The organism is Bacteroides sp. HF-162 (assembly GCF_015679285.1).
Taxonomy (GTDB): domain Bacteria; phylum Bacteroidota; class Bacteroidia; order Bacteroidales; family Bacteroidaceae; genus Bacteroides; species Bacteroides uniformis.
In genome coordinates, this window is the sequence record NZ_CP064937.1 from 115343 (window position 1) to 173013 (window position 57671).

46 protein-coding genes and 1 pseudogene (2 of these 47 running past the window's edge) are annotated in these 57671 nt (G+C 47.7%); 16 read left to right on the plus strand and 31 right to left on the minus strand.

Translation table 11 applies throughout. The features are described 5' to 3' along the window. The 7 genes from ITJ87_RS00470 to dnaG form a co-directional block, all read left to right on the plus strand. Nucleotides 1-439: the 3' portion of a tetratricopeptide repeat protein gene (locus tag ITJ87_RS00470; RefSeq protein WP_117965213.1), read on the plus strand. The gene continues 521 nt to the left of window position 1, outside the view; only the last 439 of its 960 coding nucleotides appear in the window; its start codon lies off the left edge, out of view; it ends in the stop codon at nt 437-439. Nucleotides 440-460: 21 nt separating this feature from the next. Beyond that, on the plus strand, nt 461-1210 hold the full coding sequence (locus ITJ87_RS00475; protein ID WP_117965211.1) for an endonuclease/exonuclease/phosphatase family protein: 750 nt from the start codon (nt 461-463) through the stop codon (nt 1208-1210). Nucleotides 1211-1503: 293 nt separating this feature from the next. Continuing rightward, entirely contained in the window at nt 1504-2352 is an 849-nt protein-coding gene (locus ITJ87_RS00480) for a prephenate dehydratase (protein ID WP_117600826.1), read from the plus strand. After that, nucleotides 2327-3511, plus strand: coding sequence for a pyridoxal phosphate-dependent aminotransferase (locus ITJ87_RS00485; RefSeq protein ID WP_117965209.1), 1185 nt, complete (start codon nt 2327-2329; stop codon nt 3509-3511). The genes ITJ87_RS00480 and ITJ87_RS00485 overlap by 26 nt, the downstream gene beginning before the upstream one ends. 190 nt (nt 3512-3701) lie before the next feature. Beyond that, nucleotides 3702-4769, plus strand: a complete 1068-nt coding sequence (locus ITJ87_RS00490) for a bifunctional 3-deoxy-7-phosphoheptulonate synthase/chorismate mutase type II (RefSeq protein ID WP_117965207.1) — start codon at nt 3702-3704, stop codon at nt 4767-4769. A gap of 101 nt (nt 4770-4870) precedes the next feature. Next, nucleotides 4871-5644, plus strand: coding sequence for a prephenate dehydrogenase/arogenate dehydrogenase family protein (locus ITJ87_RS00495; protein ID WP_117600823.1), 774 nt, complete (start codon nt 4871-4873; stop codon nt 5642-5644). Between the two features lie 87 nt (nt 5645-5731). After that, complete coding sequence (gene dnaG, locus ITJ87_RS00500; protein ID WP_117600822.1) at nt 5732-7834, plus strand: DNA primase; 2103 nt, start codon at nt 5732-5734, stop codon at nt 7832-7834. Between the two features lie 22 nt (nt 7835-7856). Here dnaG and folE read toward each other — a convergent pair whose 3' ends face one another. From folE to ITJ87_RS00565, 13 genes are all read right to left on the minus strand, one after another. After that, nucleotides 7857-8444 carry a GTP cyclohydrolase I FolE gene (gene folE / locus ITJ87_RS00505; protein ID WP_005829983.1) on the minus strand — a complete coding sequence of 196 codons (588 nt, stop codon included), beginning with the start codon at nt 8442-8444 and terminating at the stop codon, nt 7857-7859. 8 nt (nt 8445-8452) lie between these two features. Then, entirely contained in the window at nt 8453-8911 is a 459-nt protein-coding gene (locus ITJ87_RS00510; RefSeq protein WP_117600821.1) for an SPOR domain-containing protein, read from the minus strand. Nucleotides 8912-9013: 102 nt separating this feature from the next. After that, nucleotides 9014-9769, minus strand: a complete 756-nt coding sequence (gene tpiA / locus ITJ87_RS00515) for a triose-phosphate isomerase (RefSeq protein ID WP_005829974.1) — start codon at nt 9767-9769, stop codon at nt 9014-9016. 64 nt (nt 9770-9833) lie between these two features. Beyond that, entirely contained in the window at nt 9834-11126 is a 1293-nt protein-coding gene (locus ITJ87_RS00520) for a BT_3928 family protein (RefSeq protein WP_117965205.1), read from the minus strand. After that, the gene (locus tag ITJ87_RS00525) at nt 11116-11658 is read right to left on the minus strand and encodes a DUF1599 domain-containing protein (protein WP_005833349.1); all 543 of its coding nucleotides are present in this window, start codon (nt 11656-11658) and stop codon (nt 11116-11118) included. Before ITJ87_RS00525 ends, ITJ87_RS00520 begins: the two co-directional genes overlap by 11 nt. A gap of 135 nt (nt 11659-11793) precedes the next feature. Then, complete coding sequence (locus ITJ87_RS00530; protein WP_117965248.1) at nt 11794-12663, minus strand: M23 family metallopeptidase; 870 nt, start codon at nt 12661-12663, stop codon at nt 11794-11796. Nucleotides 12664-12931: 268 nt separating this feature from the next. Continuing rightward, nucleotides 12932-15028, minus strand: coding sequence for an ATP-dependent DNA helicase RecG (gene recG, locus ITJ87_RS00535; protein WP_117965203.1), 2097 nt, complete (start codon nt 15026-15028; stop codon nt 12932-12934). Continuing rightward, nucleotides 15016-15690, minus strand: coding sequence for a 2-C-methyl-D-erythritol 4-phosphate cytidylyltransferase (locus ITJ87_RS00540; protein ID WP_117965201.1), 675 nt, complete (start codon nt 15688-15690; stop codon nt 15016-15018). Before ITJ87_RS00540 ends, recG begins: the two co-directional genes overlap by 13 nt. A 48-nt stretch (nt 15691-15738) precedes the next feature. Next, on the minus strand, nt 15739-16293 hold the full coding sequence (locus ITJ87_RS00545; protein ID WP_117965199.1) for a DJ-1 family glyoxalase III: 555 nt from the start codon (nt 16291-16293) through the stop codon (nt 15739-15741). 14 nt (nt 16294-16307) lie between these two features. Next, complete coding sequence (locus ITJ87_RS00550) at nt 16308-17123, minus strand: TonB family protein (RefSeq protein WP_117965198.1); 816 nt, start codon at nt 17121-17123, stop codon at nt 16308-16310. Nucleotides 17124-17157: 34 nt separating this feature from the next. Next, the gene (locus ITJ87_RS00555) at nt 17158-17568 is read right to left on the minus strand and encodes a biopolymer transporter ExbD (protein WP_005833355.1); all 411 of its coding nucleotides are present in this window, start codon (nt 17566-17568) and stop codon (nt 17158-17160) included. Nucleotides 17569-17602: 34 nt separating this feature from the next. Then, nucleotides 17603-18319 (minus strand): MotA/TolQ/ExbB proton channel family protein, encoded by a 717-nt coding sequence (locus tag ITJ87_RS00560; protein ID WP_005829951.1) that lies wholly within the window; start codon nt 18317-18319, stop codon nt 17603-17605. Further along, the gene (locus ITJ87_RS00565; protein WP_005829949.1) at nt 18319-19032 is read right to left on the minus strand and encodes a pyridoxine 5'-phosphate synthase; all 714 of its coding nucleotides are present in this window, start codon (nt 19030-19032) and stop codon (nt 18319-18321) included. The genes ITJ87_RS00560 and ITJ87_RS00565 overlap by 1 nt, the downstream gene beginning before the upstream one ends. Nucleotides 19033-19136: 104 nt before the next feature. Here ITJ87_RS00565 and ITJ87_RS00570 point away from each other — a divergent pair, with 104 nt between their 5' ends. Continuing rightward, a complete protein-coding gene (locus ITJ87_RS00570; RefSeq protein ID WP_117965246.1) occupies nt 19137-20006 on the plus strand; it encodes an NAD kinase in 870 nt (289 codons plus the stop codon). A gap of 659 nt (nt 20007-20665) precedes the next feature. Here the strand turns inward: ITJ87_RS00570 and ITJ87_RS00575 are convergent. Then, entirely contained in the window at nt 20666-23923 is a 3258-nt protein-coding gene (locus ITJ87_RS00575; protein WP_117965194.1) for a S41 family peptidase, read from the minus strand. 95 nt (nt 23924-24018) lie between these two features. Continuing rightward, entirely contained in the window at nt 24019-24960 is a 942-nt protein-coding gene (mdh, locus tag ITJ87_RS00580; RefSeq protein ID WP_005829779.1) for a malate dehydrogenase, read from the minus strand. A 230-nt stretch (nt 24961-25190) separates the two neighbouring features. Here mdh and ITJ87_RS00585 point away from each other — a divergent pair, with 230 nt between their 5' ends. The 5 genes from ITJ87_RS00585 to ITJ87_RS00605 all read left to right on the plus strand — a co-directional run bounded on the left by ITJ87_RS00585 (nt 25191) and on the right by ITJ87_RS00605 (nt 31225). Then, nucleotides 25191-26069, plus strand: coding sequence for a hypothetical protein (locus ITJ87_RS00585; RefSeq protein WP_117965192.1), 879 nt, complete (start codon nt 25191-25193; stop codon nt 26067-26069). 217 nt (nt 26070-26286) lie between these two features. After that, nucleotides 26287-27753, plus strand: a complete 1467-nt coding sequence (locus ITJ87_RS00590) for a TolC family protein (protein ID WP_117974254.1) — start codon at nt 26287-26289, stop codon at nt 27751-27753. 37 nt (nt 27754-27790) lie between these two features. Next, a complete protein-coding gene (locus ITJ87_RS00595; RefSeq protein ID WP_117965188.1) occupies nt 27791-28780 on the plus strand; it encodes an HlyD family secretion protein in 990 nt (329 codons plus the stop codon). A gap of 28 nt (nt 28781-28808) precedes the next feature. Further along, complete coding sequence (locus ITJ87_RS00600) at nt 28809-29987, plus strand: ABC transporter permease (RefSeq protein ID WP_117965244.1); 1179 nt, start codon at nt 28809-28811, stop codon at nt 29985-29987. Beyond that, entirely contained in the window at nt 29987-31225 is a 1239-nt protein-coding gene (locus ITJ87_RS00605) for an ABC transporter permease (RefSeq protein WP_117965187.1), read from the plus strand. The genes ITJ87_RS00600 and ITJ87_RS00605 overlap by 1 nt, the downstream gene beginning before the upstream one ends. A gap of 259 nt (nt 31226-31484) precedes the next feature. Here ITJ87_RS00605 and ITJ87_RS00610 read toward each other — a convergent pair. After that, nucleotides 31485-32513: pseudogene (locus tag ITJ87_RS00610) on the minus strand (SGNH/GDSL hydrolase family protein). A gap of 146 nt (nt 32514-32659) precedes the next feature. Between ITJ87_RS00610 and ITJ87_RS00615 the strand changes: the two are divergent. After that, nucleotides 32660-34561, plus strand: coding sequence for a TlpA disulfide reductase family protein (locus ITJ87_RS00615; protein ID WP_117965185.1), 1902 nt, complete (start codon nt 32660-32662; stop codon nt 34559-34561). A 66-nt stretch (nt 34562-34627) separates the two neighbouring features. Here ITJ87_RS00615 and ITJ87_RS00620 read toward each other — a convergent pair whose 3' ends face one another. Further along, entirely contained in the window at nt 34628-36166 is a 1539-nt protein-coding gene (locus ITJ87_RS00620; protein ID WP_117965183.1) for a Gfo/Idh/MocA family protein, read from the minus strand. A 206-nt stretch (nt 36167-36372) separates the two neighbouring features. Here ITJ87_RS00620 and ITJ87_RS00625 point away from each other — a divergent pair, with 206 nt between their 5' ends. Beyond that, a complete protein-coding gene (locus tag ITJ87_RS00625) occupies nt 36373-36735 on the plus strand; it encodes a BlaI/MecI/CopY family transcriptional regulator (RefSeq protein ID WP_005829755.1) in 363 nt (120 codons plus the stop codon). 2 nt (nt 36736-36737) lie between these two features. After that, the gene (locus tag ITJ87_RS00630) at nt 36738-38807 is read left to right on the plus strand and encodes a M56 family metallopeptidase (RefSeq protein ID WP_117965181.1); all 2070 of its coding nucleotides are present in this window, start codon (nt 36738-36740) and stop codon (nt 38805-38807) included. 92 nt (nt 38808-38899) lie between these two features. Here the strand turns inward: ITJ87_RS00630 and ITJ87_RS00635 are convergent, their stop codons facing one another. The 14 genes from ITJ87_RS00635 to ITJ87_RS00700 all read right to left on the minus strand — a co-directional run. Further along, complete coding sequence (locus ITJ87_RS00635) at nt 38900-40000, minus strand: Mrp/NBP35 family ATP-binding protein (protein WP_117965179.1); 1101 nt, start codon at nt 39998-40000, stop codon at nt 38900-38902. Between the two features lie 75 nt (nt 40001-40075). Continuing rightward, complete coding sequence (gene trmB, locus ITJ87_RS00640; protein WP_117600806.1) at nt 40076-40834, minus strand: tRNA (guanosine(46)-N7)-methyltransferase TrmB; 759 nt, start codon at nt 40832-40834, stop codon at nt 40076-40078. A 155-nt stretch (nt 40835-40989) separates the two neighbouring features. Next, nucleotides 40990-42009: a branched-chain amino acid aminotransferase gene (locus ITJ87_RS00645; protein WP_117713802.1), complete on the minus strand. Its 1020-nt coding sequence runs from the start codon at nt 42007-42009 to the stop codon at nt 40990-40992. Nucleotides 42010-42062: 53 nt separating this feature from the next. Continuing rightward, entirely contained in the window at nt 42063-42275 is a 213-nt protein-coding gene (gene xseB, locus ITJ87_RS00650) for an exodeoxyribonuclease VII small subunit (protein ID WP_117713801.1), read from the minus strand. A gap of 1 nt (nt 42276) precedes the next feature. Beyond that, complete coding sequence (gene xseA / locus ITJ87_RS00655) at nt 42277-43527, minus strand: exodeoxyribonuclease VII large subunit (RefSeq protein WP_117713800.1); 1251 nt, start codon at nt 43525-43527, stop codon at nt 42277-42279. Nucleotides 43528-43638: 111 nt separating this feature from the next. After that, a complete protein-coding gene (locus tag ITJ87_RS00660) occupies nt 43639-45012 on the minus strand; it encodes a S8 family serine peptidase (RefSeq protein ID WP_098032180.1) in 1374 nt (457 codons plus the stop codon). Nucleotides 45013-45035: 23 nt separating this feature from the next. Next, a complete protein-coding gene (gene mnmA, locus ITJ87_RS00665) occupies nt 45036-46103 on the minus strand; it encodes a tRNA 2-thiouridine(34) synthase MnmA (protein ID WP_117713812.1) in 1068 nt (355 codons plus the stop codon). 381 nt (nt 46104-46484) lie between these two features. Beyond that, nucleotides 46485-47573, minus strand: a complete 1089-nt coding sequence (locus tag ITJ87_RS00670; protein WP_117600803.1) for an acyltransferase — start codon at nt 47571-47573, stop codon at nt 46485-46487. 79 nt (nt 47574-47652) lie between these two features. Further along, on the minus strand, nt 47653-49710 hold the full coding sequence (locus tag ITJ87_RS00675) for a beta-L-arabinofuranosidase domain-containing protein (RefSeq protein ID WP_098032182.1): 2058 nt from the start codon (nt 49708-49710) through the stop codon (nt 47653-47655). 8 nt (nt 49711-49718) lie between these two features. Then, nucleotides 49719-51203 carry a glycoside hydrolase family 125 protein gene (locus tag ITJ87_RS00680; protein ID WP_117965177.1) on the minus strand — a complete coding sequence of 495 codons (1485 nt, stop codon included), beginning with the start codon at nt 51201-51203 and terminating at the stop codon, nt 49719-49721. A gap of 35 nt (nt 51204-51238) precedes the next feature. Next, complete coding sequence (locus ITJ87_RS00685) at nt 51239-52243, minus strand: glycoside hydrolase family 43 protein (RefSeq protein WP_117965175.1); 1005 nt, start codon at nt 52241-52243, stop codon at nt 51239-51241. 129 nt (nt 52244-52372) lie between these two features. After that, nucleotides 52373-54679, minus strand: a complete 2307-nt coding sequence (locus tag ITJ87_RS00690; RefSeq protein ID WP_117965173.1) for a GH92 family glycosyl hydrolase — start codon at nt 54677-54679, stop codon at nt 52373-52375. Between the two features lie 17 nt (nt 54680-54696). Further along, on the minus strand, nt 54697-57192 hold the full coding sequence (locus ITJ87_RS00695) for a glutaminase domain-containing protein (RefSeq protein WP_098032186.1): 2496 nt from the start codon (nt 57190-57192) through the stop codon (nt 54697-54699). A gap of 59 nt (nt 57193-57251) precedes the next feature. Next, on the minus strand, nt 57252-57671 hold the final stretch of the coding sequence (locus ITJ87_RS00700; RefSeq protein WP_117713797.1) for a hypothetical protein. The gene runs 1761 nt beyond the window's last position; 420 of the gene's 2181 nt are visible here — the last part of the coding sequence; its start codon lies beyond the right edge, outside the window; it ends in the stop codon at nt 57252-57254.

Consider the following 57671-nt stretch of genomic DNA (forward strand, 5'->3'; position numbering starts at 1 on the left):
AATACAGCAATACAAGGAAGCGATGGAAGACATAGACACCATTCTGGCACAAGACCCGGAAGACGAAAGTGCCATCTTGCTCCGCGGAAAGATAGAAGAAGCTACGGGAAACAAAGAAAAAGCAGAAAGCAGCTATCAGAAAGTGACGGAGTTGAATCCCTTCAACGAACAAGCCTTCCTCTACTTAGGACAGCTTTACATCACCCAAAACAAGCTGGCAGAAGCCATCGAGCTCTTTACGGAAGCCACAGAACTGAACCCTAATTTCGCAGAGGCCTATCATGAGCGCGGACGTGCCAAGTTGCTGAACGGCGACAAGGAAGGTTCTGCAGAAGACATGAAGAAAGGACTGGAACTCAATCCTAAAGAGATACAGAACTTTAACGGACAATATGGTAACCAACCGGGGGGAAGTACCGGTAATATCCTAGGATTATAACAAATTCAATTATTGCCGCCAATGAAACGAAATTTATTTCTATCAGTACTTTTTGTACTGATGTTCGCACCTGCCCATGCACAGCAAGTGAACATATTGTCCTATAACGTACATAATTGCATCGGTATGGACAAGGAGTACAATTACCGACGCATTGCCAATGTTATCAGTCAAACTTCTCCGGACATAGTCGCCCTGCAGGAACTTGACAGTGTTACGGTGCGCAACAAAGGAATCCATGCTCTCGGAGAACTAGAAAAACTGACCGGAATGCACGGGACTTATGCAGCAGCCATTCCTTTTCAGGGTGGAAGCTACGGCATCGGAATCCTCTCCAGAGAGATACCCATAAAATACAAAATCATTCCAATGCCCGGACGGGAAGAAAAACGCACCCTCATTATTGCAGAATTTAAAGATTATGTATTTTGTGCCACACACCAGTCCCTCACTCCAGAAGACCAGCTCCTTGCCGTACCATTGATAGAAAAAGCCTTGCAAAACGTCGATAAGCCCATCTTTATGGCAGGCGACATGAACTCTGCACCAGCAAGCGCTCCCCAGCTGGAATTGGCAAAACATTTTGCCACCCTCAATGACACAACCTCTTATACTTTCCCGGCAGACCGTCCCAACCGATGTATAGACTACATCTACGGCTATTCCAAGAATGGGTATCGGTTTGACGTACAATACCGGAAAGTCATAGAAGACACCATTTCATCCGACCATCGTCCGGTTCAAGTCATTGTACAAATTAAAGGGAAATAAGTTAAATTGCTACTATCCCTAAAAAAACATTGTTTTTTGTTTGTATATAAAAGAAAAGCATTACTTTTGTCGCGTAATTCAAAAACAGAGAATACAAGTATGAAGTCATTTACTTATGCATATTACTTCTTTTTTTACTTTTACTTTAGCCAAAAAGTAGAGCGGGAGTTTGTATGTATCAAGTGACAGTGATGCTTAAGGACTGAATAGAGAAACAAGTAAATATACAGAATCCCGCTCCATCGTATGGAAGCGGGATTTTTTTTATAGCATAACCAAGAAAATAAAGAATAATGAGAAAGGTAGCCATTCAAGGAACATTAGGCTCGTATCACGACATCGCCGCACACAAGTACTTCGAAGGAGAAGAAATAGAGTTAATCTGTTGCGCCAACTTTGAAGACGTGTTCAGTGCCATCAAAAAAGACAGTCAGACCATAGGAATGCTGGCAATAGAAAACACCATTGCAGGTAGTTTGCTACATAACAATGAGCTATTACGCCAAAGTGGTGCACAGATTGTTGGCGAATACAAGCTGCGCATTTCCCATAGTTTTGTCTGCCTGCCCGATGAAGACTGGGCTAATATTACCGAAGTCAACTCCCACCCTATCGCCCTGATGCAATGCCGTGAATTCCTCGGACAGCACCCCAGTATAAAAGTGGTGGAAGGCGAAGATACCGCCCGCAGTGCCGAAATCATCCAAAAAGAAAACCTGAAAGGCCATGCTGCCATCTGCTCCAAAGCAGCCGCAGAGCGTTATGGCATGAAGATTCTGCAGGAAGGCATCGAAACAAACAAGCACAACTTCACCCGCTTCCTTGTGGTAGCCGACCCTTGGCAGGTGGATGAACTGAACCGGCACCGCAGCAAGGATGTCAACAAGGCCAGCATGGTGTTCACACTGCCCCACACCGAAGGAAGCCTTTCTCAAGTATTGTCCATCTTGTCCTTCTACAGAATCAATCTGACCAAAATACAGTCCCTCCCCATCATCGGACGGGAATGGGAGTATCAGTTTTACGTAGATGTCGTGTTCGACAATGTACTGAGATACAAACAATCTATCGCAGCAATCACACCGCTGACCAAAGAACTAAAAATATTAGGAGAATATGAAGATGGAAAATCAAACATCTAAGATAAAGCCAGCCGAACGTCTGGCAAGCGTAAGCGAATACTACTTCTCGAAGAAACTGAAAGAAGTGGCGCAAATGAACGCCGAAGGCAAGGATGTCATCAGTCTGGGCATCGGAAGCCCTGACATGCCACCCTCTGAAAAGACCATCCAAACGCTCTGCGAAGCCGCCTGCAACCCGGATGGACACGGCTACATGCCCTACGTGGGCATCCCCGAACTGCGCCAAGCCTTTGCCCGGTGGTACGAGAAGTGGTACGGCGTAGCATTGAATCCCAACACAGAGATACAACCGCTTATCGGTTCCAAAGAAGGCATCCTGCACGTGACGCTTGCTTTTGTCAACCCCGGCGAACAAGTGCTGGTGCCCAATCCGGGGTATCCCACCTACACCTCATTGAGCAAGATTCTCGGTGCCGAAGTGGTGAACTACAACCTAAAAGAAGAAAACGGCTGGATGCCCGACTTCGACGAGCTGGAACAAATGGACATGAGCCGCGTGAAGCTGATGTGGACCAACTATCCCAACATGCCCACCGGAGCCAATGCCACCCCCGAACTATACCGGAAGTTGGTAGACTTTGCCCGCCGCAAGGACATCGTCATCGTGAACGACAACCCCTACAGCTTCATCCTGAACGAACACCCCATCAGTATCCTCAGCATCCCCGGCGCCAAGGAGTGTTGCATAGAGTTCAACTCCATGAGCAAGAGCCACAACATGCCGGGCTGGCGTATCGGCATGCTTGCCTCTAATGCCGACTTCGTGCAATGGATACTAAAAGTGAAGAGCAACATCGACAGCGGCATGTTCCGCGCCATGCAACTCGCCGCCGCCACTGCACTGGAAGCCGAACACGACTGGTATGACGGCAACAACGCCAACTACCGCAACCGCCGCAGGCTGGCAGGCGAAATCATGCACACCCTGGGATGCACGTACGATGAAAACCAGGTAGGCATGTTCCTCTGGGGCAAAATACCCGACACCTGTGCAGATGTGGAGGAGCTGACGGAACGCGTGCTGCACAAGGCGCGTGTATTCATCACCCCGGGATTTATCTTCGGCAGCAACGGCAAGAGATACATCCGCATCTCCCTCTGCTGCAAGGACCAAAAGCTGGCAGAAGCATTGAGCCGCATCAAGGAGATAATGAATTAGCACATAGGATATAGTATATTAAGAATCATACCCTTATGTTTACCTGTATTTTCAAAGGCAGGTAAATGCATTTTCCATATAGGGTAACGATAGTTCCCATATAGGGAAACGACGATTCCCATATAGGAAAACGGACAGTGAAAAAGAGACATTCATACAACAAACTTTAAAAAACTAATAAACAAAGAATATGGAACTCGAATTAGAACCCATCACCCTTCCCGGCATTGAGGACAAACGCCCCCTCATCATTGCCGGCCCTTGTAGCGCAGAGACAGAAGAACAAGTAATGAGCACTGCCAAACAACTGGCAGACAAAGGCATCAAACTATTCCGTGCCGGCATCTGGAAACCGCGTACCAAACCGGGCGGTTTCGAAGGCATCGGTGTAGACGGCCTTACCTGGCTGAAAGAGGTAAAGAAGGAAACCGGCATGTACGTTTCCACCGAAGTAGCCACCGCCAAACATGTATACGAATGCCTAAAGGCTGGAGTTGACCTTCTTTGGGTAGGTGCACGTACCACCGCCAACCCTTTCGCCGTACAAGAAATTGCTGATGCACTGAAAGGCGTCGATATCCCGGTACTGGTAAAGAATCCGGTAAATCCCGACTTGGAGCTCTGGATTGGAGCTTTGGAACGCATCAACAATGCAGGCCTGAAACGCCTAGGTGCCATCCACCGCGGATTCAGCAGCTATGACAAGAAGCTCTACCGTAACTTGCCCCAATGGCATATCCCCATTGAGTTGCGCCGACGCATCCCGAACCTGCCCATCATCTGCGACCCCAGCCATATAGGTGGAAAGCGCGAACTGGTAGCTCCACTCTGCCAGCAAGCTATGGATTTGGGCTTCAACGGACTGATTATCGAGAGTCACTGCAACCCGGATTGTGCCTGGAGCGATGCAGCACAACAAGTAACTCCGGATGTGCTAGATTACATCCTCAACCTGCTCGTCATCCGCAAGGAAACGCAAAGCACTGAAAACCTCAGTGAATTACGTAAGCAGATTGACGAATGTGATAACAATCTCATTCAAGAGCTGGCCAAGCGAATGCGTGTGGCACGAGAAATCGGCACTTACAAAAAGGAACATGATATGACCATCCTACAAACCGGACGCTACAACGAAATCCTTGAGAAACGCGGCTCGCAAGGTGCATTGTGCGGTATGGATGCCGAGTTCATCAAAAAGGTATTTGAGGCGATACACGAAGAGAGTGTGAGGCAACAAATGGAAATTATAAATAAGTAATTATTTAATGTACTAATGTGCCAATGTGCTAATTGGCTGCGCAGTAATGCCGCATGGCAATTAGCACATCAGCACATTAACACATTAGCACATTAAACATCATGAGAATATTAATACTTGGAGCCGGAAAAATGGGCTCTTTCTTTACAGATATATTGAGTTTCCAGCACGAGACGGCTGTGTTCGACGTTAACCCGCACCAACTGCGTTTTGTCTACAACACCTACCGTTTCACTACATTGGAAGAAATCAAGGAATTCGAACCAGAACTAGTCATCAATGCAGCTACGGTGAAATACACACTGGACGCCTTCCGCCAAGTGTTGCCAGTACTGCCTAAGGACTGCATCATCAGTGACATTGCTTCGGTAAAGACCGGATTGAAGAAATTTTACGAAGAAAGCGGTTTCCGATATGTATCGACACACCCCATGTTCGGCCCGACTTTTGCCAGTCTTAGTAATCTGAATACAGAGAATGCCATCATCATCAGCGAAGGTGACCACTTGGGAAAAATTTTCTTTAAAGACCTTTACCAGACAATGAAGCTAAATATCTTTGAATATACATTCGACGAACATGATGAGACTGTAGCCTATTCGCTGTCCATCCCTTTTGTTTCTACCTTCGTATTTTCGGCAGTCATGAAACACCAGGAAGCTCCGGGCACTACATTCAAAAAGCACATGGCTATCGCCAAAGGATTGCTGAGTGAAGACGATTACCTGCTCCAAGAAATTCTCTTCAACCCGCGCACTCCCTCACAAGTGGAGAACATCCGTCTGGAACTGAAGAATCTGCTGGAAATCATCAACAACAAGGATGCGGAAGGCATGAAGAAGTATCTGACCAAAATCAGAGAAAAGATTAAATAGATAAAATGTCCATTGTGAAAACATCAGGTTCCCTCGTCCTCAACGAGGGATTTTTTTTATCTTTGCACTGTTAATAGAACCGCTTTCATGATAGACCAACCCACTATAGACAGAATTCTTGATGCCGCACAAATATACGATGTAGTATCGGACTTCGTTACCCTGCGCAAACGCGGTGTGAATTATGTAGGACTGTGTCCCTTCCACGATGACAAAACCCCTTCCTTCTATGTATCCCCCGCCAAAGGGCTCTGCAAGTGCTTTGCCTGCGGAAAAGGAGGAAATGTAGTGCATTTCATCATGGAACACGAACAGATGTCTTATCCTGAGGCACTGAAATATCTTGCTAAGAAATACGGCATTGAAATCAAAGAACGCGAACTATCCAGTGAGGAGAAGATAGCACAGAGCGAACGGGAAAGCCTCTTCATCGTAAACAACTTTGCCCGCGACTACTTCCAGAACATCCTAAAGAACCACATAGACGGACGGAGTATCGGTATGGCCTATTTCCGCAGCCGCGGCTTCCGCGATGACATCATCGAGAAGTTCCAGTTAGGTTACTGTACCGAGAGCCACGATGCACTCGCTCAAGAAGCCCTAAAGAAAGGATACAAAAAAGACTATCTCGTCAAGACCGGCCTCTGCTACGAAACAGACGACCACCGACTGCGTGACCGCTTCTGGGGGCGGGTTATCTTTCCGGTACACACTCTCTCCGGCAAGGTGGTAGCTTTCGGAGGACGTGTGCTTGCCGGTGCCACCAAAGGCGTCAAGGTAAAGTACGTCAACTCGCCTGAATCGGAAATTTATCATAAAAGCAACGAGCTGTACGGCATATACTTTGCCAAACAAGCCATTATGAAACAAGATCGTTGCTTTCTGGTCGAAGGTTATACAGACGTCATTTCCATGCACCAATCGGGCATAGAGAATGTGGTTGCTTCTTCGGGTACAGCATTGACACCCGGACAAATCCGGATGATTCATCGCTTCACCAACAATATGACAGTACTTTACGACGGTGATGCTGCCGGTATAAAGGCCTCTATCCGAGGTATTGACATGTTGCTAGAAGAAGGCATGAACGTCAAAGTTTGCCTCCTGCCCGACGGGGACGACCCGGACTCCTTTGCTCGCAAACACAATGCGACGGAATTCCAGAATTTCATACAAGAGAATGAAACGGACTTTATCCGCTTTAAAACCAATCTGTTGCTTGAAGATGCAGGAAAAGACCCCATCAAGCGCGCCGAGCTTATAGGAAACCTTGTGCAGAGCATTTCCATCATTCCCGAAGCCATTGTGCGCGATGTCTATATCAAGGAGTGCGCCCAATTACTGCACGTAGAAGACAAACTGCTGGTTTCTGAGGTTGCCAAACGTCGCGAAAAGCAAGCCGAGCAACAAGCTGAGCGAGCAGAACGTGAGCGTCGGTCGGCCAATGCCTCAAGAGCCAATGCAGAAGCAGGCATCAATGGCAGTCAAACAGCCACAGTTGCCCCCCCCGACGCACAGCAAGTTATCGGCTACCCGCCCGAATCACTGCCTGCCAGTCTCCCTTCCGAAACACCTCCACCTTTTCTACCCCAGGAAGAATATGTATCCTTCATCCCGCAGGAAGGCAAGGAAGGCCAGGAGTTCTATAAATACGAACGGCTTATTCTGAAGATGGTAGTGCTCTATGGCGAGCGGGTGATGTGCAATGTCACCAATGAAGAGGGGCAGGAAACTCCTATCACTGTAACTGAATATATAGTCAATGATTTAAAAGAAGACGAGCTTGCCTTCCATAATCCGCTTCACCGGCAAATCCTGACAGAGGCTGCCGAACGTATCCACAATGAGGGCTTTACTGCCGAACGGTATTTTGTGGCGCATCCCGACCCCGTCATCAGCAAGCTGAGCGTGGAGCTTATCAGCAACCGCTATCAGTTAAGGAAATCACAGATAGAACAAATGGTGACGGACGAAGAACGCCTTTATGAGCTAATACCACGGTTAATGATTAACTTCAAATATGCCATCGTCTGCGAAGAATTGAAGCATACTCTATTTGCATTGCAAAACCCTACCATAGCCAACGATGAAACTCAATGCAACAGTATCATGGAGCGCTACAACGAATTGAACAAAGTAAAAAGCATCATGGCAAAGCGACTGGGAGACAGAGTCATCCTGAATTTTTAAATTCAATTCGGAGAGTTTTCTATCAAGAATTATGCCTGATTAAATTCATAAATTCCTCGCGGGTCTTCGCTTGGTTGAATGCTCCGGTAAAATCGGATGTAGTGGTAATGGAGTTCTGTTTCTCTACTCCGCGCATCTGCATGCACATGTGTTTAGCCTCCACAACAACCATAACCCCCAGCGGATTCAGCGTCTCCTGAATACATTCTTTTATTTGGAGAGTCATACGTTCCTGCACTTGCAGGCGGTGAGAGAAAATATCCACTACGCGGGCTATCTTGCTCAGTCCGGTAATATAGCCGTTAGGAATATATGCCACATGTGCCTTTCCGTAGAAGGGAAGCATGTGATGTTCGCAAAGTGAGAAAAAATCAATGTCTTTCACAATCACCATCTGACTGTATTCTTCTTGAAACTTGGCTGAACGGAGTACCTCGTGCGGGTCCATATGATACCCTTTCGTCAACGACAACATGGCCTTCGCAACCCGTTCAGGTGTCTTCTGCAAACCTTCACGTCCGGCATCTTCACCCAGCAGAGTAAGGATGCGGTGATAATGTTCCTTCAGTTCATCCAATGAAGGAGATACAATTTCTTCTTTTCCTAACATGATATTCTTTATAAAGGGATATTTATCTGCTCTTTCACAATAGAGACTTCCTTGAATACACCGGTAGCCCGCAACTGACGCATCATGGCATCCGCTTCTTCGATACTGCGGAAATCTCCTGCACGGCACAACCAGCGAGGAGGATTGAAAGAGGTATAAACTGTAAGTTCGGGGAAATGTTCCTTGATGCGGGTAGCTACCGCATAAGCTTCGTTCTTGGCCTGACGGGTATTATTCCCTGCATAAACCTGTATGCGGTAACCCGAACTTTTAATTACTTTCTGCTCATCCGAACCGGCAGGTACATATTCTGAACCTATCAATGCCGCAATGCGCGCATCTTGATGGATAGTCACCCTGCCTTGTCCTGGTACATTACGTTCCAGGCTTTTCACAATATTGTTCTGCGCTACAGAAATCGTTGCAAAAACGAAACATGCAACTAAAAGTAAACCAAGCTTTTTCATAATTGATAATTGATAGTAGATAATTGATAATGAAAAACAAAGGGAATTGATAACTGACAACGGGCACATCCCCATTATCAATTATCAATCCTCCATTATCCATTAATTAAAGGCATCGATGATACCCTTGAAGTCAGAAACCTTCAAGGCAGCACCGCCAATCAGACCGCCGTCAACATCCGGGTTGGCAAACAATTCCTTTGCATTGGAGGGCTTGCAGCTACCACCATAAAGGATAGAGCAGTTGTCAGCGATTTCCTTACCATACTTTTCAGCAATCAATGAACGGATGAAAGCGTGGATTTCCTGTGCTTGTTCTGCAGTAGCAGTCTTACCGGTACCGATAGCCCAAACCGGCTCGTAAGCCAAGATAATCTTAGAGAAATCTTCGGCAGACAAAGAGAATACAGAAGCCAGCTGAGCAGCTACCACTTCATTCTGCTTGTTTGCTTCACGTTCTTCCAATACCTCACCGATACAGAAAATCGGAGTCAGACCGTTAGCCAAAGCCAATTTTACTTTTTCTTCCAGAATAGCAACTGTTTCACCATAGTAAGCACGACGTTCAGAGTGACCCAGAATGACATATTTTGCACCAGTAGAAGCAACCATAGCAGCTGATACTTCGCCGGTATATGCGCCTGACTCCTTGTCTGCACAGTTTTCTGCACCTACACCAATCTTGGCAGCGTCTACCAAAGGAGTAACAGATGCCAGGTGGATAAACGGAGTACAGATGATTACATCACAGTTAGGCTTTTCGTTAGCCAATGTTTCATTCAGTTCTTTTGCAAGAGCAATACCCTCTTGGAGGGTTTTGTTCATTTTCCAGTTTCCTGCAACAATGTTTTTTCTCATTTTTTTTATTATTAAAAGGGTTAATGTATTTACTATTTGACAATTTACTATTTACTATTTGATACTATTGTTGTCTGAGGCGTTGTTTCTCCCGACGCCTTACGACTAAAATATCGACACAAAGCACCATCATCAGAGGAAGGATGAACCACAGCAACACATAGCCTATTGTTTGTAAGTCACTTTCCTGTTTCTGCTTGCCCAATTCCAACTTGTCCAGGCTATCGGTCAGCACATATTCATCAGGCAGCCGGTTGTCACTCCACTTATTCAAAATTGTTCCGTCCTTTACCAACAACAGACCAGGATTTGAACGGATAATGGTCTTCAGCGTAATATCATCTGTCTGGCAGAAAGGGTATTCTGCTCCAGTCTTGTCACGCCACAATTCTATCTCGTCTTCCGGAGATGAAGTCAAGGCATAAAAGCCATAACCATGCTCCACACTGTAATCGTATATTTCATTGATAAGGTCGATGTTACTGTCGTCCGCTCCTTCTATCCGATGGGCAACCAGCAGAAACGTATATCCTTTATCCGACAGTACGCTGTCCGTTATATCTTCCCATGTATCCAGACTCATCATGGAAAAATCATGAATGGGAGGTTCATAACCTTTTTCCTTCAGTATCGTATGTGATTCTACAAACGTCCATGTACTGTCCGGATAGTTGTCCAATGTAAATTCCTGACGCTTTCCTCCTTTTTCCAAAATGAACCGGCTTTCAAACACGCTTGGTTTAGCACCTTCCGGAATTTCCATGCCCTCCTTGATATTCGCTCCAATTCTGTAAGGTCGGAAATCAAGTATCGGCAAATTCTCCAGGCAATAGAAGGACAACGCAAACACAAATAGAAACGTATACATGGAAATCATCCACTCCATCTTCGGAGTAATGAAACGTACCAGTAAATCCTGCCACTTGAATACAGATACTGCCGCCACCAACAAGACTACGTTCTTGCCGAAAGTCTGCCAATTGGTCAATATCCACGCATCACCGAAACATCCGCAGTCAGATACCGGATTCGCCAAAGCCAAATAAAGTGTTAGCGGAGTCATTACAGCCATCAGCAATAACGCCAATGCAGATGCCACCTTCCGGCGTATACCCAAAAACAAGAAAACACCTACACTAAACTCTATGGCAGACAACACTATCCCTACCAGCAAAGGTGCATAAGAAGGAAACCAGGAAATCATGCCGAAAGCCGTCAAGTAATCTTGAATTTTATAGAAGAAGCCCAACGGATCAACGGCTTTCACAAATCCGGAAAATATGAACAAAGCCCCCAACAGAAAACGGCAGAGGTTCACCCAAACTTTCCTGATAATATGTTTCTTGTCAATCTCCAAATTCAATCTTAATTAAACCAAATACAGAATAGTTAATCATATCCATATAATTGGCATCAATACCTTCCGAAACCAAAGTCGCTCCGGACAAGCTTTCAATCTGCTTTGTCCGATAAATCTTCATCAATATCAAATCCGTATACGAACTGATACGCATACTGCGCCAAGCCTCATCATAGTCATGATTTTTGGCAAGCATCAACTCCAAAGAGGTTTTGGCATATTTATCATACAGCACCAATGCCTCTTCATTGGTCATATCGGCAGCCTCGGCATATCCAAGCTCCAACTGTATCAGCCCTACAATTCCGTAGTTGACAATAGCTATGAATTCAGAACGGATGCCTTCATCTACCAAAGTCACTCCTTTCGTTTCAATGCTTCTGATGCGGTTAGCTTTGATGAATATCTGGTCTGTCACAGAAGACGGACGAAGAATGCGCCACGCCGGACCGTAATCATGAAGTTTTTTGGAGAACAAGTCACGGCAAACCGCAATGACATGTTCAAACTGTTGCTTGGTATCTTTCATTTCCTTGCTTGTTTATGCTGGAATACAGCCTATTTTCACAGTGCGCTGCAAAGATAGGAATAATTAAAGAAAAAGAAAAAGAGGGCACTCTAAAATCTATTAAAGTACCCTCTTCTATAGAGATTGTTTACGTTTTTATGAGCAGCGTAATACTTGTCCCGGTCTCAGGATTGTTTTACGCGTAATTCTGTTCAGCTTGCAGAGCTTGTCTACAGAGGTTCCCTGACGGGCGGCAATCCTGCCCAATGTATCTCCCTTCTTCACCTTATAGAACAGACCTTCACCCGATGCCATGCTACGCGCCGTACCGGAAGAGCCTTTTGTCTTATGGAAAGTATAGGAATCAGCTACGATATCCTGCTTTTCAAAATCAAACATAAGCGCAGGATTGATGGGAATACCCAAGAAACGGGTTTCAAAGTGAAGGTGTGAACCGGTAGAACGTCCGGTATTTCCTCCCAATGCAATCGGTTCGCCAGCTTTTACCAACTGGTTTGTATCAACTAATTGTTTAGACAAGTGTCCGTAAACGGTTTCCAAACCATTGTCGTGACGAATAACGACGTATTTGCCGTATCCACGACGACCTTGATTCTTGACAACGCGTACTTTTCCATCAAAAGCCGCACGGATTGTATCGCCTACATACACCTTGATATCCAAACCATAATGAGCTCTTCTTCTCCGGGGACGGTAACCGAATACATCTGTGATACGGGTATTGGGAGTAGGCATACAGAAACCGGTCAAATCAAATGTATAGCTCTCAGGCACAATCGCATTGCCATAGGCTTGTACGAATTCGTTGTTCCAGTTGGGATACAAATCTAAACCCGGATACAATGATTGTTCCGCACGTATCTGTTTTTGCAAAGCCAGTGAATCTACACTCTTAAGTTTTCTGTCGACGGGGGCTTGGCGGGCAATCAAGTCCTGCGAGAAAGAATTCAAGCTAACCATTGCCGTCGCAGCCAATAAAGCAGTTTTTATCCAATTAAAATTCATCCGTTTCGTCATTCATTTTGATATCCGTTGCAAGCATCTCGGCAAATCAAACACCACTTGTTCTACGCGAATATCCAGATTGATTTTCAAAAATTCTCTCAAAGGTAACATTTCTCTCTGAAAAACGACATCAGTCATTAACTATTTTTTCGAAGAGGAGGAAAATGTAAAGCTCGCAAAGATGTCTTAATCCCCTATAGATAGGAGACTTACAAGCAAACATGTTTTACAACATAAAATGTAATAAAAGTGCATGTTTAACCGTTTTTTAGCTAATGGCAGCCCAATTAACGTTCGTTTTTCTCAACGCTTTCAGTTGTCGCCACAAGACCTCGTTCTCAGGCAACATGCCATGTGGATCTGTATCCACCACCGTTTGCGCTACTTCACGGACATATTGCAGCAGTTGTCCGTCACGGGCTATATCGGCAATCTTCAGATCGAAAGCAATGCCGCTCTGCTGTGTCCCTTCCAAATCTCCAGGACCACGCAGTTTCAAGTCTGCTTCCGCTATTTCAAAGCCATCATTAGTCCGCACCATTATCTCCAAACGCTTCCTTGTATCCTCTGCCAACTTGTAGCCGGTAACCAGGATACAATAGGACTGGTCAGCTCCACGTCCTACACGTCCCCGAAGTTGATGAAGCTGGGACAGCCCGAAACGCTCGGCGTTCTCAATCACCATCACCGAAGCATTGGGCACATTTACACCTACCTCAATCACGGTGGTAGCCACCATTATCTGTGCCTCGCCGGATACGAACAATTGCATCTGAGCATCCTTTTCAGCAGGTTTCATCTTTCCATGTACCTTGCAAACCCTACACTCGGGAAACTCTTCACAAACATGCAGATACCCTTCTTCAAGGTTCTTTAAGTCAATCTTTTCGCTTTCCTTAATCAGCGGGTAGACAATATAGACCTGCCGGCCTTCGGCAATCTGCTTATGCATGGACTGATATAAACTTATCCGACGGCTATCAAACTGATGAAGAGTGACAATCGGTTTACGTCCGGGAGGCAATTCATCGATAACAGACACATCCAGGTCGCCATAAAGCGTCATTGCCAATGTACGGGGAATCGGGGTTGCCGTCATCACCAATACATGGGGAGGTTGTACATTCTTTGTCCACAAGCGTGCCCGTTGGGCCACACCGAAACGATGCTGCTCGTCAATCACAACCAAACCGAGCGAAGCAAAATTCACCGTATCTTCAATAACGGCATGGGTACCTATTAAGACATGTATGTCTCCCGTCAACAAACCGGCAAGGATAGCTTCGCGCCGCTTGCCCTTGACAGAACCGGTCAACAGCTCCACACGTACCTCCATTCCATACAGCAGCTCACGGATGGTTTCATAGTGCTGATTTGCCAAGATCTCGGTAGGTGCCATCATGCATGCCTGAAAACCATTATCAAGCGCCATCAACATACTCATCAGTGCGACAAGCGTCTTTCCACTTCCCACATCCCCTTGCAACAAGCGGTTCATCTGCTTTCCTGAGCCTACATCCTTACGGATTTCCTTCAACACCCGCTTCTGTGCGTTGGTCAACTCAAAAGGAAGATTACGGGAGTAGAAGGTATTGAACACTTCGCCCACCCTTTCAAAAATATAACCGCGATATTTCCGCTGACGGTCTTTTGCATACCTCAGGATATTCAACTGTACGTAAAAGAGCTCCTCAAACTTCAGCCGATACTCTGCCTTACGCAATAAATCCGGATTAGCGGGAAAGTGTATATTGACCAAAGCTTCCGTCAACGGCATCAGATGATGCTCGGCAAGTATAGCGGGAGAAAGGGTCTCGGGCAACGGCTCACGCAACTGCTGCACCACCGTATTCATCATCTTCTCGATGGCATGCGAATTGAGAGAACTCCGTTTCATCTTTTCAGTCGTATTATAATAAGGTTGTAACCCCATGGACGACAATTTCAAATCCGAAGCAGAGTCTATATCCGGATGAGCCATATTGATTCTACCATTGAAGAAGGTCGGTTTTCCGAACACAATATATTCCTGATGCACTTTATACTTCCCAACCAAATATTTGATGCCCTGGAACCAAACCAAGTCCACCACCCCCGTACCGTCCGAGAAATGAGCAATCAACCTGCGCTGGCGCCCTTCTCCAGCCGTCTCAAAACTTAGTATTTCACCTTTCAGCTGAATATAGGGCATTGTCCCATCGATCTCCTGAATATAATAAATCCGACTGCGGTCTACATATTTATATGGAAAGTAATATAGCAAATCGTGCAAGGAATAAATGCCCAATTCCTTATTGAGCACCGAAGCACGCTGCGGCCCGACGCCCGACAAATATTTTATGTCACGCGTGGCTAAATCGAACATGAACCTATCAGAGCTGTGGCTATTTTTAAATCAAAAGGAGTGGTTATTTTAATGTTTTCCCGATTTCCCGGCGTCAAAAAGACAGATACGCCCAATGCCTCCACCACAGAAGCATCATCGGTAAAATGGGGTGCATAAGGCTGCTCGTATGCCGCTTTCAGCAGTTTCGCATCAAAAACCTGGGGAGTCTGCACCAATCTATAATCATCCCTGCCGACAGTCACACTGCCTTTCCCTTCCATACGGCGAACGGTCTCCACCACACCGATTACCGGAATTACGGCCTTTTTTTCGGCCGCCAAGTCATAACAGCGTGCAATCACTTCCCGGGCCACGAACGGACGCACCCCATCGTGCACACCGACCAAAGCTGGTGTCTTGACCAAAGCCAAACCGTTCTTTACAGAGTGGAACCGCGTCTCCCCTCCATCTGCAATGGCATGCGGCAATGAAAAACGGTACTCCCTGCACAGCAGCCTCCAGTAATCCTGCTGGCTGTGGGGAAGCACCAATATTATCCGTATCTCAGCATTGTAGTCATAAAACGCCTCCAGAGTGCGCATCAAAACAGGTTTCCCCCCTATCGGGAGAAACTGTTTGGGGAGTTCGGTCCCCATGCGCAAGCCCTTACCACCGGCAACAATCAGAGCATACTGAACCATTTATGATTTATGATTTATGATTTATGATTTATGATTTATGATTTAAAATCATAAATCCGTTACACACATGGCTTCTTTCAGTTCCTGCACTTTCTCTTTGCCTTGCAACAGCTCCACTACGGCCAATGCAAACTCCATGGCAGCGCCCGGTCCTTTACCAGTGATGATATTGCCGTCTCTTTCTACCGGAGCACCCGTACATTCGGCACCTTCCAAATACTGTTCAAAGCCGGGATAGCAAGTAGCCTTCTTGCCTTTCAGCAATCCCAGCTTACCCAATACCATAGGAGCCGCACAAATAGCAGCAATCGGTTTCTGCTCTTGGGCAAAACGCAGTAACAGATTACGCAGTTCTCCACACTTCTCCAAAGTGGACGCACCCGGCATACCGCCAGGCAATAATACAAGCTCTGCATCAAAGAAGTCGCAGTTCACTACATTCTTATCGCACAAGACCGGAACATCGTGTGCTCCCGTCACTATTTCATCAGGGGTTACCGTCACCATTTCTACGTTCAGTCCGGCGCGTCTCATCACATCCACAGAAGTAAAAGCTTCTATTTCTTCAAATCCGTCAGCAAAAAAGACATAAACTGTACCCATAATTGTTCCTCCTCTTATTTTAGATTAAAATAATACGTTATTGTTCCCGTCTGATTGTTCAAGCCGCTTACCGCATTGAAACGGGCTTTCTTGGCAGCATCCTCCGCCGCTTTCCGCAATGCGGGATTGACGGTATTGGTCTGGCGGTTGATGCTGGTTGCTATCACATGTCCGGCAGGGTTCACTGTGATGGTCACCACAACCCTACCTTCATCCTGCACATTATATACCGGCCGCGGCAATCCGCCCTCACCAAGAGAACGTCCGCCCAAATCAAACGAGCCGTAGCCTCCCGTACCCGAAGTGGCTCCGGACGGAGCATTTCCCGTAGGACTTCCTTGAATACCTTCGCCTTCCGTATCGCCTTTACTACCCATTTGGGCACCTTTGCCAAAAGCGCCAGCTACCCGTTTACGGGCAGCTTCCTCGGCTTCCTTACGTTCCCGTTCGGCTTTTGCCGCTGCCAGTTTGCGAGCCTCTTCCGCTTTTTCGGCTTCCGTCTTTTCCGGTTTCTTCACCTCCTTCTTTTTCTTGGGTTCGGCTTTAGGCTTTATGGCAACGGTTTCTTCAGTTTCCTGCGTAATGATGTCCTGCTCCACCGTTTCCTGTACCTGAGGAGCGGTTTCCTCCGGCATGACATCCACCTTTACTAAAGAAGGGTCGGCAGCGCCCAGTGCATCGGGCACCTCTCCCAGCATAACGGGTACACCGCCTTCTTCCGAGGGTTCCGGCAGTGTGAATCCTACCAGTATCAGAAGGGCAATAATGGCAACATGCACCACAAGTGCACCTGCCATACCTATATATTTTCCTTTCTTCCGATTCACCATTGCATTTACAATTTAGCCATGTACAATGTACGATTTAGTTTTCCGGTGGTCGTGTAGCCAGCACCATCTTGAATTTATTCTCGTTTGCAATGTTCAGCACCTTCACGATTTCCCGGTAAGGCACTGTTTCGTCAGCATACAAAGCTATATACATTTCAGGCTCCCTCTCCGCACACGATTGTAGGAAAGGAGTCAATTCTTCAAGCGTCAGAGACAGTTCCTTGTCATTGCCAAAAGCAGCATAATAATTCAGATTCTTATCTATGATAACTCTTGTCAAAGGCTTCGCAGAAGTCTGTTGCTTTCCCTGCGGCAGCAGTACCTTGATAGCATTGGGCGATACCATGGTAGATGTTATCATAAAGAAAATCAGCAGCAGGAAAATCAGGTCCGTCATGGACGCCATACTGAAATTGGGTGATATTTTAGCTCTACGTTTTAACACGCCTTTAAGTTTTAATTCTTAATTCTTTAATTAATCATTTCGCCGGTTCGTTCAACAAATCCATGAATGCCATTGTCTTGGCTTCCATCTTATTGACCACGCCATCTATCAATGTCACCAGGTAATTGTAGGCAAACATAGCTATGATACCGACTATCAAACCGCCCACCGTAGTAATCATCGCCTCATAAATACCACCGGAAAGCAACGTTATATCAATATTATTTCCGGCATTTGCCATTTGCCAAAACGCACGTACCATACCCGTCACCGTGCCAAGGAAGCCTAGCATAGGAGCGCCACCGGAAATCGTGGCCATAATCGTCATTCCCTTCTCCAGTTTGGCAACCTCAATATTACCCACATTCTCGATGGCAGCCTGCACATCGTTCACCGGGCGTCCCAAACGGCTGATACCCTTTTCAATCATACGGGCCGAGGGAGTATCCACACTGCGACAATAAGCAATGGCAGCTTTCAATTCCCCACCCAAAATATAATCCTTTATTTTATCCATGAACTGAGGGTCTTCTTTCCCCGCCTTCCGGATAACATAATTACGTTCAAACAAGATGTAAAAGCAAAGTACGGACATCAAGCCCAGGACAACCATAATCCAGCCGCCCTTGACGGCCATGCTCCATAAATTCATTTCGTCGGAAGCGTTTACTTGTGTCAGTACCGGATTGGCACCTGCAATAGAGTCAGTCAGTGCCGGAGCCACTTGGGCCAATAACAACATTACATTCATCAGCGAAGACAGTTTTTATATTCCTTGACCGTACGCTCCAATCCCAGATACAACGCGTCACTAATCAGCGCATGCCCGATGGACACCTCGTCCAGCCACGGAATGTTTTGATAAAAATAATTCAGATTCACCAGGCTCAGATCATGTCCGGCATTCAGCCCCAGACCTAAGCTGCGGGCCACCTTGGCAGCCTCGACAAAAGGAGCTACAGCCGCTTCCCGTCCTTTGGGATAAGCCGTAGCATAAGGTTCCGTATATAGCTCCACGCGGTCGGCACCGGCTTTGGCAGCATATTCTATCATTTCGGCATCGGTGGAAACAAATACGGAAGTACGGATACCAGCATTGTTGAACTCATCCAACACTTCGTTCAAGAAGTCAAAATGGGTCTTGGTATCCCAGCCTGCGTTTGAAGTCAGCTGTGTAGGGCTGTCGGGCACCAAAGTTACCTGATGCGGTTTCACCTTCAAGACCAAATCCATAAATTCGGGTGCAGGATACCCCTCGATATTGAACTCTGTCCGCAGCAACGGCCGCAAATCATATACATCCTTACGGCGGATATGCCTCTCGTCAGGACGGGGATGCACCGTAATGCCATCAGCACCAAAGTCTTCACAATCCAGCGCTACCTTCACAACATTCGGGACATCACCTCCACGGGCATTGCGCAGCGTTGCCACCTTATTTATATTAACGCTTAATCTAGTCATAATTCGGTTTATAGTTTGGGACAAAAGTACAAATAATAGTTATATATTGGCAGCATTCTGAGAAAAAAATAGCATCTTTGCACTTCAATCCAACAGAATTGATTATGAAATTTGCCATATTCGGAAATACCTACCAAGCAAAGAAATCCTCGCATGCAGAAAACCTCTTCCGGTTGCTCAGACAGCATAATGCACAGCTCTGCATCTGCCGGGAATTCCATCACTTCCTGACTGCCGATTTACATTTAAACATACCTGACGCCGAATTGTTTGACGGAAATGATTTCTGTGCCGACATGGTTATCAGCATCGGTGGCGACGGCACTTTCCTGAAAGCAGCCAGCCGTGTAGGAAAGAAGAATATCCCCATATTGGGCATCAATACCGGCCGGCTGGGTTTCCTTGCCGACATCTCACCGGAAGAGATGGAAGAGACCTTCGATGAAATCTACAACAATCACTATAAGGTAGAAGAGCGTAGTGTACTGCAACTGAGGTGCGACGATGAACGCTTGATGCAATCCCCTTACGCCCTCAATGAGATAGCCGTATTGAAGCGGGACAGTTCGTCCATGATCAGTATCCACGCCGCCATCAATGGCGCTCCGTTGACCACTTATCAAGCTGACGGCCTGGTTATCTCCACACCTACCGGTTCCACCGCCTACTCACTCAGCGTCGGCGGTCCGGTCATCGTGCCCCACAGTAAAACCATCGCCATCACCCCGGTGGCTCCACACAGCCTTAACGTCCGTCCCATCGTCATTTGTGACGACTGGGAAATTACACTTGATGTGGAAAGCCGCAGCCATAACTTCTTGGTTGCCATCGACGGCCGTAGCGAGTCCTGCAAAGAAACGACCCGATTGCATATCTCACGCGCCGACTATAGCATAAAGGTAGTCAAGCGGTACAACCACATCTTTTTTGATACGCTTCGTAATAAACTGATGTGGGGGGCAGATATCAGATAAGCCTATATCACTTCCCAAAATTCTTATTCGTATCCACTGCGAAATGAGCGCAATGATATTCCGGCAATTTGTCGCATTTTATTAAGGACGAAATGAAAGTCTATAACAACCTGATTATCAACACCATTAAACACAACACATTCAATATACTACTGAACCTTATTCAATATACGACTGAATGGCATTCACTATACGACAGAATTAGGTTCAGAATACGACTCTATTCAGGCCCACACTATTTGTAAACAATACAGATTATTATTCAGCCCTTGTTTCGGCTGGGAATAGATGAAAACGACATACCGAAATGAGATACCTACCACCTGTAGCCGATAACTGATTCAACACGCGACAGAAGAATAAAACAAGTCCAGACGTAGAAGCAATAAGAATGTATATTTTCAACCAAAAGCTTTTAAATTTGATTTAACATCCGGGTGTTCTCACAGACATCATCCGGATGTTTAGGGGTTACAGTCGTAATGTGAAAGGGGCTAAGTCCCTATATGTCGGGAACTCAGTCATATACTCTTGCAGATAGAACACTGACGTGAGAAAACTTTAAAAAACATGAATCCGACGAATCAACAGAGCGTCTGAATTCGTCGGACTCACGTTAAATAATCTGAGTTCTATATAAAAATCAGCGCTTTAACAACTCATCTCTTTTGTTGCAACCCCTTCAGCAAGTGGTCCACCGCCGCTTTCAGCTGTGCATCTTCTCCCTTCAAAACAGCTTCCGGCTCATTATAAACCAAGATGTCCGGCTGTAAAGTCCGGTTCTCCAGATAGTTACCCTGCATATCCACACAACCTACCTGCGGAATACCGAATACAATACTTGGATCAATCTGGCTTTCCCACCAGACAGCAGTCATGGTTCCTGCCACTGGAGCACCTATCAGCTTACCGATACCCAACGTCTTGTACACAAAAGGAGTACCGTGGGCATTGCTGTAATTATCCTCGCAAACCAACATACACGAAGGTTTCAGCCATCTATCAAAAGGATCGCTGCCGATGTACTGGCCGCGCGGCACAAAGCGTTCATACTCCTTGCCGCTAAGTAACGTCGCTACTTGTTCGTGCAGCCATCCGCCTCCGTTATGGCGGGTATCCACCACAACAGCCTCTTTCTTACGACTGCTTTCGCTCAACAAATCGGAGTAAATCTTACGGAAGCTCGGACTATCCATACCTTTGATGTGAATATAAGCAATGCGCCCACCGGAATATTCATCCACCTTCTTGCGACAGTTTTCCACCCAGCGCTTATACAACAGCTCATTCTGGGCACCGTAAGATATGGGCTTCAAGGTTTCTTCAAACCGCTTTCCGGTAACAGGATTATAGACCGAGAGAATCACCTTGCGGCCTGTCTTACCTTCGAGTAACGGGAAATAATCAGCGCCAGCCTTAATGGCAACACCATCCACTTTCTCGATAATACAGCCCGGCTTGACATCCGTCTTTTTCTTCGTCAATGGACTCTGAGCTATAATTTCTTTAATCTTCAGTCCATCGCCCGCATAAGCTTCATCATAGAACACTCCCAAAGCTGCCGTAGGAAGTGCTGCGCCCGAAGCATAATAACGCGCTCCCGTATGAGAACCGTTCAATTCACCCAGCATCTCACTCAGCATTTCCACAAAATCGTAGTTATTGTTGATATAAGGCAAGAAGCGCTTATAAGTTTCTTTGTATCCATTCCAGTCCGTACCTTGCAAGTCTGCCACATAGAACTTATCATTTACCTGCTGCCAGATGTGGTCGAAGATATATTCACGCTCACCGTAAGGACGGTAATCGAAGAAAGCCTCAAATTCAATTGGAGAAATCTTGCTGCCTTCAATCTCTATCTTCTTCATTCCGTCGCGGGCACAAAGGAAGATATTCTTCCCTTCCTTGTCAGGCTGCAAAGCGCCTGCACCTACTTTCTTCAAAAGAACTTTTGTAACATTCTCTTTCAGATTGTGCTCCCAAAGATCGTACCCATCCTCAAAAACAGACAGATAATAGAGTTTATCCCCTTTAGCAGAAAGCATGGCATCTGCCATATGCGAGGAATTGACGGTCAGGCGTACAATACGGTCAAAGCGGTTTGCGAGATCGAACTTCAACGGCTCTACCTTTTTCTCCTTATCTTTGTCGGCATCCTCTTTTTTCTTCTTGGCATCCTTTTCGTCTTTCTTCCCGGCTTTTTCCTTCTCTGCCTTCTCCACTTCCTCAAGCAAAGTGGTTTCTTCCTTGTTCATCAAGAAACGGTCGTATGCTTCAGCATCAAAGAACATGATATAAGTATCGTCTTCGGCTCCCCAACTGCCGTGGCTGCGATACCCCGCACGGTCACTGGTCCAAATCATGGCTTTTCCGTCCAATACCCATTTGGCATTGCCATCGTTGTATCCGCTTTCGGTCAGGTTCACCATTTCACCCTTACCATCGGCATTCAGCAGCACAACATCTTTGTTGTTCCATCCACCTACACCGATATAGTCCGAAAGAATCCATTTGCTGTCCGGACTCCACTGGAACCACTGGTCACCGTCCGAATAAGAGTATTGGTACTTGCCATCCATAACGGTACGCACAGCCTTCGTCTTCAGATTGATGACACGGATGGCGCTACGGTTTTCGAGAAAAGCAATCTCTTTACCGTCGGGGCTGTATTGGGGTTGGAAAGAAGCGGCATCCGAGTTTGTCAGGCGTTCTTCCTTCAGCTCTGTGGCATAGGTAAACAGCTTCTCGTCCTTACGCACAATCGTCGAAGTGTAAAGTTGCCAAAGCCCGCCGCGTTCGGAAGCATAAACCAGTGTCCGCCCATCGGGGGCAAAGTCTACGGTACGTTCCTGACAAGGAGTATTCGTTATCTGCTTCGTAGTCTTATATTCCACTGAAGTGACGTAGACATCGCCGCGCAAAACGAAAGCCACTTCCTTACCATCCGGAGACACTGCCATTTCCGTGGCACCGCTACTCTTAATCTGGCGGATAATGTCCTTGTCGTTTCTGTCGGAAACAATGCTGATGTTCACCTTTTGCGCTTCTCCACCGGGAAGCAGGGTGTAAATCTCACCATCAAATCCATAGCACAACCTTCCGTCCGTAGCGGCACTGAGATAGCGTACCGGATTTTTGGTATAGTGCGTCAACTGCACGGCCTTCGCATCTCCGGGAGTACGTCGGTAGATATTGAAAGAGCCGTTTTCCTCACTCAGATAGTAGAATGTTTTTCCATCAGGAGCCCAAACCGGTTCACGGTCTTCTCCTCCGAAAGTGGTCAGCTGGCGGTACTGCGGTTCTTTTCCTGGAGTATACATCCAGATGTCACGAGCAATGGGCGATACGTGATGTTTACGCCAGTAGTCCTCGTAACCTTTCTTATCCTGATACAACATCGCTCCCTCCTTATTGATGGAGATGCACTCCATAGGCATGGACGAAATCATCGTCGGGCGCCCTCCCTCCACTGATACTCGATAGACCTGGTTGAACTGCCCGTTAGAGGGAAAGACAACAGCCTCAGCAGACGGCATGATGCCCGCAGAGAACAAGATATGTCCGGCATCTGTAAAAGCAAGCGGTGTTTCGCTTCCCGAGTGGGTAGTCAGCCGTCGTGGTTCGCCTCCGTCTTTGGACACAATGTAGACGTCCAGGCTTCCCATACGGTCTGAAGCAAAAGCAACCTGCTTACTGTCCGGACTCCATACCGGATCCGTATCATATGCAGGATTGGTAGTTATCTGCATGGCACGTCCACCGGTAACCGGCACCGTATAAATATCTCCCTTATACGTAAAAGCAATGGTGGTCCCATCGGGAGAGATAACACTATGACGAATCCAGAGCGGAGCATCTTGCGCAAAAGTAAAACCTGCCAGGCAAGCGGCAGCAATACCTAATAGTAGTTTTTTCATAATGATTCTTTTTGGGGGATAAAAAAAGCCTCACGTCTTTTCCTTGTCAGAAAAAGTCCGTGAGGCTTGCTTATTTCTCTTTAAGTTACCCTCAATTAGAGAGCTCCTACTTCCTTCAAAGCAGCATTTGTCTTGTGAACGGCAGCAGCGCTGGCAGCAAATTTAGCTTTTTCGTCAGCAGTCAGTTCCAGTTCAACGATTTTCTCGATACCGTTCTTGCCAAGGATTACGGGAACACCGATACAGATGTCTGATTCACCGTATTCTCCTTCCAGATATACTGAACAAGGAATCATCTTCTTCTGGTTGTGGATGATAGACTCAACTACATAAGCGCCTGCCGCACCCGGAGCATACCATGCAGAAGTACCCAGCAACTTAGTCAGTGTAGCACCGCCTACCATGGTAGAAGCTACTACTTCGTTCAGTTTTTCTTCGCTCAGCAGTGTGCTTACCGGCTGTCCTTTGTAAGTAGCCAGACGAGCCAACGGAATCATGGTAGTATCACCGTGACCACCGATAACCATGCCTTCTACTTCGTTGGCGTTGCAGCCCAAAGCCTGAGACAAGAAATATTTGAAACGAGAGCTGTCCAAAGCACCACCCATACCGATGATACGGTTCTTCGGCAAGCCCAAAGACTTCAATGACAGATAGGTCATGGTATCCATCGGATTAGAAATAACCACGAGGATAGCATTCGGAGAATATTTCAAGATGTTCTGTGCAACCGACTTAACGATACCTGCATTAACACCGATCAATTCTTCACGAGTCATACCCGGCTTACGGGGAATACCGGAAGTAATCACTACAACGTCGGAGTTGGCAGTCTTCTCATAATCGTTGGTACAACCTACAACAGTGGTGTCGAAGCCCAGCAGTTGAGCAGTCTGCATCATATCCATTGCCTTACCTTCTGAAACGCCTTCTTTCACGTCCAGCATTACCACTTCGTCAGCCACTTCATTAAAGGCCAACACATTAGCGCATGTAGCACCTACGTTACCTGCACCTACTACGGTTACTTTTGACATAATTTCTAAAGTTTTTTGTTTATAAGTATTCTTTAAAGATGATACAAAAGTACAGCGAACTTCGTAATTAGAGAAATATTTCCGTAATAATTTTAGTTAAATACACATTTAGCCAACGATTAGTGGACGATGATTAATGATTAATGATTAATTTTGCGGACGATTAGTGAACGTAAGACGAATAATCAGTCACCAACCATTAATCACTTAACCATTAATTATTATCAAAAATGGCAGTTAAGAAGAATACACTTCTCATCGTGGCAGGCAGCCTCCTTATCTTATTATTAATAGGAGTTACCATTCTGCTGATTTCCGAAAAGCAAACCAACAAGGAACTGGTGATGGAATTCAATCTGGATAAAGAAGACCTTGAAAATCAATACACAGACTTCGCCAGACAATATGACGAACTGAAGTTGACCGTCTCCAACGACTCCCTCTCCGTACTTTTGGAGCAGGAACAACTGAAGACCCAACGTTTATTGGAAGAACTCCGCACCGTGAAGAGCAGCAATGCCACCGAGATACGCCGTCTGAAGAAGGAACTGACCTCTCTCCGCAAAGTCATGATAGGCTATATCAACCAGATTGACTCGCTGAACCGCCTGACTGCCCAACAGAAGGAAATCATAGCCGATGTCACCCAAAAGTACAACGCCGCTTCCCGGCAAATCAGCAACTTGTCCGAAGAAAAGAAGAACCTGACCAAGACAGTGACGCTTGCCGCACAACTGGACGCCACCAACATCTCTGTGCAGCCCACCAACAAACGCGGCAAGACTGCCAAGAAAGTGAAAGACATCGTGAAGTTCAAAATAAACTTCTCCATCGTGAAAAACATCACTGCAGAAACCGGCGAACGCACCCTCTACATCCGCATCACCAAACCGGACAATGACGTGCTGACCAAAAGTCCCTCAAACACCTTCCCATACGAGAACCGGGAACTGGTATATTCCATCAAGAAGTATATAGAATACAACGGAGAAGAGCAAACCGTCACCGTATATTGGGATGTAGAAGAATACCTCTATGCAGGTACCTACCGCGTAGACATTTTTACTGACGGCACCCTTATCGGTTCACAATCATTCAACTTGAATTAATACATTTTTCAGACAAGTAAGAACAAAAGAGCATAAAACATGCGGCATACTACTGATTTCGTAACGCTGCAAAATGTGTTCTTTTGTTCTTATGCCTAAAAAAATTTCTAAATTATTTTGCAATATCATTGAAAGCCTATACATTTGCATCGTTGTTTATGCAATTATTGTTGTTGTATAAGTAACCGATTCATCACCTTAATTAATGTATAGCCCAATGAAAAAGTTCTTCTGTTTCATCTGTTTGGCATACCTGTCCTTCCCCGTGAAGGCCCAGGAAGCATTGAGCTTGGATAGTTGCCGTGCATTGGCAATTTCCAACAACAAAGAACTGCTGATAAGCCAAGAAAAAATCAACGCTGCACATTATCAAAAAAAGGCGGCATTCACCAATTACCTTCCCAACATTTCGGCCACCGGTGGATATATGCGCAGCCAAAAAGAGTTGTCTATCCTCAGTGATGCCCAAAAAGGGGCCTTGTCCGGATTGGGTACAAACCTCAGCGGCCCCTTGCAACAAGCCGCCCAAGTCATAGCGCAGCTTCATCCTGAAATAGCGGGGAAACTGCCGGCTTTAGGACAAAGCCTGGTAGGTGCCCTCGACGGTGCAGGCCAATCCTTGGTTGACGCCTTTCGTACAGACACCCGCAACATGTATGCGGGCGCACTGACCTTGACCCAACCCCTATATATGGGCGGCAAGATACGTGCCTACAATAAAATCACCAAATACGCCGAAGAGCTGGCCCGCCAGCAGCACAACACCGGTATGCAGGAAGTAATCCTGAGTACAGACCAGGCATATTGGCAGGTAGTATCCCTTGCCCATAAAAAGAAGCTGGCAGAAGGTTATCTGAAACTACTGCAGAAACTCGACAGCGACGTCGACAAAATGATTGCCCAAGGCGTTGCCACCAAAGCAGACGGACTCTCCATCAAAGTAAAAGTGAATGAAGCCGAAATGACTCTGACCAAAGTAACCGATGGCTTGAGCCTTGCCCGGATGCTGCTGTGCCAACTGTGTGGTCTTGACCTTTCCACTCCTATCATGCTCGCAGACGAACAGAAGGAAGACCTGGCCCCCACAACTCTGAAAAACGGTGCCATCGACATCAACAACGTTTATGCCACTCGCCCCGAAGTACGCAGCCTGGAACTTGCCACACGGATTTACAAGCAAAAAGTAAATGTCACCCGTTCGGAATATCTTCCTTCCATAGCACTAATGGGCAGCTATATGGCAACCAACCCTTCCGTCTTCAATAGTTTTGAGAAGAAGTTCAAAGGAATGTGGAACGTGGGTGTCATGGTATCGGTACCCATCTGGCACTGGGGCGAAGGCATCTATAAAGTAAAAGCAGCCAAATCGGAAGCACGCATCGCCCAATACCAGTTGGATGACGCCAAAGAAAAGATAGAGCTGCAGGTCAACCAGTCTGCTTTCCAAGTGAACGAAGCTGCCAAAAAACTGACCATGGCCGAAAAGAACCTGGAAAAAGCCAACGAGAACCTGAGATACGCCACACTCGGCTTTGAGGAAGGCGTTATACCCGCCAGCAATGTACTCGAAGCGCATACCGCATGGCTTTCTGCTCAATCGGAAAAGATAGACGCACAGATTGACGTAAAACTGACGGAAATCTATCTGAGAAAGGCAACGGGGGAATTGACAATTGATAATTGATCGTTTCTTCAATCATAAATTGTAAATAGTAAATAATATGTTAGATACAAAATCACAAAACAGCAACATGTTGTTGGCATTCCTCACACTGACGGGAGTTATTGCCATCGTTGCCCTTGTAGGTTTCTTCATGTTGCGTAAAGGGCCGGAGATTGTGCAAGGACAAGCAGAAGTAACGGAGTATCGAGTATCGAGCAAAGTGCCGGGACGTATTCTGGAATTTCGTGTAAAAGAGGGACAAAGCGTACAAGCCGGAGACACCCTTGCCATTTTGGAGGCTCCGGACGTGCAGGCCAAACTGGAACAAGCACGCGCCGCCGAATCGGCAGCCCAGGCCCAGAACGAAAAAGCTTTGAAAGGCGCCCGTCGGGAACAGATACAAGCTGCCTATGAAATGTGGCAAAAGGCACTGGCCGGACTGGAGATTGCCGAAAAATCCTACACGCGTGTGAAGAACCTGCACGACCAAGGCGTGATGTCTGCACAAAAGCTTGACGAAGTTACCGCCCAACGCAATGCAGCCCAGGCTACAGAGAAAGCCGCCAAAGCCCAGTATGATATGGCCAAGAACGGTGCGGAACGCGAGGACAAAGCCGCTGCCGCTGCCTTGGTGGAACGTGCTAAAGGAGCTGTGGCCGAAGTTGAATCGTACATCAAGGAAACTTACCTGATTGCACAGACTGCCGGTGAGGTATCCGAGATATTCCCCAAAGTAGGCGAGCTTGTGGGCACGGGTGCTCCCATTATGAACATCGCTATTCTGGATGACATGTGGGTAACCTTCAATGTACGCGAGGACTTGCTGCAAGGGTTGGGTATGAATACCGAATTCGAGGCGTTCATCCCTGCCCTCGATAGGAATATCTGCCTGAAAGTGTACTACATGAAAGACCTCGGCACATATGCCGCTTGGAAAGCGACCAAGACTACCGGCCAGTTCGACCTGAAAACATTCGAAGTAAAAGCCGCTCCGCAAGAGAAGGTGGAAGGACTGCGTCCGGGAATGAGTGTGATATTGGAGAAATAAAAGGAGTTATGAGTTATTGGGGAGGATGATGGAAAGAGATAAGAAACATACGGCTTTGTGGAATGTAGCAAGACGCGAATGCCGCCGTCTTGTTTCCCGCCCGCTCTATCTGTTCTGTATGGTGATAGCACCGTTGTTCTGCTACATATTCTTCACCACGCTGATGGACTCCGGGCTTCCTACGGACATGCCCGTAGGTGTGGTAGACCAGGACATGAGTGCCACTTCACGCCAGCTGATACGTAACTTGGACGCTTTTGAGCAGACAGCCGTCGTGGCTCGCTATCCCAATATCAACGAAGCCCGCACCGCCATGCAGCGCGGAGAGATTTACGGCTTCTTCTATATACCCGAAGGCACCTCCGCCAAGGCGCAGGCGCAACGGCAGCCCAAACTCTCGTTCTACACCAACAACACACTACTCATTGCCGGCTCACTGCTCTTCAAAGATATGAAGATGATGAGCGAACTGGCATCGGGAGCCGCCGCCCGCACCGCCCTCTATGCCAAAGGCGCTACCGAGGAGCAAGCGATGGCCTTCCTCCAGCCCATCGTCATAGATACGCATCCACTCAATAACCCGTGGCTGAACTACTCCGTATATCTGTGCAACACCTTTGCACCGGGTGTACTGATGCTGCTTATCTTCATGGTGACCGTCTATTCCATCGGAGTTGAGATAAAAGACCGCACGGCCCGCGAATGGCTGCGCATGGGCAACAACTCCATCTGGATTTCCCTTATCGGCAAACTGCTGCCGCATACCGCCATCTTCTTCCTGATGGGAATATTATATAATGTATACCTCTACGGTTTCCTCCATTTTCCCTGCAACAGCGGCATCCTGCCGATGCTGCTTGCCACCCTTTGCCTGGTGCTGGCATCGCAAGGCATGGGAATATTGATGATAGGAACCCTGCCTACCCTGCGTCTGGGACTCAGTTTCGCTTCCCTATGGGGCGTACTCTCTTTCTCCATGTGCGGATTGTCATTCCCCGCCATGGGCATGCACCCCGTATTGCAGGCATTGGCAAATCTGTTCCCCCTGCGCCACTATTTCCTGATTTATGTGGACCAGGCACTGAATGGATACCCCATGATTTACTCGTGGGTCAACTACGTAGCGCTGCTTATTTTCATGATGCTCCCGTTCCTTATAGCCCATAGGCTGAAAGGAGCGTTGGTTTACTATAAATACATGCCCTAATGAAAGACCTGACGTTCAGACAGAAAATGATACAAGGCATTCATGACTTGTTCTATATATGGAAACGGGAATTCGGTACAACCTTCCGCGACCAGGGCGTGCTCATCTTCTTCGTGCTCGTTCCGTTGGTCTATCCGTTGATATATGCTTTCATCTATACCAACGAAACCATCCACGAAGTGCCCACTGTCGTGGTGGATGACTCACGCTCCTCGTTGAGCCGCGAATACCTGCGGAAAGTGGACTCCAGTCCCGAAGTGAGCCTCGTGAGCTACTGCGCCGATATGGAAGAAGCCAAACTGATGTTGAAAGACCGCAGGGCATACGGCATTATCTACATCCCCTCCAGCTTCAGCGACGACATTGTACGCGGTAAGCAGACGCAGGTCAGTATCTTCTGCGACATGAGCGGACTGCTGTATTACAAAGCCTTGCTGACCGCCAACACCAACGTGTCGCTCGCCATGAACGCAGACATCAAAGTGGAGCGAAGCGCCAATACCACCGACCGCCAGGACAAGATTACCGCCTACCCGATAGAGTATGAGGATGTCGCCCTCTATAATCCGACCAACGGATTTGCCGCTTTCCTGATTCCGGCAGTATTGGTATTGATTATCCAGCAAACGCTGCTACTCGGCATCGGCTTGTCTGCCGGGACGGCACGCGAACAGAACCGCTTCCGCGACCTGGTGCCTATCAACCGCCACTACAACGGCACACTACGCATTGTGATGGGAAAAGGGCTGAGCTACTTCATGGTATATTCACTGGTATCGGTATATATACTGTGTGTGGTTCCATGGCTTTTCAGCCTCAACCAAATAGCGATACCCGGTGTCCTGACTCTGTTCACCCTGCCCTACCTGGCCGCTTGTATTTTCTTTGCCATGACAGCATCCATTGCCATCCGCAACCGCGAAACGTGCATGCTGCTGTTCGTGTTCACCTCAGTGCCGCTGCTGTTCCTCTCCGGCATTTCGTGGCCGGGAGCCGCCATGCCTGCTTTCTGGAAGTACTTCTCGTACATCTTCCCTTCTACCTTCGGCATCAACGGCTACGTACGCATCAACAGTATGGGAGCCACACTCAATGAAGTCTCTTTCGAGTATCAGGCACTATGGATACAAACGGGCTTCTACTTCATCACCACGTGTCTGGTATATCGCTGGCAGATATTGCAGAGCAGGAAACATGTAATTGAAGAGTATAAGAAGCATAAGAGTATAGAAGCGTAACACATCGTTCCAAGCCTACGAAACAAAGTGTTCACATACGTTTGAACACTTTGTTTCAGCGTATCAGAACAATTTGTTCCAATATATAAAAACAGTTTGTTCGCCATATTGAAACAGTCTGTTCCCTTATAGGAAACAGACTGTTTTGTTAAAGGAAACAAATAGTTGCCCTACAGCATCGGCAAGGCAGCAAACAGACAAACGGGGCTGTAATACCTAATTACGGTCGCATGTGTTTCTCTAATATTGGGTAAAGTATCTAAGCATACCTCATAAAGCCCAAATCGGTAAAATGAATGCCGTCTACCGTAGCCTCCCCGTCGTGGCCAATAATGTCACGGGAAGAAAGGAAATAGATGTTTTTCTCTCCACGTTGCTTCAAAGAACGAAAAAAGGCATTCAATGTCTCATTCTTGTCCTTCACCTCCTTGGCAATCCTGGTGTCAAAAGGAGAGTGGGTAAAGAGAGGGTCTTCCACGAAAAGAACAGGCGTATCGGGATGCTTGCTGCGAATAATGGTATAGAATTTATCGGCACGCTCTCTCATTTGCTCCACGGTAGCATTGGGCACAAAGTCGAGGACAAACATAGAAGCGTCCACACCGGCTATGACATCGGCAATCTCCAGGTCGAGCAAGGCATTGCCGCTAAAGCCCAGATTGATACACTCACGATTGAGCCAACGTTCCAGAATATTGGTATGTGCCATGCCGGGACGGGAAGCGCAGCCTCCCTGCAAGATGCTGGTACCATAGAATACTACCGGCTTCTCACGTTTCGGCAAGTCCACTGCCGGTGGAGTGATGGCAGATAGGAAATCCACTCCGATGGAAAGCGAGGTAACCCCGTCATATAAAGAAAGGTACAAAAGGTATTCGCGCTCCTCGGGCAATATATTGCTTACGATAGTCGCCTTGCTGACCTTGCCCTACGGACGACCGCTACCGGCAAATATCCATTTGCCGTCTTGCAGGCAGTAGAGGTCGAGGCCTTTAATACCGGTAGGCGTCATGTGGTTCATACTCATATTGTTCCTTACTTCCCATTTGGCGGAAATGCTTGTAGAGTTGGAACGGAAGCGCACGGCAAGTCCGGCACTGTTGCGGCCCAAGTCCCACAAAGGCTTGCGGGAGATGTTCTGCAGAGAGTCCGGCAGACGCTCATAGCGGGTAAGGGTAGATTCTGTTGCTTTGCCCAAAAGGGGGAAGGCGGAAGCATCATGATAGACAGTCTGTGCATCGGCAACAGCAGCCAACAACAAGCCCATCAGAAGAATTCTGGTTTTCATATGACAAGATATTAAGTGTTAAGTATCAGACGGCAAAGATACAAGGTTTCTTTGAAAAACGAAGAAATGGAAGCATTTTACATCAATTAACTCCCACGTGCTTGTTTCTTTACGAAACATTCGTATTTTCGCAAAAAACAATTCATATGAAACACATCCATTTCCTCTTAGCAGGCTTCCTACTGTGCATCTGCTGTACCCTGCAAGCCAAAAACCGTGTGATTGACCAACCACCGTTCATCGTAAGAAACACGACTTCCATCGAAGTGAGCAAAGTAGTCATCAGTGACACGGCAACCGTGCTCCACATCTATGCCAAGTATCGTCCCAAGTACTGGATACAGATTGCACCCGACAGCTACCTGACAGACAATAACGGAGAAACCTACCAACTGCGTTCCGGCATAGGCATCACACCAGGCAAGGAATTTTGGATGCCCGAATCGGGCGAAGCGGAATTCCAACTGGTCTTTCCTCCCCTATCCGACAATGCTACCTCCTTCGACTTCACCGAAGGCGAAAAGGTGGAAAACGGATTCAGCATCTGGGGAATACAGCTGAAAAGCAAGAAACTGCCGGAATTGGCACTTCCCCAAAACGCCGTAGTGCACAAAACCGACCCTAATGCCGAACTTCCCGAACCGGTCATCCAATATGGAAAAGCCATGCTGAAAGGGAAACTCCTGGATTCACGCCCCAATATGGCAATGCCAATCAGTATTGCCGTGTGGGAGAATATCAAAGGAGACATCATGGACATACCACTCGACATCCAGCCTGACGGCAGTTTCACCAAAGAAGTAACGTTGCCCGGCACTACCCCATGTACCATGTATCTGGGTAGAGAACATATGCTCCAGTTCTTCATGGAACCGGGCAAGACAACAGAAATATACGTCAATCTACGCGAAGCTTCCCGACGCAAGTCTAAATTCCACAGCAAGGGGAAACCCTATGGAGAAATGGTATACATCAACGGGCCTCTAGAAACCGTGGCACAAGAGTTGAACGGAAACCACCCCGACATCAACATGCAAGACAAGCTCTATCAAAACATAGCTGCACTGGCTGGCAAGGATATTGATGCAGCCAAAACATACGTACTCCAAATATCCGGCGAAACACAAGAAGCAATAGACAAGTTGCCTTACAGTGTTTCTACCCGACAACTTCTGACCATCAATAACAAACTGACTACGAATGCCATGCTGTCTTCCGTTGCCAGCATCTTGACATCGGCTGCCCTACAAGCCAATCTCATCAAACGGGAGGAAGCAAACAACTACTATCAGGAACTTTCCCGGAAAGTGCCCTCCAACTACGTGTCCGACGAGGACATGAGCATATTGAATGTACCGCAGGCAGTCTTGTCCAACCAGTATGTACAAATGGCTCCAAGAAATGTAGAACGGAGCGAGGAACTGGCCAAAGCATGGGGAACAGATAAAGGCATCTTCTTCGATATAGCCCGTAATGTCACCCTCTACCGGGGTATCAAGAACTTCACCCCACTCACCGACGAGCAAAAGGCAACCGTTGCCGCCATGCCCGCCGCATACCGCGAAATGCTGACTGCCGCCAATGACGAGTTGCTTGCACAGCTCGAAGCCAACAAGAAAAAGACGGGTTACACCATCAACCAAGTGGATACCAACGTCAACAACGAAGAGTTGTTTACTTCCATCATCAGCAAATTCAAAGGAAAAGTATTGTTAGTAGATTTCTGGGCCACCTGGTGCGGTCCATGCCGTATGGCAAACAAGATGATGGTCCCCATGAAGGAGGAACTGAAAGGTAAGGACATTGTATATCTGTACATCACCGGTGAAACCTCCCCCTTGAAGACCTGGGAGAATATGATTCCCGACATCCACGGCGAACACTTCCGCCTGACAGATACCCAATGGAAATACCTCTCGGACGCATTCAAGATAGAAGGGGTACCGACTTATCTGATTGTAGACCGAGAAGGAAACACCACGTTCAGGCAAACTGGTTTCCCGGGAGTGGAAAAGATGAAGGAGGAATTATTGAAAGTTACTAAATGACAAACTGATAAAACAAAAAACAGCAGGGATAGGCCTGCTGTTTTTTGTTTTATCAGTATACCGTTATTACTTTTCAGCCCATTCCTTGGCTCCCTGCTCCTTCAGTTTAGCAGTGAATGCCTTTGCCTTCTCCATAGCAGCCGCTTCCTCTTCCGGACTTGCATACGCATGCTTGTAGCCTTTCACCACATTCCATTCACCACGGGTGAAATCGGGGAATGCCACAGCCGCACAACCGTTGTCCATGGAAAGTTCTCCCAGTTCTGCAAGGCAGCACCACTCAGCAAGGTCGTATACATCCATATCCAAAGGAAGACCGTTCTGCAGGCAATATACCAGACGGCTGTCCATCACGAAGTCCATGCCACCATGACCTCCTACTTCCTTCGCCATCTCACCGTACTTCTTCAAAATGGGATGCTGGTATTTCTCCACGAGTGCCTCCATCTCCGTTTCCGGTAGGAAACCGTGTGAATTCAAATCATCCACTTTGGGCTGAACGCCCGATGCACTCAGCTGGTCAGCGTCAAGCGCATACCCTTCTACCGGATATTTGTTGGCGAATCCCTTGGTTCCCGTAAGCTGATACAGACGGTTATAGGGTTGTGGCGTCATTACATTGTGCTGAATCTCAATCACCTTTCCATTGGCTGTACGAATCATGGTCGTGGTATGGTCACCGTTACGGAATTCCTTGCACTCCTCGCCGGTTCTTTTCTCTACCAACTCCTTGCCCACCACAGACTTGGTATCCATGGCTACCAGCGTTTCCATACGGTCACCACGGTGAATATCCAGTGCTTGCGCCACCGGACCAAGGCCGTGAGTGGCATACACGTCACCGCGATGCTTCATGTTGTAGTCCAAACGCCAGCCCAACTTGTCATTTTCTCCATTCTTCCAGTAATAGTCCCAAAACGGGCTCAAGTTATGTATATAAGCACCTTGTGCACGGATAACTTCACCGAATACGCCATGCTGCGCCATGTTCAGCGTATTCATCTCGAACCAGTCATAGCAACAGTTCTCCAAGATGAAGCAATGCTTGCGGGTAGACTCACTCAAGTTAATCAAGTCCCAACATTCCTGTAGGTTCATGGCCGAAGGCACTTCTATCGCTACATTCTTTCCGTTCTCCAGCGCACACTTGGCAACGGGGAAGTGATGCAGCCAGTCCGCAGCAATATAAACCAAGTCTATATCATCACGCTTGCAAAGTTCCTCGTATCCCTTGTCACCGGAATAGACGGCGGCTTTGGGCATGGATGCCTTCTTCAAGAGCTCCTGACATTTATCTGCACGGGCCTCTTCATAATCACAAAGAGCCACTACCTGCGTACCCGGAATATAAGTGAAACGCTCCACTGCTCCGGGACCACGCATACCCAAACCAACAAAACCCACACGCACTGCCTCCAGCTTCGGAGTAGTCAGTCCCAATACACTCTTTTGTCCTGCCGGACGCTCGGGAGTCTTGACAACAATGGTACCATTCTGCCATTCCCATTGAGTTCCCTTCTCTGTGGTTTGCACAGTAGAAGTCTGGCTTGTGCATGCACCCAATACGAAGCACATTCCCAGCAACAACGATTTAACTGTTCCCATATTTCTGCTTTATTTAAGGTAAAAGAATTAATTGCAACAAAGATAGACAATCTTAACCAAAAGAAGATTATCAACAGCCATGTTCTTTTCAATCAGACAAAAGAATATACATACAGTAAACGCATTTAGATTAATTAACTCACTGTTTGATGCCAGTTTACGAAATATTCGTAGATTTGTATTGAATTCATTTAAATACTTTATCCATGGAAAAGTTAACGATACAAGAAGAAGAAGCAATGTTGTACATTTGGGAACTGGGCAGTTGCTTCGTAAAAGACATTGTTGCCAAATATCCCAAACCGGCGCCTCCCTACACAACAGTAGCATCTATTGTGAAAAACCTGGAGCGCAAGCAGTATATCCGTGCCGCACGTGTAGGCAATACCTACCAGTATACCCCGCTTATACGCGAAAGCGAATACAAACGTACCTTTATGAGCGGTTTTGTGCGCAACTACTTTGAAAATTCTTATAAGGAAATGGTTTCGTTCTTCGCCAAAGACCAGAAGATTTCGGCCAATGACCTGAAAGACATTATAGATATGATAGAGAAAGGAAAGGAGTAAACATGTTAGCCTATTTTCTGAAAGTGAATGTAGCGATAGTACTGTTTTATGCATTCTATCGGCTGTTCTTCTACAAAGACACATTTTTCGGCTGGCGCAGAACCGCACTGCTTTGTTTCTTTGCCGTTTCCGCTGCCGTACCTTTGCTGAACATACAAACGTGGATTACGGAGCAGGAACCGATGGTGGCCATGGCAGATCTCTATGCCAGCGTTGTGCTACCGGAACTCACAGTAGGCACAGAAGTGGCTCCGACCGACTGGAAAAGCATCCTTTCAGAATATGCCAATATCGCCTATTGGGGAATAGCGGCATTGCTGATGATACGCCTCATCATGCAACTGGCAGGCATCATCCGCCTAACATGCCGATGCCGCAAGATACAAATAGGCAACACAAGTATACATCTACTTCCCAAAGCAGACGGGCCTTTCTCTTTTTTCCACTGGATTTTTATCCACCCGTCCTCGCATACGGAAGAGGAGTTCAACGAAATATTGACCCATGAGCAGACACATGCCCGGCAATGGCACTCCATTGATGTCATCATCAGTGAACTGGTGTGCATTTTCTGCTGGTGTAATCCATTTGCCTGGCTCATGAAACGGGAAATCCGTACCAATCTGGAATATATGGCCGACGCCCGCGTATTGGAAAACGGCTATGACTCCAAAACCTATCAATACCATTTGTTAGGATTGTCACATCAAAAGGCTGCAGCAACCATCTATAACAGTTTCAATGTTTTACCTCTAAAAAAACGCATCAAGATGATGAACAAAAAGAGAACCAAAGAAATAGGAAGAACCAAATATTTGATGTTCCTTCCTTTAGCGGCCTTACTTATGATTGTCAGCAATATCGAAACCGTAGCGCGTACCACAAAGAAGATTGCGGTGGAAGTCATAGAAGCTGTAGATCCCCAAACCGAACAACCGGCACCGGAAGTTCAAGACCCTCAAGTAGCTCCCCAACCGGAACAAGACACAAAAACCGTGACTTACAAAGGAAAGGTAGTGGACAAGGATGGAAAGCCAATACAAGGTGTGAAAATACTAAGTGTTCCTAATTCTACTCCTACCGAAGTCACTACCCAAGCCGATGGAAGTTTTGAATTCAAAGCCTCTCCCAAAGCAAAATTATTATTCTTATATCAAGACGGAAACAAAAAGAAAGGCATCTCTTTCACTGATGAAAGATTACCCAAAGAAAACAAAACGAATTGGACAATCGTTTACAATGAGAAATGGAATGAAGTCATGCAAAGCGACCCGGGAACTCCAGACAATCCGATTTTCGAGGTAGTAGAGCATATGCCCGAATTCACTGGTGGAGGTATGCCTGCACTGATGGAATACTTGAGCAAGAACATCAAATATCCGGAAGCAGCTATGAAGAAAGGTATACAAGGACGGGGTATCGTGCAATTTGTTGTGGAGAAGGATGGAAGTATTACCAATGTAAAAATACTGCGTAGCGTTGACCCTGAATTGGACAAAGAAGCCGTGCGCGTAGTCAGTGCCATGCCTAAATGGAAACCCGGTACACAACGCGGAGAAGCAGTACGCGTAAGATTTACGGTACCAGTGATGTTCCGATTGACAGAAGACAAGACCCCGGTGAAGTATGCTCCCATTGAAAACAAAATAAATGAACTGGTGGTAGTGGGTTATGCTCCGGAAGGTACAACGGTACCGGAGGAGGGAACCATTTTTGAAGTTGTAGAACAAATGCCCGAATATCCCGGCGGTATGCCCGCAATGATGGAATTCATCAGCAAAAACATCAAATATCCGGCAGCTGCACAGCAAGCTAAGATTCAGGGAAGAGTTACCATACAGTTTATCGTAAATACAGAGGGCAACATCATCAATCCCAGAGTTCTCCGCAGTGCCGACCCTCTGCTGGATGCCGAAGCAATCCGCCTGACTACCATTATGCCTAAGTGGAAGCCCGGCATGCAAAGAGGACAAGCTGTAAATGTAAAATATACAGTTCCCATCATGTTCCGTCTGCAAGAACCGGAAAAGAGTCCTGCTGTTCAGAACGCCACTGTTACTCCAACTAAATAAACTAATTCTCTCTCCAAACAAGTTTAAATGAAAAAGAAGCAGTTACCCGGCGACGGGCAATTGCTCCTTTTTCATAAAGGAAATATCCATGTTTATTTATGCACTTCCACAATCCGTGTCGGTGCCATTTCCATATTTCTGCGGTCTACCTGGCGGACTACGGCGGCAGCCAGTTGCAGGAACGCACGCCCGGTCACCGTATTCTCATCCAAAGCAACCGGAGTGCCCTTATCACCACTCTCACAGATGCTCTGTACAATAGGTATCTGCCCCAGCAACGGTACATTCATCTCTTCCGCCAACCTCTTGGCTCCTTCTTTACCGAAAATATAGTATTTATTCTCCGGCAGTTCGGCAGGTGTAAACCAAGCCATATTCTCTACCAAACCGAGGATAGGCACATTCACTTTGTCATTGGTGAACATATTGATGCCTTTGCGTGCATCTGCCAGCGCCACAGCCTGCGGCGTGCTGACAACGATAGCCCCCGTCAGCGCCAATGTCTGCACCACAGTCAAGTGAATGTCACTCGTTCCGGGAGGAAGGTCAATAAGGAAATAATCCAGTTCTCCCCAGTCGGCATCACCAATCAATTGCTTTAAAGCATTGCTTGCCATACCTCCGCGCCACAAGGTGGCCTGATCGGGATCGACAAAGAAACCGATGGAAAGCAGCTTGATACCATACTTCTCTATCGGAACAATTAAATCACGTCCACCAATGTTCTCCGCCACCGGACGGGCATCTTCCACTTGGAACATCTTAGGAACGGAAGGTCCGAAGATATCAGCATCCAGCAGACCCACCTTATAACCCAACTTTGCCAAAGACACGGCAAGGTTGGCAGCAACCGTGGACTTGCCTACCCCACCTTTTCCGGAAGACACTCCGATAACATTCTTCACCTGAGGTAATAGCTTACCCACTTCCGGACGTGCCGCCTGACGGCTTTCAGTCGTAATCACAACCTCCACCTCGGGAGAAACATACGTATGTATAGCCGTCTCGGCAGCTTTCACCATCGACTTCATGAAAGGATCGGTCGGTTTCTCAAATGTCAGCGAGAAGCTGACCTTCATCCCTTCAATCCGCATGTTATCGGCCACCATCTCAGCCTCAACAAGATTCTTTCCAGTGCCGGGATAACGCACTGTTGCCAATGCATCAAGGATTAATTTTGGATATAATGTCATTGTATTTACTATTTGACGATTTACTATTTACTATATTTTATGCGAATCAGCAGTAGTTTTAACCACTGATTCACATCATTTACTGGTTTGCAGTCCACTACGCTTGCTACGGTTATAACTGCGATACTCATCCAGCTCTATCTCCACATCCGGCTCCTGCAACTCGCCCTCTTGCGGAAGATGGAACTTGATGTACTTGATATTCAAACCACGATCCAGCCATTGTTGTTCATAATAGGTCTTGATGCTGAGTATCTCATCAGCCATGCCGGAGTGATATAAGTCTTCCGTCATCACATCCACCGGCAACCGGTTTCTTTCAATCATGTACCGGGTATAGGTAAACATGAAGTTGCTGTCCGTCTTCAGATGAACGATACCGTCATTCTTCAGGAACTTGCGGTAGCGCTCCATGAAATAAGTGGAAGTAAGCCTTTTGGTAGCCTTCTTCATCTGCGGGTCCGAGAAAGTAAGCCAGATCTCACTCACTTCATCCGAAGCAAAAAAACGGTCGATGATTTCGATATTCGTACGCAGAAAGGCCACATTCTTCATGCCCGATTGCAGCGACTCGGTAGCTCCCGTCCACATACGGGCTCCCTTTATATCCACTCCGATGAAGTTCTTATCGGGAAACATGCGTCCCAATCCGACAGTATATTCTCCCCTACCACAGCCCAGTTCCAGAACAATAGGATGGTCATTTTTGAAAAACTGCCCATGCCAATTTCCTTTCATGTCAAACGGCACATTATCTACCGCGGAATACGGATACTCGAAAACATGCGGATAACTCGCCATATCGGCAAACTTCTCTAACTTGTTTTTTCCCATTTAAGAAGTATTGAAACATAAAACATATTATTTTAAGCACGGATTGCACGGATTTTCACGGTTTCTCTTAAATCTATCCGTGTTTTCCGCGCAATCCGTGCCTAAAAGTATAAAAACAAAGTCCCGGCAAGTCTTATACGATAGACATTACCGTATTATTCAACGATCGTTACCCAACCATGAGTATCTGGCTCGTCACCATACTGGATGGCACGCAGCTTGTTGTAAAGCTTCGTACATACCGGTCCCGGTTTTCCATCTTTGGAAATAACGTATGCCTTGCCGTTCTCTACGTCGTCAATACGTTCGATGGGGCTGATAACGGCAGCTGTACCGCAGGCACCCGCTTCCTCGAAAGTCAGCAATTCTTCTTCAGGAACCGGACGACGCTCTACCTTCATACCCATATCCTCTGCCAGCTGCATCAGGCTCTTGTTGGTGATGGAGGGCAAGATGGAAGTAGATTTCGGAGTGATATACGTATTGTCCTTGATACCAAAGAAGTTGGCAGCACCACATTCGTCCATGTATTTCTTTTCCTTGGCATCCAGATAGAACTCGCAGGCATAACCCAAATCGTGCGCTTTCTTGTTGGCACGCAAACTGGCTGCATAGTTACCACCTACTTTATAAGTACCGGTACCCAATGGAGCAGCACGGTCGAATTCGCGGATAATGACATACGGATTGGTTGAGAATCCACCCTTAAAGTAAGGACCTACCGGGGTCACGAACACCACAAACAGATATTCGCTGGCAGGATGTACGCCTACTTGTGCACCGGTACCCACCAGCAACGGACGGATATACAGAGAAGCACCCGATTCATAAGGCGGAATGAAACGCTCGTTCAGCTTCACCACCTTCAGAATAGCTTCTTTGAAACGCTCTGTAGAAAGTTCCGGCATCAAGATGCCACGGCAAGTGGATTGCAGGCGGGCTGCATTCTCTTCCAAACGGAAGATACGCACTTTACCGTCTTTGCCACGGAAAGCCTTCAAACCCTCAAACGCTTCCTGACCGTAGTGCAAACAAGTGGCAGCCATATGCATAGGAATGGTTTCCTCGCTGCAAACTTCCAGTTCGCCCCATTGTTCGTTACGATAGTAAATTCTCACATTGTAATCTGTCTTCATGTATCCGAACGGCAGATTAGCCCAATCAAGTTCTTTCATATCTCAAAGTATTAGTTACTTCTATTACGTACATTTTGCAACAAAAATAGCTTTTATTCTTCAGATTCCCGCTTCTCCGACAGTAATTTTTCAATTTCCTTATCAGCTTTGGTCAATTTATCGCTGCAAAATGCTATAATTCCATTTGCTTCCTTTATTTTTTCAGCAAGCACATCTATCTCCAGTTCATTGTTGTCTATCTGGCCGACAATTTTCTCCAAACGTGCCATGGCTTCGGAGTAGGTTTCTTTTTTCTTGGACACCATATTATTTACGATTTGACGGTTTACGATTTACGATTGAGGTTACTTCTCCTTTTTGGAGCAGGGTGGTGATTTCATCTCCTTCATTCAGCAAGCCGACATTTTTCACAACCTTCCCGTCTTTCAACGTGATGCTGTAACCGCGGGCAAGCAGCTTTTCCGGTGAAGCATCCACCAAGCGTTGCTGCAACAATTCCAGACGGTGGCGATAGCGGGACAAATAGGAAGTGACAGCTTGCACTACATCTTTCCGCGCAGTCAGTAAAGCCATTTTTGCATCGGATATGCAGCGGTATGAGACAGAAGGAATCCGGTTCTTGCAGACAGACAACTTGCGCTGTTCCTGCTGCAACAGATTCCTGACCCCCTCATGCAAGCGGGAAACAAGCATTTCCAGTTCATCGGCGGCATTGTTCATGAGGTCTATCAAGAACTCGGCGGCGGCCGTAGGGGTCTTTACACGGGTATGTGCCACAGAATCCAGCACCGTGTCGTCCCGCTCGTGACCGATACCCGTTATGATAGGTAACGGAAACTGTGCACAAGCAGCAGCAAGCAGATAGGTATCGAAACCGGACAAGTCGGACGTGGCGCCTCCACCGCGAATAATGGCAACCACATCAAACTCGGACAAGCGTGCATTCACCCGGTCGAGAGCAGAAAGGACAGACTCCTCCACACGGTCACCCTGCATCAAGGCAGGAAACAGCTCCGTATAAAAGTAGAACCCCCGGGAATTGTTTTCCAGCTGATGACAGAAGTCACCATAGCCCGCCGCCGTCGGTGAAGATATGACGGCAATACGTTGTGGCAGGCGGGGTATATCCAGTTCTTTATTAAGAGTGAGGACTCCCTCCTCCTCAAGCTGCCTCAATATTTCCCTGCGGCGACGCGCCATATCGCCCAACGTATAGGTGGGATCTATGTCCTGCACTGTCAAACTATATCCATAAAGTTCGTGGAAACTGACAGTGACCTGAACCAGCACTTTGATGCCCGAGACAAATGCCTGCCCCGTAGCCTCCTCAAAATAGGGCTTCAGCAACCGAAACACATTTGCCCAGATGGTGCCTCTCGCCTTAGCTACCAGACTATTGCTACGGGGATCTTTCTGCACAAATTCCAGATAGCAATGCCCTGTACTGTTGGTACGCACATCGCTCAACTCTGCCTGCACCCAAAACTCATCGGGGAGACACTGCTCCAGACTACGGCGCACAAGGGCATTCAACTCTTGTAAAGACAAGGCTTCCATATAGCTATCATTCAACCAGTTATAACTTTATAAAATTTTATCCGTAATAAAGCGGTACTTTATTCGTGATAAAGTGACAATACACTATTGGCAAGCCAACAGAAATTCTCGTTATTTGTTTCTTTCGGACTGATAATCCTGATACGCCTTCCACATATCGGGCACGCCATAGCCATAGATATTATCAGGATAATCCGTACGGTCACCGGAACGGCGCACCAATTCTATCACTTCTTTTGCCGTAAGTTCGGGACAAGCCTGCCACAAGCAAGCCACCATGCCGCACATAATGGGTGAGGCAAAAGAGGTACCGTTCGCCCTTCCCTGGTTGCCGTCCGTACGTATAACGTCGGCACCCAGCCCGACGGCTACAACATCCGGCTTTATCCGATGGTCTGCCGTATTCCCTACAGACGAGAAAGGAGCCAGAACAGCTTCCTTGTCGACAGCACCCACCGTCAGCACATTCTCGGCATCGCCCGGAGGCGTAATCTTCTTCCAAGAACCGGTGCCCGAATTTCCGGCACTGCATACCAATACCATGCCCTTATCGGCTATGCGCGATGCCTGACGTGACATCAGCGCATAGTGCCCATCCAGATTGCGGAGCTTATAATTCTTGGATTTATCATCGAAAGCGTAATATCCCAATGAAGTATTAAGCACATCCACTCCCACGCTATCGGCATATTCCACAGCAGCAGCCCAGTAGTCCTGCTCTACCAGATGCTCGGAGTATTCGTCTTCGCTACGCAGCAACCAGAAAGAAGCTTCGGGAGCTGTACCGGTCATGACACCGGGGCGATTCATGGCGATGCACGAGAGCACCGCCATGCCGTGGCTGCTTTCGGCAAATATATCCGATTGGGGATTCACAAAATCCTTCGTACCCAGGATGCGGATATTCTGCATAGCGGTTATCTTGTCGGCATTGTGGAAACCCGCGTCGATAACGGCAATCGTCATTCCTTGTCCCTTGAAGCCTTCTTCGTGCAGCTTATCGCCATTGCTCAGCCGTATCTGGTCGACAGCCAATCCATAAATGCTGTCGGGATGCACGCTCGGGCGGTTTATCAGAGAGTCGCGCTCTGTCGCCATGAACGGCCCGTCACCTCCGGGAGCTATCCAGACCTTTTCCGTCTTCCGAACAAAAGGCAGGGCGGCAATACGCTCTATCAATGCAGAGTCGTTGCAGGACACTGTAACAAAATTCTCCCATTTGCCGGTAACGACAATCTTCGCGCCTTGCCTGCGAATCTCATCCACATACTTACGGCATACCGGAAGGTCTGTCGAGTCTATCGGAAGATTCTGCTTCCGGCGACGCTCAATCGCCTTTTCAGAAAGGAACGCTTCCGGATGTTCCAGCGAATACGTGGTGGCAGCCTTATCCTTCAGGCTGATACGATACTTCAAAGTATCTTGTTGTGCCGATGCTCCCGCCGCAAACAGGACAAAGGCTGAAAGAAGTACAAGTCTTTTCACAATTAGAAATTATAAATTAAAAATTAAAGAAACATCCCGATGCCCCGTTGGGAAGCGATGAATGAGCCTCCAACCACACGCCGGCCGACATAGAACACGGCAGACTGTCCTGGAGCAATGGCAGAAGCCTCCGACAAGAAGTGCACCAGCAGACGCCCGTCCTCCAGGCGCTTCACGGTGCAAGGAATAGGTTTGCTGCGATAACGGATGCGCACGGTGAGTTCTTCCGATCCAAAGAATTCGTCTTCATCCGTCAGATTCTCCTCTTCGGCCAGCATATATCCGGCCTTCAATTGTTCCGCATCGCCCAGCATCACGGTATTCTTCTGCGGATTAATTTTCAGCACATAGGCAGGTTTGCCCAAAGCTATCTCCAGGCCTTTCCTCTGTCCGATAGTGTAGTAAGGAAATCCTTTGTGCTCCCCCAGTTTGACGCCTTCCGAATTGACAAACCATCCCGGCCCCACTTCACTGTCTATCTCCGAGGAATGCTCGCGCAAGAAGTCGCGGTAGTCTCCCTTGATGAAACAGACTTCCATGCTTTCCCCTTCTTCCGCCTTGAGCGTATATCCTTTATCACGAAGATACTCGCGAACCTGCATCTTGGTGGATGCTCCCAACGGGAAGATGCATCGCTTCAACACCTCCTGCCCCAGTCGCCAGAGGAAATAGGACTGGTCTTTCTTATCATCATCCCCGGCAACAATGTAAACCTTCCCGTTCCGTTCCTCCAGACGGGTGTAGTGCCCGGTAGCAATGAACGCACACCCCAACCTGTCCGCCCACTCCGTCAGGATACGGAACTTGAATAACGGATTACACATCACACAAGGATTGGGAGTACGCCCCCGACGATATTCATCGATAAAGTTCTGAACAATAATCTGCCGGAAAGCCTCACGCTCATCTGCCACATGGTGTTCAATTCCCATACTGTCGGCAAGGTTGCGGGCTTCCACCGGTTCGTCTCCCCACACCCACATGGTGAGGCCGACTATCTCATAGCCCTGTTCCCTCAACATCAGGCAAGTGGCGGTACTGTCTATACCTCCACTCATTCCCACTAATACTCGCTTTTCGGATTTGTTCATATTCTGCCATTCATTCATATAATCTGCAAAAGTACACGTTTTCAAGCAGAATACACAGCTTTTCAGCTAAAGAGAGAGTATTTTCATCCTCCACAGCCTTCACCTTCTTCCTCAACCTTCCTATTCATCGGCTTTTCCGGTAAGACCTCTTTCCTTCGCACTACCGCACCTCATAGGTGTTCCGGCGTTTTCTTATCAATTACGCATCTGTCTTTGATTACACCTCCTTTCCTCTTAGCATAACCATTTATGAATCAGCAGATAATCAGTGCAAAAAGAATGCAACCATTTTGCAGTGACGCTACGCCCCTACTACAGTGAGGTTAGCAGCAGGCAATTGACAGCTCCCGAGCCTTCAACGGGAAAGCGAATACAAGGTTTTTACCCGATAATCCATTTACTGCCCGGTATCAACGAGATGAGCTTGGTTGCCACGAAACAACTGATAAACGTACATACCGCTATAACCGGAATGGCAGCCACAGTGGGCAATCCCAATGTAGACTTAAACACCGACACCCACAAGCCAAGCCAGAAAATGTGCATAAGAAACATGCCGTAGCTGAGTTTAGACATTTCGGCAATGATGCGCGGAGGCTGCGGAATGCTGATACAGCCGAACAACAAAAATGTGCCTGCCGTCAACGCCACGCAATTAAGGGTACAGAAAGCCCATCCCACCTCAATGACCGGTGTAGAATGAACCACTCCTGGAACAGCCTGGACATAGAACGACCATATGGTAGCCGCCGCGCCGACCAGCATAAGCAAGAAACCGACCCGCAGACGCAAGGAGCGCCCCCAAGTAAGATGCACGCGGATATAATGTGCCAGCACAAGATAGCCTAAATAACCCGAAAAATACCATAACATGTGATATTCGTTCCAGAAACACTGTCCCCATACTTCACCAAACCAACGGTTGAGGAAAGGTATACAAGTAGAAATCAGAAACAATCCGATGAAGAAACGTTCTTCTTTGGCCGAAACCTTCTCCAGCCACGGTGAAATGACCGGAATGAACAGATAAAGACTTATCAACGGATACATAAACCAGAAGTGCCCGGCAAGCGCAGGAAAGTTCAGCCAGATACGTGAAAGGTCGTTCAGAGATTGTTCGCCGTCTATCTGTCCCCACAACATGGGCAACGTGCTATATAGTACCATGAAAAAGACGAACGGCGGCATGATGCGCAGGAAACGTTTGCGGTAAAACTGCCAACAGCTTTGTCCTTTCTTCATCGGTGCAAGCAGATAAGCCGAAACAATCATGAACAGAGGCACAGACATACGAGAGAAACCATCATAAACTGATACCCACAACCTATCGGCCTCATTCTGAAGGAAAGACTGCGGTCCTACCATATCTGTAGAGCCGGCAGCTCCATAAAAATTCTCACTGGCATGAACCAACATGACCAAGAAGCACGCAAACACGCGCACGTAATCCAAAAAAGCAATACGTTTCATTTTATTTTAAGTTTTCTATTTATGCAAGTCAGGAGTTAAAGATGTCAGCACTTCACTACTGTCCGCATCATTCATCAATTTATTCTCTTGTATTCGGGAACGCAGATATCCTTAACCGCGCAGCTCCCATAGGGATGAGTGTGATTTCTTCTTTGTCGCCTCTCGCTGCATCCTCTTCGGGCAACACGCCACACAACCCGGTTTCATCTATTTCCCATTCGGGAACCAATCGGCCGACAGCCTTCACCTCCAAAGGTACATTGGCCACCGTAAAAGGGTAGTCGTCGGCCGGCCATGATTTACGGATTACCTCGAAGTGTTTCAAGGGTTCTGTCTTGTCCAACACCAGCGAATAATTCCACGCGCTGCCGGAATATATCTCAGTAGTGGGCCATTTTTGAGGGTCAGCATCTTTTTGCCATTTAGAATCACCGATGGCCGTTTCGCGGCTGTCCTTCTCCACATATTTCTCAGCAATCTTAAGAGAGAGCGTGAGAGGACCGTAATCCACACTTACGCTGTTTTTATTGACCTGCCAGGTGCGCATGGACAAAGACATCGGAAACGTCAATTCCACACAGTCACCATCCGACCACTCGCGATGGATGCAGAGATACTTCCCTGCCACGGGAACCGCATCCACTTCCTCACCATTCACGCACACTTTCGCCTTTTGAGTCCATGAAGGGATTCGGAAATAGAACGGGAAGACGACTTTTCCCTCGGTAGAGACAGAAAAACGGATGTCTTCCTCAAAAGGATAATTCGTCTCTTCGTGCAAAGTGATTTCCTTTCCATCAGCTACTTTCACCACAGCTTTGCAAGCTGCATAAAGAGCCGTTGCCACTCCATTGTCGGGAGTTGCCAAAACCAGATGCTCGGCAAAGTAGGGCCAGCCTTGTGCATGATTGTGCTGACAGCAACGACTGCTGAAAGGATTCATCGAAAGAAACGGTCCGCGGTTGTCAATGCCCGGATGATGATTCTTGGAATCACTGACGACATGGTTCGGGCAAGTGATGTAGCGCAACGCTTTAAAATCCGGCATCACGGCAACCGGATAAGAGTTAAATGCAACTTCTTCGCAATGCTCGGCCCATAAGGGATCGCCCGTTATGCGAAGCATAATTTCATCAGAAGCCATCTGCTCAACCAGCCCGCAGGTTTCCACCCCTTGGCGGGGGTCGATATATCCCAAACGGGCATTCTCATCTGCCCCGAACATGCCACCGGGCACTTGCCCGAAAGTACGACGAATCAGTCGATGGACATTATAAGAGGCTTTCAGCATGGCAGAATCACCGGTCTGCATATAATAAGTAGCAGGCTCACGGAAACATTGGGCAATGTTTACGTTGTGCCAGTTGGGCAAAGAGGTCGACTGAGTCCAGTCCGCAGTATTGCGATGAATCTTTTCGGCCAATTCGAGCAAAAAAGCATCTCCCGTATGACTGTAAAGCCAGTAAATGCTAATGATATTATCGCCTCCACGACTATTCTCCCAAAAGTCTTCCAGAAGTCGGTCGTCGGGAACCGTCATCTGCCATCTAAAGTAGTTTGTCATCAGGTCTATGACACGCTGGTCTTGAGAATACTCGTAATAAGATTGCAGGCACCAGAGCATAATCATCTGTGCCCAAAGTTCGCGTTTTCCATTGCGTTCGTTGACCGGGCCGAAATAACCGTCCGGCTGGCGACTGGCAAATACGCCTTCGATCCAGTATTTGGTTTCTTCTATCATCTTCGGATCATTCAGAATATATGCCAAACTGCTATACCCTTTGAGCCAATAGGGAACTTCCTCCCAACCATGGTCCCCACCGGTCGTAAGCCAAGCGTTGTCATCCTTTTCCAACCAAGCACTGATTTCCCCTAAATGTCCGGTCAGGCCGTCGCGCTGCAACTCCAGAAATTTCCTTACCCACCCCTCGGGACGGATGTTGCCTACTGGCAATTTTATAAAGTTCAATGGACGAAGCGGGGCACGGTAACCCATATAATTAGTATTGACAGCATGTATATCCGGCCGGTCAACCACCGTCACCGTACCAGCAGAAGAGGCAGAAGTACAAGCCATAACCGAAATTGCCAATGCCACGAAAAGGAAGGCAGCCACCCATGTATATAAGTTCTTCATGTTATATCTTAATCAATGCTATTCAATAAATCCACCTTCCCTTCATTAACCAACTTCAATATCAACTCACCGAAAAGGGTGTTCTGCCAAGCAAACCAAGGGCGGGTGAAGTTAGTTGCATCATCCTTATGGAACGACTCGTGCATGAAGCCCGTACCGGCATCCGTATCCATCAGCATCTTGATGCAAGTTTTGATTTCGGCATCATCCCGGCTTGTGAAAGCTTTCATCATAATGCTCATAGGCCACACCATGTCATAGCCGATATGCGGTCCGCCGATACCTTCACCGGCTTTGCCGCAGAAGAAATAAGGATTGCTGTCGCTCCACACAAAACGGCGGGTATTCTGATAAATAGGGTCATTGACGTCTACATCTCCCAGATAGGGCATGGCAAGCAAGCTAGGCACATTGGCATCGTCCATCAGCAAATGATTACCGAAACCATCAACCTCGAAAGCATAAATGGTACCAAATTCAGGATGATTGTAGGTTGCATAGCGTTTCAAAGCCATTTCCACCTCATCGGCCAAGGCACGGCAATCGGCAGCCAAAGCAGTCTCCTTGTTCACTGTTTCCAGAATCTCGGCAGCCTTACGCAAGGAAGTGACAGCAAAGAAGTTGGAAGGCACAAGGAACTGAAGCGTTGTGGCATCGTCCGACGGGCGGAAGCAGGACACGATAAGTCCCACCGGACGGACAGGAGCACCCAGACCATCATTGTTCAGCGTATCGAGCGCACGCTCCGTCTTGCGTTGAAATTTGTAGGGACCGGCACCCTCTTTGCGCTGCTGCTGACAAAAAGTAGTATAAATATTGCGGATGGCTTCCAGCCATTCAGCACCGAAAACCGAAGTGTCACCCGTCACCTGCCAGTAGTGATAAGCCAACCGTAAAGGATAACAAAGCGAGTCGATTTCCCATTTACGTTCATGCAGTTCGGGCTTCATGTCAGTAAGGTCACTCATCCAATGCCCATCGGGCAGCGCACCATCGTTGTAAGCATTCGCATATGGGTCGATATTGATACATTTGAACTGGCGTAGAATAACACCGGCCAGCATCTCTTTCAGTTTCGGGTCGTTATTGGCAAGCTGCACATATGGCCATACTTGCGCCCCTGAGTCACGCAACCACATAGCATGGATGTCACCCGTATATACAAAAGTATCAGGCTTTCCATCGCTGCCCTTGCGGAAGTGCACAGTAGTATCCAGCGTATTTGGAAAACAGTTGGCAAACATCCAGGAAAGCTTGCGGTTCTTCAAAAGCATCTGTACACGGACAATCTCTTTCTCCACGGCAGTGGAACGGAAAAGTCGTTGTTTCTCTTTAGGACGGTTAGAGGTATAGTTACCGGCAGATACCGTATTATCCTGCACGGCTACAAAGCCCGCATTGGCAAGAAGGCAGCTACTATTGACAGCCTGAACCATCCCGGCAGCCGCAGCCAGGACAAGGCTGAAACAAATCTTTTTGGAATTAAGACTCATATTTCTTCTATATAAATTTGAATTGAAAATTGCTATTAGTCAAGTGGAGGGGTGGTAGCTTTCACTCCCTCGAAAGTCATGCGCACCGGCTTTATCTTTCCTTTTTTGTCAAAGTACATCCGGTCAATGCAGGTGGCACGGCTGTTTGCTGCCGTTTCTCCCAACGGGCGACGGTGGTAAATGATGTACCATTCGTCCTTACCTTTTCCACGCACCACTGAATGATGTCCGGCACCGGTAGCCACATCGGCATCCTGCTGAAGAATGATTCCCTCGCGATGGAACGGCCCGAAAGGAGAGTCGGCAATGGCATAGGCCACACGGTAGTCGGGACTTCCCCAACCGCCTTCCGACCACATGAAGTAATACTTTCCGTTACGTTTCAACATGAAAGGACCTTCCACATAGTCCTGAGGAGTCACTTCTTTATAGACTGTGCCATCATCAAAAGGAACGACACTAAGTAAATCGGAAGACAGTTTCACGATGTTGCAATGCCCCCATCCGCCATAGTACATATAGTAAGTGCCATCGTCATCACGGAACACAAACTGGTCGATGGGCTGTGCGCCATTCACAATTTTATCAATCAGGGGCTTGCCCAGCACATCTTTGAAAGGACCTGCCGGATTGTCTGCCACAGCCACACCGATACCGCCAATCTCAGAGTTGTTCTGTATATCGTTCCCTCCGAAGAAAAGATAATAGCGGTCATTGGCCTCGATAACAGCCGGCGCCCACAAAGCACGGCGCAACCATGGGATATTTTCCTTTGAAAGCACGCGTGGATGTTTGGTCCAATGCACCAAGTCGGGCGAAGAATAGGCATCCATAAAAGTCTGTTCATCATAAGGAGCGGAATATGTAGGATAAATCCAGAACTTCCCGTCCAGCACTATTCCCTCAGGGTCGGCATACCAACCGGGAAAAATCGGATTGCCGCTACGTTTCTTTTGAACTTCTTCACCAGATTGCGCATAAACAGAAGAAGAGGAGCAAAACAATGCCAAGCAGTAAATAGTAAGTTTCTTAAGTTTCATGGTAAATAGGGTTTTCAAACAGTGATTTATCGTAAGAGAGAGAGGGTGTGTCAAAACGTTTTTCAGCTATCACTCCGTCAGACATTCGGCACACCCTCATCATTAATTGCTATGGTTTTGGCTTTGAGGTCACTTCTTCTTTTTAAGCGTTTTCGAGAAGGAGTAAGGAGCATCCTCCTCTCCTGTCCCACGCAGTTTGTTGGGCACATTGTCCATAGTGAAGCGCAGCGAGGAGCCGTTCGTCAGTTGCTCGTGTGTCAGAAAGTTGCGTGTATAGTCAACGCCATCCACTGTAAGTTTCTGCACGTAGCGGTTGGCACGACTATTCTCAGGAGCTTCAATCGTCACAGTCTTGCCATTTTCCAAGTGCAGACGCACAGAACGGAAAAGAGGAGCACCCAGCACATACTGATCTGTACCCGGACAGACGGGATAGAATCCCAAAGCTGAAAACACGTACCAAGCAGATGTCTGGCCGTTGTCCTCATCACCGCAATAGCCGTCGGGATTGGCACTGTACATACGCTCCATAACCTCACGCAGCCAGTACTGCGCCTTCCACGGCCGGGAGGAATAGTTATAGAGGTAAATCATGTGCTGTATGGGCTGGTTGCCGTGAGCGTAGTTGCCCATGTTCATGATCTGCATCTCCCGAATTTCGTGGATGACACTGCCATAATAACTTTCGTCGAACACAGGCGGCAACACAAACACGGAATCCATCATCTGGTTGAAGGAGTCCTTGCCACCCATCAGGTCAATGAGTCCTTGCGGATCGTGGAAAACCGACCACGAATAATGCCAACTGTTTCCTTCGGTGAAGGCGTCACCCCACTTCAAGGGGTTGAAAGGCGATTGGAACGTACCGTCTTCATTCTTGCCGCGCATCAACTTATGGGCAGGGTCGAAAAGATTCCGGTAGTTCAGCGCGCGTTTGGCAAAAGGAGCCAGTTCTTTCTTCGACTTGCCGAGCGAAAGTCCCAACTGGTAGATGCACCAATCATCATAAGCATACTCCAGCGTACGGGCTGCATTTTCGTTGATACCCACATTATAGGGCACATAACCCAGCTTGTTGTAATACTCATGTCCCAGGCGTCCGGTAGAGGAAACCTCGGGATGCACATTCTCCGTACCGCTCTTCACAGCATTCCATAATGTCTCGATGTCGTAGCCACGCAGACCTTTCAGCCAGGCATCCGCCACCACAGAGGCGGAATTGTTGCCCACCATGCAACCACGGTGTCCCGGACTGGCCCATTCGGGCAGGAAACCGCTCTCCTTGTAAGTGTTGGCCAATCCTTCCTGCATCTTGGCATTCATGGATGGATACATCAGGTTGAGAAAGGGGAAGAGACAACGGAAAGTGTCCCAAAAACCGGTGTCGGTAAACATATAGCCGGGCAGCACCTCACCATTATAGGGGCTGTAGTGCATTACCTGACCTTGCGCATCTATCTCGTAGAAACTGCGCGGGAAAAGCACAGAACGGTAGAAACAAGAGTAGAAAGTACGCAGACGGTCGAGGTCGGTATCCTGCACTTCAATGCGGCCCAGTACCCGGTTCCATTCGTCACGCCCGGCTTTCGCCACCTCTTCAAGCGTCCGGTCACCCAGTTCCTTCAAGTTCAACTCGGCCTGCTCGTGACTGATGAACGAGGAAGCCACACGTACATTCACCTGCTCGCCACGGAGGGTATGAAAACCGATGATGCCACCGGCATGATTGGCACTTGCCTCGGTGGTACGGGGGGCAATCTTTCCGTCCTTCACGGCAGCAGTATAAGTAAAAGGCTTATCGAACTGCAATACAAAGTAGTTCTTGAAATTGCTTGGCACACCACCACTGTTCTTGGTGGTGTAGCCTATGATTTTCTTTTCAGCCGGAATGATTTTCACAAAAGAACCGTTGTCCATGGCATCGACCACCACATAGGCTTCCTCCGTTTCAGGGAAAGTGAAACGGAAGGCAGCGGCACGCTCGGTAGGAGCAAACTCCGCCGTCACATCATGGTCGGCAAGATAGACTTTATAATAATAAGGAGTGGCGGTCTCGGCTTTATGAGAAAACCAACTGGCACGCTCGTCCTGGTCGAAAGCCACCTTTCCGGTGATAGGCATAATGGCAAACTGTCCGTAATCGTTAATCCACGGACTGGGCTGGTGTGTCTGCTTGAATCCGCGAATCTTGTCGGCATCATAAGTATAAGCCCATCCATCCCCCATAGTACCGGTCTGTGGTGTCCAGAAATTCATACCCCAAGGCATTGCCACAGCAGGATAAGTGTTGCCCGTAGAAAGGGCATGCTTGGATTGCGTGCCAACCAAGGTGCTGACGTAATCAACAGGAGTAATCGGCTCGTCAACCGGCAGTAAGGCCGCCTGCATACCGCCTACAAGAAGGAGGGCGGTTCCCCATGCAAAAAGTCTTTTCATTCGTTTAATAGATTTTGTCATTGTTTATTTCCAATCAGCTTGCCTTCAAGCATTTTCATGTAATATCCGCCTACTACCGAGCGGGCCTTGAAGCCACGCCAATTGGGCTTGTCGGTAAACACCCAGTCGGACATAGGCACGCGGTCTATCGTTTCGTTCATGAACTTATGCAGAGGAACGATGAATTCACGGAAAGTGGCCAGGTCAGGAGCCATTGTAGCAGTCCACATGATCCAGTCGGTCTTGGTATAAGTCTCACGACTGTCCAGAGGCAAACCATAAATATTCTGCTTCGTCAGATAATAAGGTATCTCCATTTCTGCAATTTTTGTGTCAAAGATGTTCAGTCCGAGCAATTTATCCCAGACAAGGTTGTACTTCTGGCTCCAGGTACCCGGCTTGTCAAAGGTCAGACGATAATGGTCGCCGTCGTTGGCCATACGTTCCCACTCAGCCGCCATCTGACGGGCCTTCGTTGTATAGCTTTCGGCAACATCCTTCTTGCCGAGCATTTCGGCCAACCGGCCATAAGAGGCCACCCCTAAAATTGCCTTGATGGAAAGATTCGTGTTATGGGCAAAGTGTCCGGCGAAGTCGTCGGTACAGAGCTGGTTCTCAGGATCGAGTCCCTTTTCCACCAGATAGTCGGTCCAGGTGGTGAGCACTTCCCAATGTTTGGCAGCATAGTCGGCATTGCCTTCTACGGCAGCAATGGCAGCCGTAAGAATCAGCATGTTTCCACTCTCCTCAACCGGCATATCGCCTCCGTAAACCTGTCCGTTGGCAAGAGGATAGGTACCCAAATCATGGGCGGCGAAGGGCTTGGTCCATTTGCCGCTTTCACTATAATGGAAGATACCGTTCATCATGCCTTTCTCCAGTTCAGGATTATAGATCAGATAGAGGGGAGCCGAGGGGTAGGTCAGGTCCACCGTATTGATACAGCCGTTACTGTTGTTTTCCTTCGACAGCCACAAAAGGTCACCGTTGGGAGCTTCCACCAGCTTGTGGGCGGCAATGGACTGACGGTAGGCCAACGCGCAGAGTTCGGCATATTCCTTGCCGCCTACGGCAGAAGCATCCTCCATTAACTTTTTATCGAAGGCATAGCAGCGTGCCAGCAACTCGTCATACTCATTGTAGGCGGCCAGCATTTCCGACTCGATGGTACGGTCGCCTCTCGAGTTCCAGTAAGAACGCAAGTTTGTACCGAAGTATTGGATGGAATAGATGTCGTCATATCCCAGCATTATCTTGTCGGTAACCTTCCTCACTTTACCATAGTCACGCACCAAGGCCATATTCCCGTTGCTGTCCTCACCCGCAAGCGAAGCTGAATTAAAGGTGCCGTTCACGAAGTTCTTGCGCAGTTCGGTACTGTTGCCGATGCTGTATGCTGTGTTTTCTTTACCGGAAACCATGTAGAAATATCCCCAGTCAATGCGAAGGTCATCGCCCTGCTTAGCCAGGATATTCTGCTCTTTGCTTCCGCTCTTCAAGTAAAGCAGCCCGTCAGCTTCATATCCCTCGCTTGCAGATTGCTGGTAAGGCTGGTCGAGCGCCCAGCGCGGCGAGGCCTCAAAGTACACCTCCACATCGTGTTCCTTGCCATCACGGGCAGCAACACTGTAAGTAAGGTAATTCACGGGGCGGCTCAACAGCTTCAGGTCTTCCATGAAAAGAGGTGCCGTGAAAGTGACTTTCAAGTCGACATCACCACAGGTAAAAGCGTAGTGTGTCTGCATGGGCTGCACGTCAGCAGAGGTCTGCACAGCTGTGTTGCCAAACACGGTTTCCTGATGTTTCGGAATCTGCAGGCCGAAGTCGAGCAGACCGTTGCCGACCGGATTGATACACTCGGCGGCAATGATGTTGTCTCCTTGTTTCAAAGCAGCCAAAGCCTCATCGGAAAGTTTCACGACCTTGTTCTTATTGCATGTGGTTCCCGTACTGTGTATCTTCACTCCGTTGATATAGAATACGGCATCATCATCATTGGAGAATTCCAGATAGACAGGTATGCCGGTCAAATCGCGGTCGATATTTACCGTACGGCGCACCCAGATATTGCGGGTTCCCCATTGGGTCTTGGCTGTAGGCTCATTTTCTTTGGTACCAAAGGCACCACGGTCCGACTTCCATCCGGAATCATTGTAATCGGCAGATGTCCAGTCGCCAGCGGGCTTGTCTGTGATATACCGTCCAGTCCACTCCCCTTGCTGAGAGGTGGGCACGATTGCATTCATCTCCAATTCTTCAGTCCCCATAAAACGGTAGGAAACACCGTCTACCTTCACCACGCCAATCAGAGGGAAATCCTTACCCGTCCAATGGCGAACGGGGCTGTCATAAAGGTTATCGCTCATGGACCATGCACTGGCATAAGGGTCGATGGTAACAAGCGGGTAGGCTGGAGCTCTCAAGTCATTCTTGACGACTTCATAAGACGTATCCTTGTCACTGCACGCAAAAAGGCATGATGCCAACAAGGGGTATAAAAGCTTTTTTCTCATATCGTTTATATAATATAATTGTTTATGTTGTTAAATGCTAAAAAATAAAAGGTCTGAGATTACCAGCAAAACTTCACCGACACTCCGTCAGGATTATTCTCAAACTCTATCAAATAGGTATGACTTGCTGCATGCCAACGCTTGGTATCGAATACTTCTTTGCCATCGACTGTCACACTCTTAGGACAACTCGGCAACAGTACCCGCGATACGTTTGAAGTCTCGGCAGGACTTTTCGCCACATAGGAATACCAGCCTTTTCCGCGTTCTTCCTGTTCTTCGCGACTTGCCGAAGCCAGCACTTGAGGCTTCTTCTTACCGGCTACACGTTCTACATTCAGCAACAAGGCTTGCTCACCCGGATTTATCCGCTTGGAAGTGTATATCGGTAATTTGGGATCAAAAAGGTCAATCAAACATCCTTCCACAGTAAACGGCTCGTCGCTCACACTCTCTTCAAGCACAGCAGCCAAGTCGTA

Excerpts from the sequence above, each read along its gene's own strand:
- ITJ87_RS00475 (WP_117965211.1), top strand. The coding sequence starts at position 461 with ATGAAACGAAATTTATTTCTATCAGTACTTTTTGTACTGATGTTCGCA.
- ITJ87_RS00480 (WP_117600826.1), top strand. The coding sequence starts at position 1,504 with ATGAGAAAGGTAGCCATTCAAGGAACATTAGGCTCGTATCACGACATC.
- ITJ87_RS00485 (WP_117965209.1), top strand. The coding sequence starts at position 2,327 with ATGAAGATGGAAAATCAAACATCTAAGATAAAGCCAGCCGAACGTCTG.
- ITJ87_RS00490 (WP_117965207.1), top strand. The coding sequence starts at position 3,702 with ATGGAACTCGAATTAGAACCCATCACCCTTCCCGGCATTGAGGACAAA.
- ITJ87_RS00495 (WP_117600823.1), top strand. The coding sequence starts at position 4,871 with ATGAGAATATTAATACTTGGAGCCGGAAAAATGGGCTCTTTCTTTACA.
- dnaG (WP_117600822.1), top strand. The coding sequence starts at position 5,732 with ATGATAGACCAACCCACTATAGACAGAATTCTTGATGCCGCACAAATA.
- folE (WP_005829983.1), bottom strand. The coding sequence starts at position 8,444 with ATGTTAGGAAAAGAAGAAATTGTATCTCCTTCATTGGATGAACTGAAG.
- ITJ87_RS00510 (WP_117600821.1), bottom strand. The coding sequence starts at position 8,911 with ATGAAAAAGCTTGGTTTACTTTTAGTTGCATGTTTCGTTTTTGCAACG.
- tpiA (WP_005829974.1), bottom strand. The coding sequence starts at position 9,769 with ATGAGAAAAAACATTGTTGCAGGAAACTGGAAAATGAACAAAACCCTC.
- ITJ87_RS00525 (WP_005833349.1), bottom strand. The coding sequence starts at position 11,658 with ATGAAAGATACCAAGCAACAGTTTGAACATGTCATTGCGGTTTGCCGT.
- ITJ87_RS00530 (WP_117965248.1), bottom strand. The coding sequence starts at position 12,663 with ATGAATTTTAATTGGATAAAAACTGCTTTATTGGCTGCGACGGCAATG.
- recG (WP_117965203.1), bottom strand. The coding sequence starts at position 15,028 with ATGTTCGATTTAGCCACGCGTGACATAAAATATTTGTCGGGCGTCGGG.
- ITJ87_RS00540 (WP_117965201.1), bottom strand. The coding sequence starts at position 15,690 with ATGGTTCAGTATGCTCTGATTGTTGCCGGTGGTAAGGGCTTGCGCATG.
- ITJ87_RS00545 (WP_117965199.1), bottom strand. The coding sequence starts at position 16,293 with ATGGGTACAGTTTATGTCTTTTTTGCTGACGGATTTGAAGAAATAGAA.
- ITJ87_RS00550 (WP_117965198.1), bottom strand. The coding sequence starts at position 17,123 with ATGGTGAATCGGAAGAAAGGAAAATATATAGGTATGGCAGGTGCACTT.
- ITJ87_RS00560 (WP_005829951.1), bottom strand. The coding sequence starts at position 18,319 with ATGAATGTAATGTTGTTATTGGCCCAAGTGGCTCCGGCACTGACTGAC.
- ITJ87_RS00565 (WP_005829949.1), bottom strand. The coding sequence starts at position 19,032 with ATGACTAGATTAAGCGTTAATATAAATAAGGTGGCAACGCTGCGCAAT.
- ITJ87_RS00570 (WP_117965246.1), top strand. The coding sequence starts at position 19,137 with ATGAAATTTGCCATATTCGGAAATACCTACCAAGCAAAGAAATCCTCG.
- ITJ87_RS00575 (WP_117965194.1), bottom strand. The coding sequence starts at position 23,923 with ATGAAAAAACTACTATTAGGTATTGCTGCCGCTTGCCTGGCAGGTTTT.
- mdh (WP_005829779.1), bottom strand. The coding sequence starts at position 24,960 with ATGTCAAAAGTAACCGTAGTAGGTGCAGGTAACGTAGGTGCTACATGC.
- ITJ87_RS00585 (WP_117965192.1), top strand. The coding sequence starts at position 25,191 with ATGGCAGTTAAGAAGAATACACTTCTCATCGTGGCAGGCAGCCTCCTT.
- ITJ87_RS00590 (WP_117974254.1), top strand. The coding sequence starts at position 26,287 with ATGAAAAAGTTCTTCTGTTTCATCTGTTTGGCATACCTGTCCTTCCCC.
- ITJ87_RS00595 (WP_117965188.1), top strand. The coding sequence starts at position 27,791 with ATGTTAGATACAAAATCACAAAACAGCAACATGTTGTTGGCATTCCTC.
- ITJ87_RS00600 (WP_117965244.1), top strand. The coding sequence starts at position 28,809 with ATGGAAAGAGATAAGAAACATACGGCTTTGTGGAATGTAGCAAGACGC.
- ITJ87_RS00605 (WP_117965187.1), top strand. The coding sequence starts at position 29,987 with ATGAAAGACCTGACGTTCAGACAGAAAATGATACAAGGCATTCATGAC.
- ITJ87_RS00615 (WP_117965185.1), top strand. The coding sequence starts at position 32,660 with ATGAAACACATCCATTTCCTCTTAGCAGGCTTCCTACTGTGCATCTGC.
- ITJ87_RS00620 (WP_117965183.1), bottom strand. The coding sequence starts at position 36,166 with ATGGGAACAGTTAAATCGTTGTTGCTGGGAATGTGCTTCGTATTGGGT.
- ITJ87_RS00625 (WP_005829755.1), top strand. The coding sequence starts at position 36,373 with ATGGAAAAGTTAACGATACAAGAAGAAGAAGCAATGTTGTACATTTGG.
- ITJ87_RS00630 (WP_117965181.1), top strand. The coding sequence starts at position 36,738 with ATGTTAGCCTATTTTCTGAAAGTGAATGTAGCGATAGTACTGTTTTAT.
- ITJ87_RS00635 (WP_117965179.1), bottom strand. The coding sequence starts at position 40,000 with ATGACATTATATCCAAAATTAATCCTTGATGCATTGGCAACAGTGCGT.
- trmB (WP_117600806.1), bottom strand. The coding sequence starts at position 40,834 with ATGGGAAAAAACAAGTTAGAGAAGTTTGCCGATATGGCGAGTTATCCG.
- ITJ87_RS00645 (WP_117713802.1), bottom strand. The coding sequence starts at position 42,009 with ATGAAAGAACTTGATTGGGCTAATCTGCCGTTCGGATACATGAAGACA.
- xseB (WP_117713801.1), bottom strand. The coding sequence starts at position 42,275 with ATGGTGTCCAAGAAAAAAGAAACCTACTCCGAAGCCATGGCACGTTTG.
- xseA (WP_117713800.1), bottom strand. The coding sequence starts at position 43,527 with ATGGAAGCCTTGTCTTTACAAGAGTTGAATGCCCTTGTGCGCCGTAGT.
- mnmA (WP_117713812.1), bottom strand. The coding sequence starts at position 46,103 with ATGAACAAATCCGAAAAGCGAGTATTAGTGGGAATGAGTGGAGGTATA.
- ITJ87_RS00670 (WP_117600803.1), bottom strand. The coding sequence starts at position 47,573 with ATGAAACGTATTGCTTTTTTGGATTACGTGCGCGTGTTTGCGTGCTTC.
- ITJ87_RS00675 (WP_098032182.1), bottom strand. The coding sequence starts at position 49,710 with ATGAAGAACTTATATACATGGGTGGCTGCCTTCCTTTTCGTGGCATTG.
- ITJ87_RS00680 (WP_117965177.1), bottom strand. The coding sequence starts at position 51,203 with ATGAGTCTTAATTCCAAAAAGATTTGTTTCAGCCTTGTCCTGGCTGCG.
- ITJ87_RS00685 (WP_117965175.1), bottom strand. The coding sequence starts at position 52,243 with ATGAAACTTAAGAAACTTACTATTTACTGCTTGGCATTGTTTTGCTCC.
- ITJ87_RS00690 (WP_117965173.1), bottom strand. The coding sequence starts at position 54,679 with ATGAAAAGACTTTTTGCATGGGGAACCGCCCTCCTTCTTGTAGGCGGT.
- ITJ87_RS00695 (WP_098032186.1), bottom strand. The coding sequence starts at position 57,192 with ATGAGAAAAAAGCTTTTATACCCCTTGTTGGCATCATGCCTTTTTGCG.